A 55,217-nucleotide genomic window follows, 5' to 3' on the forward strand; every position below is an offset into this window, starting at 1 on the left:
AACACGCGGCGGCTCCTCGGCACGGGGGTACGGGCCCGGCCCGGATCCGTCCGCGCCCTGACCGCACTATGCGCGACGGGATGTCCGTTTCCGCGTCGGCGACCCGGAACACGACCGCCCCGGCACCCGAAGGGGGGTGCCGGGGCGGTGCGCGGGGTGCCCGGTCAGGCGTTCGGGCGGAGGGTCCAGACGACGGTCATCTCGCCGGTCACGGCGCCGTCCGCGCGGGTGATGTCGATGCGTACCGGGAACTCCGGCCGCTGACCGGCGTCGAGTTCGGCGACGACCTCGGCCGCGGGGCGGCCCAGGGTCGCGGTGGCCGTGACGACGCCCATGGCCAGCTTCTTGTAGCCGATCTCGGCGCTGACGGCGAGCGGGACGGCGCGGCTCAGCTGGTCGCCGAAGGCCGCGAGCACGATCGCGCCGCTGGCGGACTCGGCCAGGGTGAACATCGCTCCGGCGTGCGGGCCGCCGACGTGGTTGTGGTAGGCGGGCTGGTCCGGAAGGCGCACGACGGCGCGCTCGGCGGTGGTCTCCAGGAACTCCAGGTTCAGGGTTCCGGCCATGGGGACCGTGGCGGCGAGCATCTCGCCGATGGTCATCTGGTCTGCGCTCATGGCCGTGATGTTACCCACCGGTAGCAGCCTTGGCCATCCCTCTCGTGGCTCCGCCGACCCCGCACCTCTATCGTTACTGGCCATGTGGCCAGGACAGCAGCCGCCCGGGGGCGAGCAGAACCCGCAGGACCAGAGTCAGAACCCGTACCAGCAGCCGGGGTACCCGCAGCAGAACCCTTATCAGCAGCCGCCGACGCAGCCCGGTTACCCGCAGCCGCCGACGCAGCCCGGCTATCCGCAGCAGCCCGCGCAGCCGGGCTACCCGCAGCAGGGGTACGGACAGCAGGGTTACCCGCAGCAGCCCGGATACGGGCAGCCGAACCCGTACCAGCAGCCGACCGTGCCGCAGTACGCGGTACCCGGGCAGGGGCAGGTGCCGGGGCAGCCCGGTGCGCCCGGTCCCGGCGGCCCCGGCGGCAAGAAGAAGCAGACGACCCTCATCGCGATCGTCGCGGCGACCGCCGTGGTCGTCGCGGCCGGCGTCACCGGTTTCCTCGTCCTCTCCAAGGACGACGACAAGACGCCGGTCGCCGACGACAAGAAGCCGACCGCCACGGCGACGGCTTCCGGTCAGCCGTCCGGTCAGCCCCCCGAAACCGACGAGTCCTCCGCGCCGCCGATCGACAACCCGCGTGACGGCGCCGCGCAGCAGCCGACGATCCCCGGCTGGAAGGTCGTCCACAACCCCAAGTACGGCACCCTGTTCGACGTACCGCCCGAGTGGCAGGTGCTGAAGCCGGGGATGATCACGTACTTCGAGGACGAGAAGAAGGAAGGCGGCGCCCCGCTCGTCACGATGTCCAGCCCCAGCCGCCTCAAGAGCAACTGGTGCTCCTACGACGTCGACAAGAACGGCACCCCGGACACCTGGGGCCTGGCCACCGCGGGCACCAAGGGCGGCCAGGGCGCCAAGAACACGGCGGACGCCGCGCGCGGCGAGGCCGGCACGTGGGTGTGGGGCGGCTACGCGCAGCACATGCCCAAGAGCATCATCAAGATCTCCAAGCCCGTGCCGTACACGACGGCGTCCGGGCTCAAGGGCAGCATGGCCACGGCCACGGCGCCGGGCGTCAAGAAGCGCAACAAGTGCGAGACCGACGGCAAGTCGATCGCCTTCACCTTCAAGAACGCCAAGGGCGACTTCTCGACCTGGGTCCTCTACGGACCCGACGGCGTCAAGGACGAGCTGCCGGACGCCACCATCAAGAAGATCCTGTCCACGGTCAGGCTCACCACACCGTCCTGACGACGGCGTTCGCCGTCCGGATATCGGTTTGGCAGGAGGGGGAGGCGACAGGGATAGTCCCGGAGTGACGAATCCCGCCGCCTCCCCCGGCCGTACCCCCTTCGCCTCCCGCCGCCCCGAGTGGGCGGGCCGCAACTACGTCCTGCTCACGGCCGCCACGGTCGTGACCAACCTCGGCGCGCACGGCGCGCTGATCGCCACCACGTGGGCGGTCTTCGAGAGCGGCGGCAGCGCGGGCGACGTGGGGCTCGTCGCGATGGCCCGTTTCCTGCCGCTCGTGCTCTTCCTGCTCATCGGCGGCGCGGTGGCCGACCGCATACCCCGGCACCGCGTGATGGTCGCCGCCAACGCCCTCAACTGCGTCTCGCAGGCCGTCTTCGCCGTGCTCGTCCTCTCGGGCGGGGCGCAGATCTGGCAGATGATGGTGCTCACCGCGCTCTGCGGCACCGGGCAGGCGTTCTTCAACCCGGCGGCCGAGGGCATGCTGATGACCAGCGTGACCGGGGAGCAGGCCGGCCGGGCGTTCGCCGTCTACCGGATGGCCATGCACGGCGCCGGGATCGGCGGCGCCGCGCTGGGCGGCGCGCTGGTCGCGTTCGTCGGGCCCGGCTGGGTCCTCGCGATCGACGCGCTCGCCTTCGCCGTCGCGGGCGGGCTGCGCGCCTTCCTCGACGTGAGCGGCACCCCCGAGCGGGCGCCGAGCGGCGGGCTCTTCGCCGATCTGCGGGAAGGCTGGCAGGAGTTCGTCGGCCGGCCGTGGCTGTGGTCGATCGTCGCCCAGTTCTCGGTGGTCGTGGGCCTGATCGGGGCGGTCGAGGCGGTGTTCGGTCCGCTGGTCGCGAAGGACGAGCTGGGCGGCGCCCGTCCGTGGGGCATCGCCCTCGCCGCGTACGGCGTGGGGACTCTCGTCGGCGCCGTCCTGATGGCCCGGTGGAAGCCGCGCAGGCTGCTGTTCGTCGGCACGCTCTGCGTCTTCCCGATCGCGCTGCCCTCGGCGGCGCTCGCCGTACCGATGGACGCGGTGGGGCTCACGGTCGCGATGTTCATCAGCGGCGCGGCCATCGAGGTCTTCGGCGTCTCGTGGATGACGGCCCTGCATCAGGAGATCCCGGAGGACAAGCTCTCCCGGGTCTCCGCCTACGACTGGTTCGGCTCGACCGCCCTGCTGCCGCTGTCCACGGCGCTCGCGGGCCCGGCCGAGAGCGCGTTCGGCCGGAGCGAGGCCCTGTGGGGCGCGGCGGCGCTGATGGTGTTCGTCACCGCGCTGGTCCTGCTGGTGCCGGACGTACGGAACCTGACCCGCCGTACGCATACGAAGGAGGTCACGGGCACGGCCCCGGAGACCCTGAAGGAGAGCGCCGCCGCGACCGCGACGGCCGTCTCAGCCGATGCCGAAGGCGCCGTCCGGCGGAACGGGTGACGGTACGGCCCCCGAGTCCAGGACCGGTTCCGCGTTCCCCGTGAACCGGTCGAGCGTCGCCCCGTGCTCCACGCGCGCGGGGAAGGCGTCGGCGGCGGCCCGCCGGGCGAGGTGGGCAATGTCGATCTCCCGGCCCGAGGCGACCAGGACCGCGTTCCCGAAGCGGCGGCCGCGCAGCACGGCCGGTTCGGCGACGAGGGCCAGCTCGGGGAAGACGGCGGCGAAGGTGGCGAGCTGGGAGCGGAGGAACGCGAAGGGCGCCCCGTCGGCGAGGTTGGCGGCGTAGAGCCCGCCGGGCCGCAGGACCCGCCGGACCTCCCGGGCGTACTCGACGGAGGTGAGGTGGGCGGGCACCCGCGAGCCGCCGAAGACGTCGCCGACGATCAGATCGGCCGACGCGTCCGGCGCCGCCTCCAGCCAGAGCCGGGCGTCGGCGCCGTGCACGGTGACGCCCGAGCCCTCGGGCAGCGGCAGGTGCTCGGCGACGAGGGCGAGCAGCTCCCGGTCCGCCTCGACGACGTCCTGGCGCGAGCCGGGCCGGGTCACGCAGACGTACCGGGGAAGCGAGAGCGCCCCGCCGCCCAGGTGCAGGACGTCCAGCGGTTCGCCCTCGGCGGCGGCGCCGTCGACGACATGGGCGAGCCGGCGCGCGTACTCGAACTCCAGGTACGCCGGATCGTCCAGGTCGACGTACGACTGGGGTGCGCCGTCGACCGTCAGGAGCCACGCCTGCTCCCGGTCCACGTCGGGCATGAGGCGCGCGGTGCCCTGGTCGACCTCGCGGATGACGGGGATGTGCTCGTTCACGCTCTCATTGTGCCGGTGCGGCCGGCACCGTCCGGTACGGGCCGTCCTGTACGGCCGTCCCGCCGTCAGCCGAGGTTCTTGAGGGCCTCGCGGACGGACAGCGGGGAGAGCAGGGAGCGGTTCCCTGCCACGAAGGCGCGCACTTCGCCGGGGGCCGTCTTGCCGTACTCGCGCAGGCTCCAGCCGATCGCCTTGCGGACGAAGAAGTCGGGGTGCGCGGCACGCCGCAGGCAGTAGGCGAAGAGCCGGTCGGCGTCGGTCGCGTCCTTGTAGCGGAGCTGGTGGAGGAGCGCGGTGCGGGCGACCCACAGGTCGTCGTCCTCGATCCACTCGTCCATACGGGCCGCGAGGGACGGGTCGGCCGCGACGAGGCCGCCGACGACGTGGGCGGCGAGGTGGTCGACGGTGTCCCACCAGGAGACGGTGGTGACGAGCCGGCGGGCGACGGGGAGGAAGCCGGAGGAGCAGCGCTTCACGTGGCGGCGGAGGTAGTCGACGGCGAAGTAGTGGTACTCGCGCTCGGGGAGCGCGAAGCAGCGCAGGGCGATGGCGGCGCAGTCCTGCTCGTCAGGGCGCGGGGTGCCGTCGAGGACCGTGCGGGACAAGGCGCGGCGCTCGGGGGTGCGGACGCCGAGGAAAGGGGAGATGCCCTTCATGTACGCGACCATCTCCTGCGCCCGGAAGGGGTTCCCCGCGGCGGGGTAGACGGTGGTGAGCCGGTCGAGGACGGTGTCGGCGAGGGCGCTCTCGGGGATGTCGTCGCGGACGCTGTCGGACGGCGCGGTGTCGAACGTGTCGGACGTGGTGGCCATCGGAGGTCTCTCTGTCACGGCGCGGTACGGGCTCCGGCCCGGACGGACATGACGCACATTACGGCGATCATACGGACCCGTCCGCTACTCTCCCCGAATGCTCGCTCCCGTGCCCCGGCCGCCGGGCTCCCTCGCCGTCCGCTGCTCCCGGGCCCTGCTCTCGCCCCGTGCGCGGCTCTCGATGCTCGCCCTGCTGCTGCTCTGCGCGGCGGGGCTCGTGCTGCTGTACGAGCCGCAGCGGATGCTCTCCTCTGGCTGGCCGCAGCAGACGGACGGCGCGGGCGCGGTGATGCTCTTCGGCCTCGCGTACGGCGTGTGCACGGCGGCGTTCGTCCCGCGGCCGGTTCTCAATCTGGCGGCGGGCGCGCTCTTCGGCTCGGCCTTCGGTCTGACGGCGGCGGTCGCGGGGACGGTGCTCGGCGCCGGGATCTCCTTCACCCTCGGCCGCTTCCTGGGGCAGGAAGCGCTGCGGCCGATGCTGCGGGGCCGCTGGCTGACGGCGGCGGACGGGCAGCTGAGCCGGCACGGCTTCCGCTCGATGCTGGCGATCCGGCTCTTCCCGGGGGTCCCGTTCGCGGCGGCCAACTACTGCGCGGCGGTCTCCCGGATGAGGTACGTGCCGTTCCTCCTGGCGACGGCGATCGGCACCGTGCCGAACACGGCGGCGTACGTGATCGCGGGCGCCCAGGCGGGTTCGCCGGGGTCGCCGGCCTTCCTCTTCTCGGCGGGGTTCATCGTCCTGTCGGGTCTCGGCGCGGCGGTGGTGGCCTGGCGCAAGCGCCACGGTCTGCGGGCCCCGGCACCACTCACGGCTCCCGCTCTGGAGGAGCGGGAGCCGGTCGGTACGGCCCCGTAGTTCGATACGGCCCTCAGAGCGCCTCGACGATCATCGCGTTGGCGAGGCCGCCCGCCTCGCACATCGCCTGGAGGCCGTAGCGGGCGCCCCGGGCCCGGAGGGCGTGGACGAGGGTCGTCGCGATGCGCGTGCCGCTGGCACCGAGCGGGTGTCCGAGCGCGATGGCCCCGCCGTGGACGTTGACCCTGGCCGGGTCGGCGCCGGTCTCCTGCTGCCAGGCGAGCACGACGCTCGCGAAGGCCTCGTTGATCTCGAAGAGGTCGATGTCGGCGAGGGAGAGGCCCGCGCGGCGCAGGACCTTCTCGGTGGCGGGGATGACGCCGCTCAGCATCAGCAGCGGGTCGGAACCGGTGACGGCGAAGCTGTGCAGCCGGGCGAGGGGCCGCAGGCCGAGGCTCCGGGCGGTGTCGGCGGCCATGACGAGCACGGCGGACGCTCCGTCGTTGATCGGGCTGCTGTTGCCGGCGGTGACGGACCAGTCGATCTGCGGGAAGCGGGCGGCGAAGCCGGGGTCCTCGAAGGCGGGCCGGAGACCGGCGAGGATCTCCGGGGTGGTCGCCGGGCGCACGGTCTCGTCACGGCGGACGCCCTCGTACGGGACGGCCTCGGCGTCGAAGAGCCCCGCCTCCCAGGCGCGGGCGGCCTTGGTGTGCGATCCGGCGGCGAACTCGTCCATGGCCTCGCGGCCGATCGACCACTTGGCGGCGATGAGCTCGGCGCTGATGCCCTGCGGGACGAGGCCCTCGGGGTAGCGCTCGGCGACGCCGGGGCCGAAGGGGTCGGCGCCGGGCGGCACGTTGGACCACATGGGAACCCGGCTCATGGACTCGACCCCGCAGGCGACGGCGATGTCGTACGCCCCGGAGAGGACGCCCTGGGCGGCGAAGTGGACGGCCTGCTGGGAGGAGCCGCACTGCCGGTCGACGGTGGTGGCGGGCACGGACTCGGGGAATCCCGCGCCGAGCCAGGCGTAGCGGGTGGTGTTCATGGCCTGCTCGCCGACCTGGTCGACCGTTCCGCCGATCACGTCGTCGACGAGGGCGGGGTCGATGCCGCTGCGTTCGATCAGGGCGCGCAGGGTGTGGGAGAGGAGGGCGACGGGGTGGACGTGGGACAGGGCTCCCCCGGCCTTTCCCTTTCCCATCGGGGTACGGACGGCTTCGACGATGACGGCGTCACGCATGACCAACTCCTGAGTTGGAAAACTGGACCAACACTCATCGGTAACATAGCCCAGTGAGTTGGATTTTCAAACCCTCTTCGCCCCGCTGCCCTAGGCTGACCCCATGAAGGCCGCCCCCCGCCCCTGCTCGATCGCCGACACCCTCGCGCTCGTCGGCGAGAAGTACGCGCTGCTCGTCCTCCGCGAGGTCTCCCTCGGCGTGCACCGCTTCGACCGGATCGCGCGCAACACGGGCGCCCCGCGCGACATCCTCACCGCCCGCCTCAAGCGGCTCGTCGAGGCGGGGATCCTGGAGCGGGTGCCGTACAGCGAGCGCCCGCAGCGCTTCGAGTACCGGGCCACGGCCGCCGGCGAGGAACTCCAGCCCGTCCTGGTCACCCTCATGGCCTGGGGCGACCGCCACCTCAACGCGGACGACCGCCCCGTCGTCCTGGAGCACGACTGCGGCGAGGTCCTCAGCCCCCGGCTCGTCTGCGCCCACTGCGGCGGCGAGGCCGACCGGCGGAGCCTCAGCGCCCACGTCCGGGCGCCCGGGTGGACGGCCGCGGGACCTCGCGAGCCGTGATCCGGACCCCGTGAGCCCTGATCCGGACCTCGCGAGCCCTGATCACGAGAGCATCACGGACCTGACCACGGGCCCGTCACTTTGGGGCGGTACGCTGCGCTCGACCTTCTGACCGCACACGTACATAACGGGACGGCCCTAGCCCCATGAGTTGGTTCGAATCGTTCATCCTCGGACTCGTACAGGGGCTGACGGAGTTCCTTCCCATCTCCTCCAGCGCGCACCTCCGGCTGACCGCGGCCTTCGCGGGCTGGGAGGACCCGGGCGCGGCCTTCACCGCGATCACCCAGATCGGTACGGAGACGGCCGTCCTGATCTACTTCCGCAAGGACATCGCGCGGATCCTCTCGGCCTGGTTCCGCTCCCTCACCGACAAGGCGATGCGCTCCGACCACGACGCCCAGATGGGCTGGCTGGTCATCGTCGGCTCCATCCCGATCGGCGTCCTCGGCATCACGCTCAAGGACCAGATCGAGGGCCCCTTCCGCGACCTGCGGCTGATCGCGACCACCCTGATCGTCATGGGCATCGTCCTGGGCGTCGCCGACCGGCTGGCCGCGCGGGACGAGGCCGGCGGCCGCCACCGGGTCGTCCACGAGCGCAAGTCGCTCAAGGACCTCAGCGTGAAGGACGGCCTGATCTTCGGCCTCTGCCAGGCGATGGCCCTGATCCCGGGCGTCTCCCGCTCGGGCGCGACGATCTCCGGCGGTCTGCTCATGGGCTACACCCGTGAGGCGGCCGCCCGCTACTCCTTCCTCCTCGCGATCCCGGCGGTCCTCGCCTCTGGCGCGTACGAACTGAAGGACGCGGGCGAGGGGCACGTCTCCTGGGGCCCGACGATCTTCGCCACGATCATCGCGTTCGTCGTCGGCTACGCGGTGATCGCCTGGTTCATGAAGTTCATCACCACGAAGTCCTTCATGCCCTTCGTGATCTACCGGATCCTGCTCGGCATCCTGCTGTTCATCCTGGTCGGCGCCGGCGTCCTGAGCCCGCACGCGGGCGAGTCCGCGGGCTGACGGCCCGGCCGTCAGCCCTGGTAGGGCACCCGGGCGATCTCCTTGATGCCGCCCAGGGTGCCCCACTCGTTCTTGCCGAGCCGGGTGAGCGGGCGCATGCGGGTCATCTCGGGGTGGCCGTCGGTCATGACCGACTCGTCGACCGCCGCGTGCACGACCCGGCCGAAGACCACCGTCGAGTCGCCGATCCGCACCGTGCTGTGCAGCTCGCATTCGAGTGCCACCGGCGAGTGAGCCACGCGCGGCGGCTTCACGCGCAGGCTCTGCTCGCGCGCGACACCGCAGGCGTCGAACTCGCTCACCCCGCGCGGGAAGTCGGTCGCCGTGGCGTTGATCTGCTCGAAGAGCCCTTCGGGGGCGAGGTTGACCACGAACTGGCCGGTCTCCTCCACGTTCCGCAGCGAGTCCTTGCGTCCCACCGACGTGAACTGCACGACCGGCGGCGTGACCGAGGCGATGGTGAAGAAGGAGTGCGGGGCGAGGTTGTCCGTCCCGTCGGCCGAGGTCGTGGAGACCCAGGCGATCGGCCGGGGTACGACGGTGGCCGTGAGCAACCGGTAGAAGGAGGTCCGGTCGGTCGTTTCGGGATCCATGTGCACGCGCATGCCGGACAGTATGACGGCGCCCCGGAAGCCACCGCCCGCACGCCCCTTGGCGCCGGGCCCCCGCTGCCCGAGACTGAACCGATGACGCAGCGCGTGGACCTCGCGACCGTGATGGACCGGCTCGCCCTCGACGACCTCATCACCGGCTACGCGGCGGCCGTGGACGATGCCGACTGGGCCGGCTACCGGGCCCTGTTCACCCCGGACGGCCGGGCCGACTACCGCGGCTCGGGCGGGATCGAGGGCCCGGCGGCCGAGGTCGCCGACTGGCTCGCCGAGACCATGACCCTCTTCCCCGTACGCCAGCACCTCATCGTGAACCGACGGGTCCTCTTCCGTGAGGCGGGCGGGTACCAGGAGTCCGGCGACGGCGCGGACGTCCGCGCCGACTACGTGAACCCGATGCGCTTCGCCACCGGCGAGGACTTCATCTGCGGCGGCCGCTACGCCTTCACGGCGCTGCGCACCGCCGACGGCTGGCGGCTCCGCTCGGTCGTCGTCGACGAGCGGTGGCGCCGGCACTGACGGCGGGACGCGCGGGGACCGGGCACGTCCGACACTGAAGGCAAGGGCGGGAGGCCGCCATGAGCATGCCGTTCGTGAACCGCGACCGGGACCGCGAGCCCGTACCGGGCCGGGGCCGCTTCCCGGTGCCTCGGCACGGGTTCGTGCGCTCCCTGCTCGCCGTCGTCTGCGGTGCGCTCCCCGCACTCGCCTTCCCCGCGCCCGGCCTCTGGTGGTGGGCGTACCTGGCGCTCGTCCCGTGGCTGCTGCTGATCCGTACGGCCCCGGGGGCGCGCCGCGCGGCGCTGGACGGCTGGCTGGGCGGGGCCGGGTTCGTGCTCGCCGTCCACCACTGGCTGCTGCCGAGCCTGCACGTCTTCCTCCTGCCGCTGGCCGCGCTGCTCGGGCTGCTGTGGGTGCCGTGGGCGTGGCTCGTGCGCTCCCTCCTCTGCGGTGTGCCGTCACCGCCGAGGGCCGTCGCCGCCCTGCTCGCGGTGCCCTCGGGCTGGCTGCTGATCGAGCTGGTCCGTTCCTGGGAGGGGCTCGGCGGGCCGTGGGGGCTGCTCGGCGCGAGCCAGTGGGAGGTGCCGGCGGCGCTGCGCCTCGCCTCAGTCGGCGGGGTGTGGCTGGTGAGCCTGCTCGTGGTGGCGGTGAACACGGCCGTGGCGCTGCTGGTCGCGGTGCCGGGGCCGCGTGCCGCGGGGGTCGTAGGGCTGCGTGCCGTCGGCGTCGCGGGGCTCGTGGCCTGCGCGCTCGTGGCGGGTGCGGCGGCCTGGGGTGTCGGGGCGCCGAGCGAGCACGGGACGGTGCGCGTGGCCCTCGTACAGCCCGGGGTGTTCGACGGTCCGGACGGGGCCGAGCGGCGGCTCGCCCGCGCCGAGAAGCTGACCCGTTCGCTCGCGGGGCAGCGGCTGGACCTGGTGATCTGGGGCGAGAGCGGCGTCGGCGCCGATCCGGCGGGACGGCCCGAGCTCGCCGCCCGGCTCACCGCCCTGGCGCGGGCGGTCGACGCGCCGCTCCTCGTGAACGTGGACGCGCGCGGCGCCGATCGCCCGGGCATCTACAAGAGCGCCGTCCTGGTCGGCCCGGCGGGGCTGACGGGTCAGCGCTACGACAAAATGCGGCTCGTGCCGTTCGGCGAGTACGTCCCCGCGCGCGGCGTCCTGGGCTGGGCGACCTCGGTCGGCCGGGCTGCGCAGGAGGACCGGCGGCGGGGCACCGAGCCGGTCGTGATGACGCTGCCCGCAGCGGCGGGGTCCGAGGGGCTGCGGATCGGACCGTTGATCTGCTTCGAGTCGGCCTTCCCCGACATGAGCCGGCGGCTCGTCCGGGACGGCGCCGGACTCCTCGTCGTCCAGTCGTCGACCAGCACCTTCCAGGAGAGCTGGGCGCCCGCCCAGCACGCGTCCCTGGCGGCGCTGCGGGCGGCGGAGACGGGCCGGCCCGTCGCGCACGCCACGCTCACCGGGATCAGCGCCGTGTACGGCCCCGACGGCCGCCGGATCGGGCCCGTCCTCGGCACGGACGCGAGCGCCGTCGCCGTACGGGAGCTGCCGCTCTCGACGGCGACGACGGGCTACGTCCGGTGGGGCGACTGGCCGTTGTACGGGGCGTTCGTTGTGGTGGGCGCCGTGTGCGCCGCCGAGGGCGCGGGCGCGCTCAGGAGGCCTGGATCAGGGCCTCGCGGACCACGCGCTCGCACAGCTCGTGGGTCAGCAGGGCGTCGCGGGCGCTGAGCACCCGCCCCTCCCGTACCGCGTCGAGGAAGGCGAGCACGGCCTGCTCGATGCCGCGCTGGCGGGCCACCGGCACCCAGTCGCCGCGCTTGCGGACGGTCGGCTGGCCCTTGTGGTCGATGACGTCGGAGAGGTTGAGGACCTGGCGCTTGGTGTCCTGCCCCGAGACCTCCAGGATCTCCTCGGTGGAGCCGTTCAGCCGGTTCATCATGCCGATGGCGGTGAAGCCGTCGCCGGAGAGCTGGAGCACGACGTGGTGCATGAGCCCTTCGCGGATCCGGGCGCGCACGTCGACGTGCTCGATCTCGCCGGGGACGAGGAAGCGCAGGGTGTCGACGACGTGGATGAAGTCGTCGAGCACGAGGGTGCGGGGGTCCTCGGGCAGGCCGATGCGGTTCTTCTGCAGGAGGATCAGCTCGCGCGGGTGCTCGGCGCACTGGGCGTAGGAGGGGGCGAGGCGCCGGTTGAAGCCGACGGCGAGGCTGACCGCGCGCTTCTCCGCGAGCTCCACGATCCGCTCGGAGTCCTCGTACTCGTAGGCGAGGGGCTTGTCGACGTACGTGGCGACGCCCGCTTCGAGGAGGCGGCCGGCGATCTCGGCGTGGGCGGCGGTCGGGGCGTGGACGAAGGCCGCGTCGAGTCCGGCGGCGAGCAGCGAGTCGAGGTCGCGGTGACGCTGCGCGGCGGGCAGGTGATGGACGTCGGCGACCCGGTCCAGGGTCGCGGCGGTGCGGGTCTGGAGGTGGAGTTCGACCCCGGGGAGGGTGGCGAGGACGGGCAGGTACGCCTTCTGCGCGATGTCGCCGAGTCCGATGCAGCCAACCTTCACGGGGTCTCCCTTGTCGAGGTGTTCGTGTCGTTCGTGTCGTTCGTGGCACTCGTGTCACTCGTGTCCACAGGCCCCTCTCGCGCGGGCCGTTCGCGCCGGTCAGCTTACGCGGGACGGGCCGGTGCCACCGGCGGCCGCCAGTCGGCGATGCCGTCGAAACCACGCAGGACGAGGCCCGGACCGAAGCGGGAGACGGCGCCGACGAGTGCCGAGCGCAGGGCGACGGCGGGCCGGGCGGAGAGGAGCGTGACCGCGCCGGTGCGGGCGGCCTTGCGCACGATGGCGGTGGTGCGCGGCAGGCGGTCGGCCGTGTAAGCGGCGAGCGCGCGGCCGGGGTCGAAGTCGGGTCCGGAGCGGGCGTGGTGGGCGAGGACGACGGCGTCCTCGATGGCCTGGTTCCCGCCCTGGCCGAGGCTCGGCATCATCGCGTGCGCGGCGTCGCCGAGGAGGGCGACCCGGCCCCGGTGGAAGGCGGGCAGCGGGTCGGGCAGGTGGTGGACGTCGTGGCGCAGGACCTGGGCGGGGTCGACGGCGGCGAGGATCTCGGGGACGGGGTGGTGCCAGTCGCCGAAGAGGCGCAGGAGTTCGGCCTTCTCGTCGTCGGCGGCGTGGGCCCCGGCGGGGGCGGTGGCCATGGCGTACGCGTAGATCCGGCCGTCCTTGAGGGGCTGGGTGCCCCAGAGGCGTCCGGCGCCCCAGGTCTCGTGCGGGGCGAAGGGCCGTGCGGGGGCGGGGACGACGACCCGCCAGGTGGTGCAGCCGGCGTACCGGGGTCCGGGGTGCCCGGGGAAGAGCAGGTGCCGCGTCGCGGACCGGATGCCGTCGGCGGCGACGACGAGTTCGGCCTCGGTCTCGCCGTCCGGGGTGGTCAGGCGGGCGGGGCGCCGGTCGTCGCCGGGATCCGCGAGGGCGGCGGCCGCTCCGGTGCGGACGGTGCCGTCGGGGAGCGCCGAGGTGAGGATCTCGACGAGGGTGGCGCGGTGGAGGAGGACGAGCGGTCCGCCGAAGCGCGCGGCGGCGGCCCGGGCGTCGGTCCGGGCGAGCCAGCGGCCGTCGGGGGTCCGCATGCCGCCGTCGCCCTGCCACGCGGCGAGGGCGCGGACGCGGTCGCCGAGGCCGATGACGTCCAGGGCGCGCTGGGCGTTGGGGGCGAGGGCGATGCCGGCGCCGACGGGCGTGAGGTCGGCGGCGCGCTCCAGGACGGTGACCTGCCAGCCGTTGCGGTGGAGGGCGACGGCGGCGGTGAGCCCGCCGATTCCGGCTCCGACGACGACGGCACGGTGCTGCTGTTCCATGGCTGCTCCCCGGAGTCCGTAACTACAGGTGTAGTGAGTCCGACATCGCGACCGTACTACAGGTGTAGTCGGGCCGGTAGTACGTTGTCCCCATGAGCGCACCGACCGCCGACTCCGCGGACACCCCCGCTTCCCCCGCTTCCCCCACCTCGCCCGCCTCGCCCGCCTCCTCCGCCTCCCGCGCCGAGCGGATCGGGGACGCCGCCCTCGACCTCCTCGTCGAGCGCGGCATGCGCGGCCTGACGCACCGCGCCGTGGACGAACGGGCCGGGCTGCCGCAGGGGTCGACCTCCAATCACGCCCGCACCCGCCAGGCGCTCCTGGAGACGGCCGTGCGCCGCCAGGTCCACTGGGAGGCGCGCGTGCTGACTCCGGACGAGCTGCCGGGCGCCGGCGGGACGGAGACCCACCATGACGCCGACACGCCCCCGACCGCCGGCGCACTCGTGGACGCCCTCGTGGACGCGTTCGCCCTCGCCCTGCACCGCTACCTCACGGACCACCGCGCGCTGCTCGTCTCCCGCTACGAGCTGGCCCTGGAGGCCACCCGCCGCCCCGAGCTCCGCGCCTTCTTCGACGCCGCGGGCTCCGCCTTCCACGGACCGCTGGTCGCGGCGATGACGGCGGCCGGCTCGCCGGAGCCCGAGCGGCACGCGCTCTCCCTCGTCGCCTGGTGCGAGGGGCTGATGTTCTCCTGCGCCGCTGGTTCCTTCCACGCGGCCGTGCCCGGCCGGGCGGAACTGCGCACCGGCTTCGACGAGTTGCTGCGGGGCATGCTCGGCCCCCGCTAGACCGCGTCCCGTGTCCCGCGTCCCGGGGACCGGAGCCGGGCGGGAAAGCGCTGGCGCGGTCGGTGATCATGGGGGACGATGCCGCGCATGACCACCGAACGCACCGATTCCGTCCCCCGCGTCGACCCGTCCACCACCTCGGGCGAGCGCGAGGCGCTCGAGCAGTGGCTCGACTTCCATCGCGCGACCCTCGCGATCAAGTGCGAGGGCCTCGACGACGCCCAGCTGCGCACCCCGTCCGCTCCGCCGTCCGACCTCAACCTGCTGGGTCTCGTCCGGCACATGGCCGAGGTCGAGCGCGGCTGGTTCCGCCGCGTTCTCTCCGGTGAGAAGGCGGACTGGATCTACTCCACCAAGGAGGACCACGACCGGGACATCCACGCCACGGACGAGGACACCTACGAGGAGGCGTACGCGACCTGGCAGGCCGAGATCGCCCACGCGCGCACCTTGGCCGCCCCGCACGGCCTCGACGACCTCGGCGTCGGCGAGCACCGCACCGGGGAGACCTTCAACCTCCGCTGGATCTACCTGCACATGATCGAGGAGTACGCCCGCCACAACGGCCACGCTGACCTGCTCCGGGAGCGGATCGACGGCGCCACCGGCGACTGAGCAGGTCAAGGCGGGGCCCGCGACGGCTCACCCGTGCGGGGCATTCCCGGCCGGTAGGGGCGCGAAGATCGCCGCCGGACCAGCAGAGTGGCGCGGTGCATCGAACCCGAACCACAGCGAAGATCCTGGTCGGGGCGGCGGTCGCCGCCCTGGCGGGCTGCGTCCCGGTGGACGCGCAGCCGCCGGCGCCCGCGCCCGCGGCGGAGTCCTCCGTCCTCCCCACCCAGGAAGCGGCGCCGCAGATGGTCGAGGGCCCGGCCCGCGAGGCCCTCGAAGCGGCGCTTCCCGCTCCCCCGCCCTCCGCCGCGCCCCAGGGGTCCGCCGCGCCCCGCGCGACGCCCTTACCCGCCCCCGCGGCCGATTCCGTACCCGAGCGGCACCGGCGGACGGCGGCCCCGCCACGCCCCTCGCCGCCGCGCCCCACCGCCACCCCCCGGCACCGCGAGGTGTCGCGCCCGGAGCCCTGGCCGGCCGTGCCGGAGCTGCCGGGACTCGCGGAGCTGCCGAAGGAACCGCCGCGCTCCCGGGCGGACGTCTGCGACCTGGGCGAACGGTACGGGGGCTGGGACCCGGGCAGCGATCAGGCCAGGATCTGCCACGGCACGTACGGCCGGTGAGCCGCCGCGGCATCCAGACTCCCGGTCACATGCTCCGGAGCCGCACGTCCAAGCGCTCGATCGCGGCCCGCACCCCGTTCCCGTAGCCGTCGTCGTCGAGCGTGTCCGACGCCGCGCGGGCCCGGTCCAGGTGGACCCGCGCGGCGTCCGGCCGCTGGAGCTTGACGTAGTCGGCGGCGAGGTTGAGGTGGAGCGACGGGTACAGCGCGCGCAGTGCGACCGCCGAGCCGTGCTCGGCGAGCCGCTCGTCCGCGAGCTCCCCGGCCGCGCCCAGTGCCCGCAGGTCCCAGGCCAGCTCGGCGTCGGGGTCGTCCTGGGCGTCGGCCATGTAGTGGGCGAGGGTGCAGCGGTGCAAGGGGTCCCCTTCGGGGCCGATCTCCTGCCACAGCACCCCGAACCGGTTGCGGGCCTCTTCGCGGTCGCCGCCGTGCAGCAGCATCGTGGCCTGCCCGATCCTGGTCATGACCCCGTCGTCCGCCGCCTGCTGCTGCTCGGTCACGCCGACCTCCACCCGCTCACCCATTGGGAGAGCCGACGCTAGCCGCACCCGGACCCGATCCGGCCGAGGCTCAGCCGAGGTCCGGAACGCGCCAGTCGATCGGGTCGTGCCCCTGGGCCGCGACGGCCGCGTCGATCTGGCCGAAGGGGTGCGAGCCGAAGAACTTCTTCGCCGACAGGGGCGAGGGGTGGGCCCCCTTCACGACGACGTGCCGCTCCTCGTCGATGAGCGGCAGCTTCTTCTGCGCGTAGTTGCCCCAGAGGACGAAGACGGCGGGGTCGGGCCGCGAGGCGACGGCGGTGATCACCGCGTCGGTGAACTTCTCCCAGCCCTTGCCCTTGTGCGAGTTCGCCTCGCCGGAGCGGACCGTCAGGACCGCGTTGAGCAGGAGGACGCCCTGCTCGGCCCACGGCATCAGATAGCCGTTGTCCGGGATCGGGTGGCCCAGCTCCGCCTGCATCTCCTTGTAGATGTTCCGCAGGGAGGGCGGGGTCTTCACGCCGGGCCGGACGGAGAAGCAGAGGCCGTGCCCCTGCCCCTCGCCGTGGTACGGGTCCTGACCGAGGATCAGGACCTTCACCTTGTCGTACGGGGTGGCGTCGAGGGCCGCGAAGACCTCGTCCTTCGGGGGGAAGACCGGTCCCCTGGCACGCTCCTCCTCGACGAACTCGGTGAGCTGCGCGAAGTACGGCTTGCGCAGCTCCTCGCCGAGAACACCCTGCCAGGACTCGGGCAGCATGCTGGTGTCGGTCATGGTCAACAACCTCCGGTGGACGTTCCTGTTCTACGTCCCAGAACCTACCGGGGGCCACTGACAGTGACCCCCGCAGGCCGCCCACCGGGGCCGGTCACGGGCTACCAGCTGGCGCGGCGGTGCAGCTCCCACAGCTGCATGACCGTCTGCGGGTCGAGCGCGCGCTCGGCGCCGCCGATGTCCTCACCGGCCGCGATGTACAGCTTGCCCTGCCACAGGGGCAGCAGGCGGACGTCCTGGACCAGGATCTCCTGGGCCTCCACGAACTCGTCCGTGACCGTCCCGCGGTCGCTCTCGCGGCGGGACTTCGGGAGCAGCTCGCCGGTGATCCGGTTGCTCTCGTAGGGCGTGCCGAGGACGTTCTCCTTGCCCACGAAGGGGGCGACGAAGTTGTCCGGGTCCGGGAAGTCGGGGAACCAGCCGCGCCCGAAGACCGGGTACTCGCCCTTCTGGTAGCCCGCCTGGAACTCCTTCCAGGGCTTGCCGTGCAGCTCGACCTTGAAGAGCTTGGACGCCTCCAGCTGGCGCTTCAGCTCGGTGAACTCGGCGGCCGTCGAGGAGCCGTACCGGTCGGTCGTGTACCAGAAGTCCAGCTCGACGGGCTCTTCGATCCCGGCGCTCTTCAGGATCTTCTTGGCCTTGGAGACGCTCGGCGTGCCGTAGCGGTCGTAGAACTTGGTGGTGTGCGCGGCGATGCCCTTGGGCACCATCGAGTACAGGGGCTCGGCGGTGCCCTGGTAGACCTTCTCGACCAGCGCGTCGCGGTCGACGAGCTGGGCGATGGCCTTGCGGACGGCCGGCTTGGCGACCGAGGGGTCCTGGGTGTTGAAGACCAGGTAGCGGATGTCGGCGCCGGTGGACTCGACGATCTGGAGGCGCTTGTTCTCCGGCTTGTCCTCCTGGAGCGCGACGACCTCCTCGGCGCTGAGGCCGCGGTAGGTGGCGTCGATCTCGTCCTTCCGGAGCGCCGCGACCATCGCCGCCGAGTCTTCGTAGTACCGGATCGTCGCGCCGCCGTTCTTGCGGGCGGCGAACCCCTTGTAGGTCGGGTTCTTGGTCAGCTCGGCCGTCTTCCGCTCCTCGTAGGAGTCGAGGACGTACGGGCCGGAGCCGACGAGCTTGCCGTCCGTGCGGAGCTTGTCCGCCGGGTACTCGGCCGGGTCCACGAGCGACATCGCGGGGGTCGCGAGGACGAACGGGAAGGTGGCGTCCGACTTGTTCAGGCGGAAGACGACCGTGCGGTCGCCGACGGTCTCGATCTTGCCGAGCGAGCCGAGCATCCCGTTGGGGCCGCCCTTGTGGTTGATCGTGCGGATGCGCTCGATCGAGTACCGCACGGCCTCGGCGTCCAGCTTGTGCCCGTTGGAGAACTTGAGGCCCTCCTGGAGCTTGCACTCGAAGATCCGGCTCGACGTGTCCGTGAACTTGCAGTCGGCGGCGTCGGACTGCGGCGCCGTGCTGCCTGTCGGGAAACTCACCAGGGTCTGGAAGACATTCCGGAAGAGCTCCCAGGAATTGTCCCAGGCCGCGGCCGGATCAAGCGTGGTGGGAGAACTCATCGTACCGATGACGATTCTCTGATCCCCGGCGGATTCGCTGTCCGAAAAGACACCGCATCCGGCCACCAGGGATATGGACGCAAGGGCTGCAGCGGCCTGCAGACTGGTCCGGTTGAACACGTGCACGCTCCTCGTTCAGCCACGGGTCGGCCGACGATACCGCAGCACCCCGTCAGGTCAATCTTTGAGCCTGACGGGGCACTTGAGGCATTCGACGTATAACCGGGGCCAATCCGGACATGAAATCCGGAAAGTGTCCGGATATCGGTCAGCCGACTCCGGCGTTCAGGAAAATCCCGCCGTCGACGACGAGGGTCTGGCCGGTGATCCACTCCGACTGCGCGGAGGTCAGGAACGCGGCCGCGCCCCCGATGTCCTCGGGGAGGCCGAGCCGGCCGAGCGGATAGGCGGCGGCCGCCTCCGCCTCACGGCCCTCGTACAGGGCCTGTGCGAACTTCGTCTTCACCACGGCCGGGGCGATGGCGTTGACCCGCACGAGCGGCGCGAATTCGTGCGCCAGCTGGAGGGTCAGATTCACCATCGCGGCTTTGCTCATCCCGTACGCGCCGATGAAGGGAGAGGCCGAGATGCCGGCGACGGACGCGATGTTCACGATTGCACCGCCGTGATCCTTCTGCCAGGCGTGCCAGCTCCGCTGGGCGAAACCGAGCGCGGAGATCACATTGGTCTCGAAGACCTTACGGGCCACGCCCAGGTCCAGATCGGCGATGGGGCCGAAGACCGGGTTCGTCCCGGCGTTGTTGACCAGGAAGTCCAGCCGGCCGAAGCCGTCCATGGCCGCCTCGACGGCGGCGGCCTGGTGGGCCAGGTCGTGGGCCTTGCCGGGGACGGCGATGACCCGGTCGGCACCGAGCCGCTCCGCGGCCTCCTTGAGGGCCTCCTCGCCGCGCCCCGTGATGACGACCCGGTCGCCGCGGGCGACCAGCGCCTCGGCGATGCCGTAGCCGATGCCCCGGCTCGCGCCGGTGACGAGGGCGACCTTGCCGGAGAGCTCCGGCCGTTCGTTCGCGGTCATGACCGCCTCCTCTCGCTGCTGCGCCGGTACGTCAGTTGAGCGGGCCGCCGGCCACGTACATGACCTGGCCGGAGACAAAGCCTGCGTCATCGCCCGCGAAGAAGGCGATCGCGTTCGCGACGTCCTCGGGGCGGCCGACGCGCTGGACGGGGATCATGGAGGCGGCGGCGGCCTGGAACTCCTCGAAGCCCATGCCGACGCGCTCGGCGGTCTGCGCGGTCATCTCGGTGACGATGAAGCCGGGGGCGACGGCGTTGGCGGTGACGCCGAACTTGCCGAGCTCCTTGGCGAGCGTCTTGGTGAGGCCCTGCAGGCCCGCCTTGACGGCCGAGTAGTTGGCCTGGCCGCGGTTGCCGAGCGCCGAGGAGGAGGAGAGCGAGACGATCCGGCCGAAGCCCGCGTCCACCATGTGCTTCTGGCAGGCCTTCGCCATCAGGAAGGCGCCCTTGAGGTGCACGTTCATGACGAGGTCCCAGTCGGACTCGGACATCTTGAAGAGCAGGTTGTCGCGGAGCACGCCGGCGTTGTTGACGAGGATCGTCGGCGCGCCGAGCTCGGCGGCGATCCGCGCGACGGCGGCCTCCACCTGGGCGCCGTCGGAGACGTCGCAGCCTACGGCGAGGGCGGTGCCGCCCGCGGCCGTGATCTTCTCGACGGTGTCCTTGCAGGCCGCCTCGTCGAGGTCGAGTACGGCGACGGCGCGGCCCTCGGCCGCGAGGCGGAGCGCCGTGGCGGCGCCGATGCCTCGTGCGGCACCCGTGACGACGGCTACGCGCTGCTCGGTGGTGGACATGCTTGGTTCTCCTCGCCCTTGGATCGACCCTGACCGCGGACGGACCGCCCGCCCCGCTCACGCGTCCCGCACATGAGCGACCGCTTAGTATCGTCCGCAGAACGAGACGCTAGAAGCGATGGCACCCGGTGTCAACGGCCCACCGGGTGCACCTGGTCACTCCCCGTGGCGGGAGGGCTCGATCGGCGGGCTCAGCGCACCAGCAGGTCGAGGAGGCGTTCCACCTCGGCCTCGGGGTCGGCGGTGAGTCCCGTGTGGACGGGGCCCGGCTGCACGACCGTGGAGCGCGGGGCGATCAGCCAACGGAAGCGCCGCCCCGCGTCGTCGCGGGCTGCCTGCCCGGCGTCGTCGCCGCCGAGGCAGACGCCCTCGACGGCGCGCAGCGCGGCCCGGACGCCCGTGACGTCCGCCGCCGGGTCGAGGACGGCCAGCTTGGCCTCGTCCAGATGGGTGCGGGCGGCCACGTAGGACTTGGCGCGGCAGTAGACGACCACGCCCGCGTTGAAGCACTCGCCGCGTTCGACCCGCGGCACGACGCGCAGCAGCGCGTACTCGAAGACATCGCGGTCGGTCACGTGGTGCTGTCCTTCTCGGTGGAGTGCGCCCGGGGCGCGAGGCGCTCGGCCAGCCAGCCGGGGGGCTGCTGGGGCCGGTTCTCGGTGCGGGGGCCGAGCGTGATCCGCTCGTGGATGGTGGCGGCGCGGGGCAGGAGCGCCTCGACGTAGGCGGCGCGCACCTCGTCGGTGGTGGAGAAGCCGGGTTCGTCGACGAGCCACTCGTCGGGCACGTCGGCGGCGACCTCGTCGAGCAGCTCGCGGGTGACGAGCGGCGCGAGTTCGGCGGCCGCGGCGGCGACGTCCGGCGCGAAGGGCGCGAGGGCGTGGTCGGAGGCGTCGTACGGCTTGGCGGCGGAGGCCTGCGCGCCCGGCCAGTTGTGGTGCCAGATCATGGTGGCGCCGTGGTCGATGAGCCACAGGTCGCCGTGCCAGACCAGCATGTTCGGGTTCCGCCAGGACCGGTCGACGTTGTTGATCACTGCGTCGAACCAGACGACCTTGCCGGCCTCCTTGGGGTCGACCTCGTACGCCAGCGGGTCGAAGCCCAGCGAGCCGGGCAGGAAGTCCATGCCCAGGTTGAGCCCGCCGCTCGCCTTGAGCAGCTCCTGGACCTCCTGGTCGGGCTCGGAGAGCCCGATGACCGGGTCGAGCTGGATGGTGACGAGCTCCGGGACGCGCAGCCCGAGCCGGCGGGCGAGCTCCCCGCAGACGACCTCGGCGACGAGGGTCTTGCGACCCTGTCCCGCGCCCGTGAACTTCATGACGTACGTGCCGAGGTCGTCGGCCTCGACGATCCCGGGGAGCGAGCCGCCCTCACGCAGGGGCGTGACGTAGCGGGTCGCTGTCACTTCTGTAAGCATTCGCCCAGGCTATCCAGTCCTCCACCTGGCAGAGCGCCGGCCCGGGCGTCGCTGCGAGGCCCGGGCCGGTTGTTCAGCTTGTTCGGTTCGTTCAGCGGGTGGGCTCCTGCATCGTGACGCAGTGCGCGCCACCGCCGCCGTTGCCGTAGAGGTTGTCGAGGTTGAGCTGGACGACGGGCCGGCCGTAGGCGGCCGCGATCGCCGTCTTGGCCGCCGCGTCCTTGGCGGTGTCGCCGAACTGGGTGGTGATCACCGCGCTGTTGGTCACGGTCCAGTTCATGTACGAGCTGAGGAAGTCCTGTCGCTTGCCCGCCGAGATGCGGGGCAGGGTGTCGGGGCCCTCGATGGTGAGGACCTGGAGGCGGCGGCCCTTGGCGTCGGTCGCGTTGACCAGGACGTTGTGCATGGCCTGGGCGTTGGCCGTCCAGACGTCGGGGCGTACGGCGCCGGCCAGCTGGACCATCACCACGCCGGGCTTGATGTACCGGGCGGTGCCGTCGATGTGGCCGTCGGTGACGTCCTGCCCGGTGACGCCGGGCAGCCAGATCATCTTCGTGGCGCCGAAGCGGGACAGCAGCTCCGCCTCGACCTGGCTGCGCGACTTGCCGGGGTTGCGGTTGCTGTTCAGCCAGCAGCTCTCGGTCGCCATGAGGGTGCCGTCGCCGTCGTACTCGATGCCGCCGCCCTCCCCGACCACGGACGCCTTGGCGAACGGGACGGCGTTGTAGGCGGCCACCTTCCCGGCGAGCACGCGGTCCTTGGCGTAGGCGGAGGCGGGGAGGCCGTAGAAGGTCGTGGCGTTCTCGCCCCAGGCGTTGAAGTTCAGGCCGAAGGCGTCGAGACCGCCGGCCCCGTCCACCCGGAACAGCGGGCCGGTGTCCCGCATCCAGCAGTCGGAGACCGGTATCGAGCTGATCACCGTGACGGTGGATCCGCAGGCCGTCCTGGCCTGCGAGGACGCCGACGAACCGTCCGCGCACATGATCACCGGCTCGTACTTGGCGATCTCCTTGGCGAGCTTGGCGATGTCGGCCTGGATCTTGGACAGCAGGTTGCCCCAGATCGTGTAGCTGGACGGCCAGGCCATCCAGGTCCGCTTGTGCGGGGCCTCTTCCCCGGGAACGCGCCAGGACGCGGCCTGGGCCGGCTGGATGCCGCCGAGTACCGGTCCCACCGCCAGACCGGCCGCGACCGCTCCGGTGCGGGCCAGGAGAGTTCTGCGGTTGATGCCCGGGGTGCCGCCGTCGTGCTCTGTCTTCACGTGGTGCTCCTTCTCGCGGAGGTTCTGTACGTGCGGGGCGGGACGTTCAGTGGAGTGGCGCCAGGAGCCCCTCCTCCCGGACCAGCCGGCGCTCGGTGGCCAGATCGAGACTCCGGGCGAAGGCCCAGTAGAGGGCGCCGGCCACGGGCAGGCCGACGAAGATCGAACAGTCCACGCCGCCGAGGAGCTTCGCGACGGGACCGACGTAGAGGCCGGTGATGACCATGAACGGCGCCATGCACGCGAGACCGATGCCGTAGGCGAGGTTTCCCCGCCAGCCCCACCGGCCGTAGATGCCGTGCGGGTCGAAGATCTCCTTGACGACGTACTGGCCGCGCCGGACGAAGAAGAAGTCGACCAGGTTGACGGCCGTCCACGGGATGAACAGGTACGTCAGGACGACGACCACGTTCGCGAAGAACCAGTTGAACTGGTCGATGCCGACGGCGGTGGAGACCGTCCCCACGGCCACGAGCATGATCCCGATCGTCGCGACCCTGATGGTCCGCGTCGGCTTGACCGGCCGGAACGAGTCCATGATCGAGATCATGGTGAGGCTGCCGCCGTACTGGTTGATCGCCATGATGGAGAGCAGCCCGACCAGGAGGACGACGACCGCGACCGTGCCGAACCCGCCGAACCCGCCGAACAGCCGATCGGCGGAGAGTTTCAGGGCGGTGACCGGGTCGGTGCCCTCGGGAGCTCCGGCCGAGACCACGGCGCCGAGGAGGAACACCCAGATCCCGGAGACCGCGCTGGGCAGGTAGGTCCACCAGAAGGTGCTGCGCACGGGGACGTCGGGTCTGAGGTAGCGCGAGTAGTCCGAGACGTACGGCGCCCAGCCCAGCTGGAAGCCGGCGACGAAGACGAACACGAGCATGAACGGCGCGAGGTCGAACGGGCCGGCGTCCCAGACGCCGTCGGGCAGCCCCCCGCCGAAGAGGGCGGACACGGTGACGGCTGCGGTGACCACGACGAACGGCCAGGTGAGCCACTTGTTCAGCCGGTGGATCCACTCGTATCCGAACAGGGCGATGACGGTCGCCACCGCGGCGGCCAGCACATAGCCGAGCCCGTTGGGGATCCCGGTGAGCAGGTTCATGGCCTGGCCGGACAGCAGGGCGTCGGACGTGTTGAAGGCGATGTAGTTGACGAGGGCGAACACCCACACGGTGAGCGCGGCGCCGAGGTATCCGAACTGCGCTCTCGACTGGACCAGTTGGGGAAGGCCCAGCTGGGGCCCCTGGGCCGAGTGGAACGCCATGAAGAACGTCCCGAAGAGCGATCCGAGGACGGTGGCGACCACCGTCCAGACGAGCGAGGCCCCCATCGACAGCGTCACCACACCGGTCGCCAGACCGGTGAGGTTGAGGCTGCCGACGAACCAGATGGCGCCGACGTTCGAGGGCGTGCCGTGCCGTTCGGAGAGGGGCACCCAGTCGATCGAGTGCTGTTCGATGCCCGCAAGGGGTGCGGAGTCGTGCGGCTGCGAGGCAACTGGCCCCATGTGGGCTCCTGTTCAGGGGTGCTTCCATGAATCCGCGCGGCGGCCCCGAGCTTCCGGGGGCCGATCGGGTGCGCTCACAGTAGGGACTGACCTAAATTTCAGTCAATGCTTCTGACAGGCTGGACTGACGGAAATTTCAGCAGGGGTCCCGGCCGCGATGACGCCGGTGCCAGTTGCTTCTCGTGGGGCCTCGGTTACCGGACGGGCTGCTGCTGGGTGACGCAGTGGATGCCGCCGCCGCCCGTGCCCAGGCGGTCGATGTTCAGCTGCTCGACGACGCGGTCCGGGTAGAGCCGGGCCAGGGTCGCCTTCGCCGCCTCGTCCGCCCGCCGGTCGCCGAACTGGGCGCTGATGACGGCGTCGTTGCAGAGGTAGAAGTTGGCGTAGGAGGCGAGGAAGTCCCGGTTGGTGGAGCGGATCTTGGTGTAGTCCGGGCCCTGGAGCCGCATCGTGTCCATGGCGCGGCCGGTGGCGGTCGTCGAGGCGGACAGGATGCCGTACTGCTGACGCGCGTCGCGGGCGTAGGCGTCGGTGTCCGCGGCGACGGGCATCTGGACGAGCGCCTCCCCCGGGGCGAGGAAGCGGGACGTGGCGTCGACGTGGTCGTCGGTGATGTCCTGGCCGCGGACGCCGTCGAACCAGATCACCTTGGAGGCGCCGTACGCGTCGCACATCGCCGCCTCCACCTGGCGCTCCGACATCCCGGGGTTGCGGTTGCGGTTCACCAGGCTGCTGCGGGTGGCCATGAGGGTGCCCGCGCCGTCCTGTTCGATCGCGCCGCCCTCGCCGACCAGGTCGGCGTAAGTGAACGGGACGCCGGCGTAGGCGGCGACGCGCTCGGCGACGAGGGCGTCCTTGGCGTGGGTCTGCTTGTCGCCCCAGCCGTTGAAGTTGAGGCCGACGGCGTCGAGGCCGCCCCGGCCGTCGGTCCGGAAGACGGGGCCCGAGTCGCGCATCCAGCAGTCGTCGACCGGGACGGTGCTGATGACGGTGACCGTGGATCCGCACATCTGGCGGGCCTTGGCGGCGCTGCCGGGGTTGGCGCACATGACGACGGGTTCGTACGTCGCGATCGTCCGGGCGATCAGGGCGATGTCCGCCTGGACGCCGCTCAGTTTGCCCGGCCAGATCGCGGTGCTGTCCGGCCAGGCCATCCACGTACGGGTGTGGCGGACGTCCTCGACGGGGACGCGGAAGGCGCCACCGGCCGCGTCGGCCCGTTCGGGGAGGGTCGTGGCGAGGGCGGCGCCCGCGGCGGTCAGTCCGGCCGCCGCGAGGAAACGACGCCTGGTGAGACCACGGCCCGCGTGTCGGGCGACAGCGTGATCGTTCATGGTTGACCTCCAGTGTCAACGTGCCTGTGCGGTGTGGGGGTTCGCGAAGGAGGGTGGGCACGCCGGACACCGCTCGGTCCCTCGCTACCGGGCGCGGTGCGGTGATGCGGTGGCGTGGTGATGCGGTGGTGCAGCAATGCGGTGGTGCTGTGTTGCTGCGGGCTGTGGTGCTGTGGTGCGGTCAGAGCGCCCGGCGGGCCGCGGCGATCGCCTCCGGGTCCCAGCCGGGGCGGGGTACGGATTCCAACAGCAGTCGGGTGTACGGGTGTTGGGGCGCGGCGAGCACCTCGGCCGTGGGTCCCGCCTCGACGACGCGGCCCCGGCGCATGACGAGGACCTCGTCGGTGACGCAGCGGACCACGCCGAGGTCGTGGGTGATGAACAGGTAGCCGATCGCGGTCTGTTCGCGGATGTCGGCGAGCAGGTTGAGGATCTGCGCCTGGACGGACACGTCGAGGGCGGCGACGGCCTCGTCGAGGACGAGGACGGCCGGTTCGACGGCGAGGGCGCGGGCGATGGCGACGCGCTGGCGCTGCCCGCCGGAGAGCTGCCGCGGCCGCGCGTCGGCGGCGCGGGTGCCCAGGCCGACCTGGTCGAGGAGTTCCCGGACGCGCCGGTCGTGGTCGGTGCCGGGGAAGTGCAGGCGCAGGGTCTCGCGCAGGACCTGTTCGACGCTGGTCCGGGGGTCGAGGGAGAGGTAGGGGTCCTGGAAGACCATCTGGACCTCGCGGGCCCGGGCCAGCCGGGCGGACCGGCCGCCGCTTCGCGCGCCGCGGGCCCGGCCCCGTACACGGACCTCGCCGGCGTCGGCCCGTTCCAGACCGACGACGATCCGGGCGGTGGTCGTCTTGCCGGAGCCCGACTCGCCGACGATGCCCAGGGACCCGCCCTCGGGAAGGGTGAAGGACACGTCGTCGACGGCGCGGACGCTCCCGTAGGCGCGGTGGAGGCCGGCGGCCTCCAGGACGTACTCAGGCATCGACGGGGCTCCCTTCGAGACGGTCGCTGTGGTGACAGGCGGCCTGGTGGTGCGGCAGGCCCGGTGCGGGCCGCGGCTCGGGAGCCTGCTGGTCGCAGATCTCGGTGGCCAGGTGGCAGCGGGCGGCGAACGGGCAGCCGGGCAGCTCCTGCCGGAGGTCGGGGGGCTGGCCGTCGATGGCGTCGAGCCTTCCCCGGGGGGCGTCGAGGCGGGGCGTGGACGCGAGCAGCGCCGAGGTGTACGGGTGCCGGGGCCGCGCGAAGAGGGCTTCCGCGGGGCCGCTCTCCGCGATCCTGCCGGCGTACATGACGTACACGCGGTCGCTGATGGCGGCGGCGAGGTCGAGGTCGTGGGTGACGAAGAGCAGACCGGTGCCGAAGCCTCGGCGGAGTTCGGCCAGGAGGGCGATGACCTCGGCCTGGGTGGTGACGTCGAGCGCGGTGGTGGGCTCGTCGGCGAGGAGGAGGGCGGGGTCCCCCATCAGGGCGGCCGCGATCATGACGCGTTGCAGCATGCCGCCGGAGACCTGGCCGGGGTACTTGCGCAGGGCGGAGTCGTCCAGACCGACCGCCCGGAGGAGTTCGGCGGCCCGGGCCGTGGCGTCCGCCCGGCTCATGCTGCCGGTCAGCGTCACGCTCTCGGTGAGGAAGTCGCCGATGCGGCGCAGGGGGTTGAGGGCGGCGCGGGGGTCCTGGAAGATCATGGCCACCGTGCCGGTGCGCAGGGCGCGCAGCCGGTCGGCGTCCATGGTGAGCACGTCCTCGTCGCGTACGCGGACGGAGCCCTCGACGACGGCGCCGGGCGGCAGCAGGTTGAGCGCGCTGCGCGACGTGAGGGTCTTGCCCGACCCGGACTCGCCGACGAGGGCGACGGTCTCTCCGGCGGCGACGTGGAGGTCGACGCCGTCGAGGACGGGGCGGGCCGTGCCGGGCAGGGTGATGCGCAGCCCTCGGACGTCGAGCGTGTGCGGGGAACTCGGGGAACTCATGGGGGTCATCGGTCTCTCCTGGCGACGCGGTCGGCCCAGCGCTCTCCGACCACGTTGAAGGCGACGACGGTGAGCACGATGAACGCGCAGGGCAGGTTCGCGGACAGCGGGTAGCCGTGCTGGACGGCGGTCTGCCCGTCGAAGACCATGCGGCCCCAGTCGGGGGTGAGCGCGGGGACGCCGAGGCCGAGGAACGACAGGCCGGCGAGGTCCATCAGTGCGTAGCCGAAGTTGATGGTGGACTGGGCGAGGACGACGGGGGCGATGTTGGGCAGGACGTGGCGCAGGCAGATCTGGAGGGCCGAGTGCCCTTGGACCTGGTAGGCGCTGACGTAGGGGCGTGCGCGTTCGGCCAGGACGAGGGAGCGGGTGAGCCGGCTGACGTACGGCAGGTAGGCGATGGAGAGCGCGATGACGGGGGCGAGCAGGCCTTCGCCGTAGATCGAGATGATCAGGATCGCCAGGAGCATGCCGGGGAACGCGAAGACCAGTTCGGTGCTGCGTGACAGGACGGAGTCGAGCCAGCCGCCCCGCCAGGCGGCGGCCATGCCGACCGCGACGCCGGCGACGGTGGAGAAGACCACGACGCCGAGGGGTCCCAGGAGCGAGGTGCGGGCGCCGAGGATCAGCCGGGAGAGGGTGTCGCGCCCGGCGGCGTCGACGCCGAGCAGGTGTTCCGGGGAGGGGGCGGCCAGCGCGTTGCCGAGGTCGATGGCGTTGGGGTCGTACGGCACGAGCCAGGGCGCGAGGAGCGCGGCGGCGGTGACGAGGGCGACGAAGCCGAGGCAGACCAGGTAGAGCGGGGACCGGGCGGTGCGGACCTTCGCGAGGCCGGGCCTGCGGGCCAGGACGGCGGTCATACGGAGGAACTCCTCGATCCGAGGGTGATCCGCGGGTCGACCAGCGGCAGCAGCAGGTCGACGATGAGGTTCACGGCCATGAAGAGAGCGACGATGATCAAGGAGATCGCCTGGACGGTCGGGAAGTCCTTGGTCGTGGTGGACAGCTCCAGGAGCTGGCCGACGCCGCCGATGCTGAAGGCGGTCTCGACGAGGATCGTGCAGACCAGCAGGGTGGAGACGATCAGGCCGCCGGTGGTGAGGACGGTGCCCAGCGAGTTGCGGAAGACATGGCGGCGGATGACCTGGCGTTCGGGGACGCCACGGCTGCGGGCGACCGTGACGTGCTCGCTGTCGAGGGCTTCGGCCATGGCGGACCGGGTGACCCGGGCGAGCATGCCGATCAGATAGAGCGCGAGGGCGATCGCGGGGAGGGTGAGGTGCCAGATCTTGTCGAGGAAGCCTTCGCCGGAGCCGCTGCTGGGGAACCAGCCGAGGTTGACGGCGAAGAGTCCCTGGAGCAGGACGGCCGCGACGAACGACGGGGTGCCGACGGCGAACGTGGTCCCGACGAGGATGGCGGAGTCGGTGCGTCCGCCGCGTACGGCGGCGACCCGGCCCAGGACCAGGCCGATCACCGTGACCACGGCCAGTGCCATGACGACGAGGAGCAGCGTGGTGGGGAGGCGGTCGGCCAGGAGGCGGGAGACGTCGGTGCGGTAGGTGATGGAGCGCCCGAAGTCCCCTTGGACGATGTCGCCGAGCCAGGTGAGGTACCGGACGAAGAAGGGGTCGTCCAGGTGGTACTGGGCGTTGATCGCGGCGAGGGCCTCCGGCGAGGCGGAGCGTCCGGAGAGCAGGAAGCTGGCCGGGTTGCCCGGTGCCAGGTACATGGCGCCGAAGACCACGAACGACGCGGCGAGCAGGGTGGCGGCCATCTCCGCCACCCGGCGTGCGGCGAATCTGACGAAGTTCACTTCGCGGCCCCCGCGTCCGCTGCCCCGACGTCCGCGGCCCAGGGGTAGTACATGTACGCGATGGTGGTGGGGGCGCCGGTGATCCGCTTGTTGAGGAAGACGGCGGTGGGCCACTCGGCGACCGGGATCCACAGGAGCTGTTCGGCGGCGTGCTTCTGCAGCTCGGCCTCGATCTTCAGCCGCTGGTCGGGCTGGTAGACGGCGGTGGCCCGGTCGACGAGGGAGTCGTAGCCCTTGTCGCTGTAGCCGGCGAAGTTCATGTAGGCGCCGGTCTTGAAGTTCGCCAGCAGGTCCAGCGGGTCGGTGATGGAGTCGTAGTAGGTGAGCGGGAACATGTCGATGCCCTCGCGCGCCTCGGGGTCGGTGAAGAGCGCCGTGAACGCGTTGGGGGCGATCGTCTTGAGGTTGATCTTCAGCCCGATCTGGCTGCCCGCGGCCTGGACGGCGGTGGCGAGGAGGGAGACGTCCTGGCCGATGGAGCTGGTGGCGACGGTCAGGGACGTGCCGGTGGCGCCGGCCTCCTTGATCAGTGCCTTGGCCTTCTCGATGTCCTGGGCGGCGGGCGGCAGCGCGCCGAAGGCGGCCTGCCGGGTCTGCTCCGAGGCTCCGGCCCAGGCGGCACGGGTGGTGAGCGAGGTGGTGACGGTGCCCGCGCCGCCGAGTCCGGCCTTCACGAACCCGGTCCGGTCCAGCGCCAGGGACAGCGCCTTGCGGACCCGGATGTCGCCGAGCGGGCCCTTCATGTTCGTGATGTTGACGTTGACCGTGCTCAGGCCCTCGCCGAAGTACAGGGTGCCGAGGCCGCTGTCGCGCAGGCGGCCGTAGCTCTCGGTGGGGATCAGGTAGCCGCCGTCGACGTCCCCGCTGAGCATGGCGTTGGTGCGGGCCGAGGGATCGGTCAGGACCCGGAAGACGGCCTTCTTCGCCTTGGCCTTGGTGCCCCAGTAGCCGTCGAAGCGCTCCAGCTCGATCGACTGGCCCTTGCTCCACGTGCCCAGCTTGAACGGGCCGGTGCAGGCGAGGTCGCCCGTGGTGCCGTAGTCCTTGCCCGCCGCCTCGACGCCTGCCTTGGAGGCGACGACGCCCGCCGCGGTCGCCATGTACTGGGGGAACTGGGAGTCGGGCTTCTTGAGCTTGACGGTGACCTGGAGCGGGCCGGTCTTCCGCAGGGAGGCGACGTTCTGGAAGTTCTGCGCCCAGGCGGCGGCGTTGTTCGGGTCCCGCTGCCGGCCGAGGCTGTAGACCACGTCGTCGGCGGTCATCACCTTGCCGTCGTGGAAGCGCACGCCGGGGCGGAGGTCGTAGACCCAGGTGGTGGGGTCCGGGTTCGACGCCTTCCGCGCGAGGCCGGGCCGGAGGGTCAGCTCCGGAGTCCAGCGCATCAGGCTCTCGCACACGTTGGACAGGATCGTGTTCTGCGGGTAGTCGAACGCGAGCGTGTAGTCGAGGGTGGGCGGCTCGGCGTAGACGGCCCAGCTGAAGGAGTCGATCTCGCCGCGGGCCTGCGGCGTCGAGGCGGAGATCTTGACCTGGGCGCCGGTGACGTCGGCGCCCTTCGGCGGGCCGGAGCAGGCCGCGAGGGCCGCGAGGGAGGTCAGGGCGGCCGCCGTCACCGCGATCCGTCCGTGCGTGCCGCGGGGGCGTCTGCTGCCGGGGGGCAGGGGTGTGGTCATCGTCGCGCTCTCTTTCCGTGAGGGGTGCGGGGGTGGGAGGGCCGCTGGAGCGGCCCTCCGTGAGCGGTCCGTTCGCGGATCAGGCCGTGGCGGGTACGGCGGGGATCTGCTGCGTGATGCAGTGGACCCCGCCGCCGCCGTAGGCGATCGCGGGCGCCCGCACCCCGACGACCTTGCGGCCGGGGTACGCCGCGGCGATGACCGCGAGCGCTTCGTCGTCCTGGGGCACGCCGGCCACCGGGACGACGACGCCGCCGTTGGCCACGTAGTAGTTCAGGTAGGACACCTCGACCTCACCGCCGGCGACGTCGGCGAACGCGGTCTGCGGGATGTCGACGATCTCGAACGGGCGGCCCTTGGCGTCGGTGGTGGCCGCCAGCACCGCGCGGTTGGCGCGCATCCGGGCGTAGTCGGGGTGGGCGGGGTCGTCGGGCAGGGAGACGACGACCTTGCCGGGGGCCGCGAAGGCGCAGACGCCGTCGACGTGCCCGTCGGTCTCCGTGTCCAGCAGCCCGCCGTACGGAAGCCACACAACCTTGTCGACGCCGAGCCGGGATGTCAGTTCCGTCTCGATCTCATGCCGGTTCATCCCGGGGTTCCGGTTGGGGTGGAGCAGGCACTGCTCGGTGGTGATCAGGGTGCCTTCGCCGTCGACCGTGATCGCTCCGCCTTCGAGGATCATGCCGGAGGCGATGCGCTCGACGCCGAGGTGCTCCAGGAGGAGGGCGCTGACCCGGTCGTCGGAGTCGTACGGGTGGTGCTTGCGGCCCCAGGCGTTGAAGCGGAAGTCCACTCCGGCGCGGTTGCCGTCGGCGTCGAGGACGAAGATCGGGGCGGAGTCGCGGAACCAGGAGTCGTCCTGCGCCAGCTCCACCACGGTGATCTCGCCGCCGCACGCCGCCCGGGCCTCCTCGCCGTGGCCGGGCGGCGCGACCATGGTCACCGGTTCGAAGGCGGCGATCGCGCGGGCGACGTTCGCGTACTCCTCCTTGACGTCGTTCAGCACGCTGCCCCACAGGTCCTCCCTGACGGGCCAGGCCATCAGGCACCCCTCGTGCGCGGACCACTCGGCAGGCATACGGAATGCAGTCATCACGGGTCTCTCTTCGTTTCGCCAGAAGTACCCGTCGGCGGCGGCCGGCTCAGCCTGGCGGGAGCGCGGGACGGGTACGCGGTGTGAACAGCATCCTTCCTTCGACTGAAAATTCAGTCAAGAGAAGGGGCACGGCTTTGGAGATTCAGCCAGCAAGGCCGGAATCAGAGGAAGTACAGCCTGCTCAACGAGACCTCCTGCGCCGGCTCGGAGCGCATCGGGGCGCCGTCGAGGGTCACCAGGCCACTGCGCGGATCGACGTCCACCTGCCCGAGACGGGCGTTGTGCAGCATGTCGGCCGGGCCGATGCCACGGGTTCCCCGTACGGCGACGCGGCGGCGCCGGGTACCCAGGGTGTCGTACGGCGAGCCGAACGAGCCCGCCTCGGCGGCGGCGCGGCTGACGAAGGCGACGGAGAGATCGGCCGGCGCGGCCCCGTGTGCGCCGAAGAGCGGGCCCAGGACCAGGGGCTCGCAGGTGTCGGTGGCGGCGTTCGGATCGCCCGTGACGCCGTAGGCCGGGAAGCCGGACTTGAGGACCATCTGCGGCTTGGCCCCGAAGAAGGGCGGGCGCCACAGCACGATGTCGGCCAGCTTGCCGACCTCGATCGAGCCGACCTCGTGGGCGAGGCCGTGGGCGATCGCCGGGTTGATGGTGAGCTTGGCGATGTAGCGGAGGACGCGCGCGTTGTCGTCGTGCGCGCCGTCGCCCTCCAGGGGCCCCAGCTCGGCCTTCATCTTCCCGGCCATCGCGAACGTGCGCCGGACGGTCTCCCCCGCCCGGCCCATGCCCTGCGCGTCGGATGAGGTGATCCCGATCGCGCCGAGGTCGTGCAGGACGTCCTCCGCGCCCATCGTCCCGGCCCGGATCCGGTCGCGCGCCATCGCGGCGTCGCCCGGAAGGTCCGTCTTGAGCGCGTGGACGGAGACGATCATCCCGTAGTGCTCGGCGATGGCGTCCCGGCCGAAGGGCAGGGTGGGGTTGGTGGAGGAGCCGATGACGTTCGGCACGCCCGCCATCTTCAGCACGTTGGGTACGTGCCCGCCGCCGCAGCCCTCGATGTGGAAGGCGTGGATGGTCCGGCCGTCCAGGACCCGCAGGGTGTCCTCCACCGACAGGCACTCGTTCAGGCCGTCACTGTGCAGCGCGACCTGTACGTCGTGCTCCTCGGCGACCCGCAGCGCGGTGTCCAGGGCCCGGGTGTGGGCACCCATGTCCTCGTGCACCTTGAAGCCGCAGGCACCTCCCTCCGCCAGCGCCTCGACCAGGGGCGCCTCGTCGGAGGCGGACCCCCGGGCGAGGAAGCCGATGTTGACCGGCCAGGCGTCGAAGGCGCCGAACCCGAGCTTCAGCGCCCAGGGGGAGTTCACGCCGACGCCCCAGCTCGGACCGATCTCCTGGCCGATGATCGTGGTGACGCCGGAGGCCAGTGACGCCTCCATGATCCGCGGCGAGAGCAGGTGGACGTGGGTGTCGATCGCACCGGCCGTGGCGATCAGGCCCTCGCCCGGGATCATCGTGGTGCCGGTGCCGACGACGACGTCGACACCGTCGAGGGTGTCGGGGTTGCCGGCCCGGCCGATCGCGTGGATCCGGCCCTCGCGGATGCCGATGGACACCTTCCGCACGCCCTGGACGGCGTCGATCACCAGGACGTTGGTGATCACGACGTCACACGTGTCGCGGACGGCCGCGGCCTTCAGATGCATGCCGTCCCGGGCGGTCTTGCCGAAACCGGCCAGGAACTCGTCGCCGTACGCCTGCGCGTCCGACTCCACCCGTACGACGAGTCCCGAGTCGCCGAGCCGGACCCGGTCCCCCGCACGGGGGCCGTGCACGGTGGCGTACTCGTGCGGGTCGATGTGCCGGCTGCTGCCCGGCGCGCAGTGGTCACTGTGTCTGCTGGGCTTGCTCATCGCTCTGCCTCTTCCGCTCCCAGGTAGCCGCAGGCGGCGGCGCGCTTCAGGGCCTCGGTCTTCGCGCCGGGCGCGTCCAGCGGCCCGTCGACCAGGCCCGCGAAACCGATGACGATCCGGTCCCCGCCCATCGGGACGAGTCCGACCTCGACGTCGGCACCGGGATCGAACCGGGTGGACGACCCGGCCGGGGCCGCGAGCCGCATGCCGAACGCGGCGGCGCGGTCGAAGTCGAGCCGGGGGTTCGACTCGAAGAAGTGGAAGTGCGAGGTCACGCTGACCGGGACCTCGGCCGTGTTGCGGACCCACAGGGAGGTCACACGCTCCGGCTCCGGCAGGACGTCCGTGTGGGGCAGGACCGCACCGGGTGCGCCCTCGCCGTGCTCCACGTCGCCGAAGGGGGCGCTGATGACGGCCAGTCGGGTGCCGTCGTCGAACACCGCCTCGACCTGGATCTCCGTCACGATGTCGGTGACGCCGGGGAGGACGTCGTCCGGACCGAGGACACCGCGACCGCAGTCGAGGGCCTCGGCCAGCCGGAGGCCGTCCCGCGCGGCCTCGCAGACCGTGTCGGCGATCAGCGCCGTCGCTTCCGGCACGTTGAGCCGCAGCCCGCGCTCCAGGCGCGTCCGCGCGAGCTGGGCGGCGGTGAAGAGCAGCAGCCGGTCCCGCTCGGTGGGTGTCAGAGGCATGCCGCCCCCTGACGTACGGGCCTGGTCACACGCATGAGGTCCCTTCCTTTCTCCGGAATGCCGGGGACGCGGGGTGTGCGGCCCACTGTGACACTGACTGAAATGTCAGTCAAGATCGAAGACCCTTATGTGCCCGGGAGCAAGAGCTCTCCCGGGCACAGCGCAGGGCGGCTCAAGCCGAGCGCAGGGCGACTCAGGCCGAGCGCAGGGCGTCCGTCGGAGACGCCCCGGCCGCGCGCAGGGCCGGGTAGATGCCGGCGACGGCGGCCACGAGGACGGAGACCGTGGGACCGGCGGCGAACGTGTAGAGAGGGATGGAGACCGGCCACCCCTGCGCGAGCGCGTAGCCGTAGACGGCGAGGCTGCCCATGATCAGCCCGCCGATTCCGCCGATGAAGCCCATCAGTACCGCCTCCAGCAGGAACTGCGCGGCGATCTGTCCGCCCCTCGCACCCAGCGCACGGCGCAGCCCGATCTCACCGCGGCGTTCCATCACGCCCACCACCATGGTGTTGGCGATGCCGACACCACCGACGAGCAGGGCGACCGCGGCGAGGGAGAGGACGAGGCCGGTGAGCGCGCCCTTCGCCTCGCCCCGTGCCGTGAGGAGGTCGGAGGGCCGGCTGACGGCGACGTTGCTCGGGCTGGCCGGATTCGCGGTGGCCCCGGCCACGGCCTGCACGTCCGGGACGCGTTCGGGATGGGACCGCAGGTAGACGGTGGCGGCGCTGCCGTCCGCGCCCAGATGGGCTGTGGCCTGGGGCCAGCCGACCAGGGCGGCCGTACCGAGTTCGGGTGCCAGGTCGTTCGGCGCCAGAATCCCCCGGACGACGTACGGCTGTCCGCCCAGCCAGACCCGCTCGCCCGGCGCGGTCACGCCGAGGCGCTGGGCGGCCTGGTCGCCGAGTACCGTCACCGGGAGTCTTTCGCCGGCCCGGTCCAACCACTGCCCGCTCAGCATGGTGGCGTGCAGGACGTCGAGCAGGTTCAGCCGCGTGGCCAGCACGCTGATGCTGCCGGTCTGCTGCTTCGGCACCAGGTCGTTGCGGTAGACCTCGGCCTTTGTGGCCCCCGTCGCGGTGACCTGCTGCACCGGGGCGATGCCGGCGAGCATCTTCTCGGCCGTGGGCGGCAGCGGTACGAGCCGCTGCTCGGGATCCTTCCCCGGGGCGACCGTGATCAGGTTGGAGCCGAGCTCGTCCAGGCGGGCCAGCAGGTGCGCCTGGTTCGACGAGGAAATGCCCGTCACGGCGATGACGGCGGCGATGCCCAGGGAGATGCCCAGGGCCGAGAGCGCGGAGCGCGTCTTGCGCGTGCGCGGTCCGATCATGCCGAGGCGCAACAGGTCCGTCGGGCGCAGCCGGGTGCGCCGCTGGGGGGATGTCATGGAGCGGCTCCTGCGGGGTGCGGGCGGCGCTCGTCGAAGTCGATGCGGCCGTCGTGGATGCCGATGCGCCGGGGGAAGGAAGCGGCGAGGTCACGGTCGTGGGTGATGACGACGACGGTGGTGCCGCCGACGTTCAGGGCACGCAAGAGGTCGACGACGGATCTGCCGGAGGTGCTGTCCAGAGCCCCGGTGGGCTCGTCGGCGAGCAGCAGTGCCGGGCGGCCGACGAGGGCGCGGGCGATCGCGACCCGCTGCTTCTCGCCTCCCGAGAGCTGGTCGGGGTGGTGGCCGAGCCGGTGTCCGAGGCCGACCTCGCGCAGGGCTTCGACGGCCGCCTCACGCCTGCGAGCCGCGGGGACGCCGCTGTAGAGGAGACCCGTGGCGACGTTCTCGACCGTGGTGAGTCCCGCGAGCAGGAAGAACTGCTGGAAGACGAAGCCGATCCGGTGCGCGCGCACGGCGGCCAGCTCGGGGTCGGAGAGGTCGGACAGGTCACGTCCTTCGAAGCGCAGCCGGCCGGAGCTGGGCCGGTCGAGCGAGCCGAGAAGGGCGAGCAGGGTGGACTTGCCCGAGCCCGAAGGGCCGACCACGGCGAGGAGTTCGCCGGCTTCGACGGTGAGGTCGAGTCCGTGCAGCACGCGCAACGGCGGCGATCCCGGGTACTCCTTGGTGACACCGGTCAGCTCCAGCACCGGTGCCCGCCCCTGGGCCTGTGGCGGCGTCACGTGGGGATCACCACCCGGTCGCCGCTCTTCACGTCCCCGGTGATCTGAGCCCTGGCGTCGGCCACCAGCCCCAGCTGCACCTTGACGAGCCGGGTGGTGGTGCCGTCGAGGACCTTGACCCCGTAGCCGCCCCCGTCCAGGGCGAGCAGCGCGGTGACGGGGACGATGAGCGCGTCGGTGGCGGTGTCACCGACGACGCCGACCGTCACGGAGGAGGGTCCGGACTGTCGGGCTCGCCGCTGGTCGTCCAGCACGATGGTGACGGTGGTCTTCTGCCCACCGCCGCCGGAACCGTCCTGCCCGCCGCCCCCCTCGTCGCCGTCGCCTCCGCGGATCAGCGAGCGGATGCGTCCGTGGACGGTGCCGCCTTCGGCGAGCTTCACCACCACCTTGCCGTCGGGTGTGAACCGGGACAGCTGGTTCTCGGCCGGCTGCACCACGGCGACGAGATCGGTGCCGCTCACCGTCAGGACCGAGGTCGCGCCCAGGGGCGACCCCAGCTGCGCGCTCAGCTTGTGCACCCGCACGGCGGCCTGCGGCAGCATCACGACGCTGCCGAGCGGGACCGTTCCGGTCTGCTTCACACCCAGGGCCTTCTGCCAGCGCTTGACGGCGGTGGCGGTGCCCGGCGTGAACTTCTCGTCGACGGCGATGCCGAGGCCCTCCGTGTGGCCGAGCGCGACCAGGTTGCGCTTGAGCTGCTCGACGTCGGGGCCTGCGCCGACACCCTGTCCCAGGTCACGCCAGAGCGGCCGGTTCCCTGTCATGAGGACGACGGGCCGTCCGTCGACCTCGTAGAGCCGCCCTCCCGCCTTCACCTCGGATCCCACCGGGGGCAGCGCGGTGACCGTTCCGCGCCCGGAGGCCATCACCGCGGTCGGCGCGTCGTACGCGAGCGCCCCGGCGACCTGGATGCTGCTGGACAGCGATCCCTTCTCCACCGCCGCACTGCCGTGGCCGAGGGCCGGCTTCTCGGCGACGGAACCCCGGGGTTCCCAGGGGCGCGTCGCGCCCAACGCCGCAGCCCCTCCGATCGCGACGACGAGGACGAGCGGGACGACGACTCGGCGGCGCTTCCTCCGGGTGCCGCCGGACGCGCGCTTCGCAGGAGGGGAGGGATCCACGGGCTCGATGGGAGCGATGGGAGCGATCGGCTCGATGGGCTGGGGGGGTTGGGTGGGTTGGGTGGGCTGGGCCATGGTCACTCGCCGATCCGGTAGCCGGGCAGGGGCAGCTTGCTGCACGCCGGCTGGACGGCGTCCCACTTGACCGGGTCGAACGACTGCCGGGGAATGACGAGGACGCCGGTCTTCGGGTCGGGGTCGGGAAGGTCCGGGTAGCCGTGCTTCCGTCCGCACTCGACCCAGGCGCGCGCCTGCTCGACGAACTTCTGGTCGGTCTTCGCCGTGGCCTGGTGGATGCCGGGATTCTTCGCGTCGCAGACCTTGACCGCCGCCTCGTAGGCGGCGATCGAGGAGGCGTCCCCTCCGAGCTGGCTCGCGGGGGTGAAGATGTTGCCGTCCTTGTCCTGATCGACACTGTTCTGTCCCTGCCCGTGCATACAGGTCACCCAGGCCCGACGGACCACGTTGTCGTCCTGCGGCGCTGCGGCGCCCGACCCGTCGTCCCCGGCGACCCGGGGAGCGGAGTCCTCCGAGGAACAACCGCTCATCACCAGTGCCGCGGTCACGGCGGCTGCCGCCACGAGGGCCCGTACGGTTCGACTGCGCATGTTCTGCTCCCTGCTCGATCTCGACGATGACGTCCAGCAGTTCTACGGAGCGTCCGGTGAGCCACGGGTGAGCGTGTGCCTAACCGCCGGCTAACGCCCCTGGGGGCATCCTTGGGCGGGCGGTTCCGAGGACAGGGCCGCGCTGTGCACGGTCGAGTGGAGTGGGTCGGATTGCGGGTGCTCATCGTCGAGGACGAGGCGGAGCTGGCCACGATGCTCGCCGAGGGCCTGCGGGAGGAAGGCATGGTGTGCGAGGTCGCCCACGACGGGCCACGCGCGCTCGAGATGACGGCCGCCGCCTCGTACGACGTCCTCGTCCTGGACCGGGACCTGCCCACGCTGAGCGGGGACGCCGTCTGCAGGGCGCTGAACACGGCCGGCTACCCGGCCAGGATTCTGATGCTGACCGCCGCCGGCGCCCTGTCCGACCTGGTCGACGGTCTCGGCCAGGGCGCCGACGACTACATGGCGAAGCCGTTCTCCTACCTGGAGCTGGTCGCGCGCCTCCGCGCCCTCGGCCGACGCGCCCCCACCGGCAGCACCGCGACGGTACTGAGCCGGCACGGCATCAGTCTGGACACCGTCCGCAGGGTCGCCGAGCGCGACGGCCGCCCGCTGAGACTGACACCCCGAGAGCTCGGCGTACTGGAGCTGCTGCTGGCGGCGGACGGCGCTCCCGTCAGTACGGAGGAACTCAAGGACCGGCTGTGGGACGCTGCGCTCGACCCGGCCACCACCGCGGTCCGGGTCACCGTGCACGCGCTGCGCCGCAAACTGGGCGACCCCGCGCCCATCCATCACGACCCGGGCTTCGGGTACCGGCTGTGAGCCGCCCGTACCGACGTCGTACGGCTCGACGCACCTCACCGTACCGACTGCCCCTGCGCGGCCGGCTGACCCTGACGACCACCTCGGTCTTCGTCGTCCTGGGTGCCGGACTGCTCCTGCTGAACTGGCTGAGCTCCCGTCAGCTCATCGAGGACAACCGCTCCGTCCTCGTCCCCGGGGCCGTCACGCCCGCCGTCCAGGCCACCGGAATCCCTGAGCCGGGACGGAGTCCCGCCCCTCTGCCGCCGGGCAGCTCACCGGCCGCGACCACCACACCCGCCCAGGCCTTCGAGGACTTCCGGGACAGGATCCTCGACGACCTGCTCGTCCGCTCCCTGCTCCTGCTCGTCCTCTTCACCGCCCTCGCCGCGCTGCTCGCGTGGTGGGCCGGACGCCGCTCGCTGCACCGCCTCACCCAGGTCACGGCGACCGCCCGCCGCATCGGCGCCGGCAGCACCCTCGACGAACGGCTCGGCCTGGGCGGACCGCACGACGAGGTCCGCGAACTCGGCGACACCTTCGACGCCATGCTCGACCGGCTCGACCGCAGCTTCACCGCCCAGCGGCACTTCACCGCCCACGCCTCGCACGAACTGCGCACACCGCTCACCCTGCAACGCACCGCGCTGGAGATCCCCCTGGCCCAGGGCCGTGTCCCCGCCGACCTGGAACCGGCCCTCCGGCGTGCGCTGGACGCCAACGCCCGCACCGAGCGTCTGATCGACGCCCTGCTGACCCTGGCCCGTGGCGAGAGCGAGACCCAGACTCCGCATCCGGTCGATCTGGCGGACGTCGCCGGGAGCGCCACCGAGGATCTCGCCGGGGAAGCCCGGACCGCGGAGGTCCACGTCACGGCGCACCTCGCACCCGCGCCGGTCGCCGGCGACCCGTCCCTGCTCCGGCACATCGCCCTGAACCTGCTGGCCAACGCCGTACGCCACAACCAAGCGGGCGGTACGGCGACGGTGACCACCGGCGTCCACGGCGAGGTCGCCTTCATCGAGGTCGTCAACACCGGCCCCGTACTGGACCCGGATACGATCCCCACGCTCTTCGAGCCGTTCCGGCGCGGCGCGGCGCCCCGGGGCAAGGGCTTGGGACTGGGGCTCGCCGTGGTGCGCGCGATCACCCTCACCCACCAGGGCGAGGTCACGGCGAAGGCCCGGCCCGGCGGCGGACTCGCGGTGCGGGTCGACCTGCCGTGCCGGGCTCCGGGTGACGCCCCGGACAGGACCCAGGGCCTGTCCGGCGGATCAGGGTCGGTGTCGGGGTCGGGGTCGGACAGGCCCTAGCGGCCGAGCCGTTCGACCTCGGCGTCGACCGCTTCGCTCATCAGGGTCCGGGCGTGGGAGATCTGGAGCGTGCCGCTGAGCCAGCGCATGCTCAGGCCCTCCAGGAGGGCGGTGAGCCGCTCGGCGGACGCCGTGAGGGCGACCGCGGGGGCCATCGGCCGGACCTGGCCGAGCAGGGCCGCCACCTCCTGGACCCACACCAGGGTGGCCCTCGCCAGGTCCTCGCGCAGGAGGTCGTCGAAGACGGCGCTCGCCCTCAACTCGCCCCAGGCGCTGCTGTTCTCCCTGACCTCGGTCGAGTCCTGGAGTTCGAGGAGGAGCGTCTGGTCGAGTTCCTCGCGCGGGGTGAGCGGTTCGGCGTCCGGATCGCGGTCGGTCGTGTAGCGCTCGGCGCGGTCGTTGATGAACTCCAGCGTCTTGCTCAGGATCCCGGCGCGGTCCTTGAAGTGGTAGTAGATCAGCGCGGTGGACACGCCCGCCTCGGCGGCGAGCTCCTCCACGCGCAGGCCGCGTACCCCGCGCCGGGCGATCACCCGGGCGGCGGCTTCGAGGATCTGAGTGCTGCGAGACGCCATGGCCCGAACCTTACCGGGCGCCTTCCGTCGGTGGCATCACAGCCCTGACCGGTGGGTGGTGGCCCGGCCCGCGCGCGTCGTGACGGTGTCGCCCGGTCAGAGGACCGGGGGAACGACCGGCTGGGACTGGGTGGCGCAGTGGATGCCGCCACCGCCGCTCGCGATGCTGTCGATGTCCAACTGGACGACGGTCCGGTCGGGGTACGCGGCCCGCAGGATGCCGGCGGCCACGCCGTCGGCGTATCCGTCGCCGAACCGGGGCACGAGGACGGCGCCGTTGGCGGTGTAGTAGTTGGTGTAGCTGGACAGGAAGCCGGTGCCCCTGCCGCGGATGGCGCGGCGGTCCGGGCCGGGGAGTTCGGTGACGGTCAGGCGGCGGCCCTGGGCGTCGGTCGCGCTCAGCAGCGCCTGCTTGGTCTCCTCGTAGACGGCGACCCACTTGCTGTCGGTGCCGGGGCCGGGCTGGTCCAGGATGACCTGGCCCGGTGCGACGAAGCGGGCCAGACAGTCGATGTGGCAGTCGGTGATGTCCTGGCCGGCGAGTCCCGGCACCCAGATCACCTTGTCGATGCCGAGCGCCGCCTTCATCGCCTGCTCGACCTGGTCCTGGGTCATGCCCGGGTTGCGGTTGGCGTTGACGAGCGAGCTGACCGTGGCGAGCAGGGTGCCCTGGCCGTCGGTCTCCAGCGAGCCGCCCTCCCCGACGAACCCGGCCCGGACGCGAGGGATGCCGTACTGGCCGAGCAGGGTCGCGGCCGCGGCCGCGTCGTTCGCGTAGGGCTGCGCGTACGGCGTGCCGGTCTTGCCCCAGCCGTTGAAGTCGGTGTCCACGCCGGCGACGGCGCCGGGGGCGACCACGAAGGTGGGGCCGAAGTCCCGAATCCACAGGTCGTCGTTGGCGATCTCGACGACCTCGATGCCGTAGTAGGCGCCGGCTCCGCAGGCGTACCGGGCGTCGGCCGCCTGCTCGGGACGGGCGAGGACCACGACCGGTTCGAAGCGGGATATCGCGTCGGCCACCCTCGCGATGTCCCTGCGGACGCCACCGAGCTGAGTGGACCAGACGGACGACAGGGCCGGCCAGGCCATGAAGGTGCGGACGTGGCGGTCGTGCTCCGCGGGCATGCGCAGCGTGGCGCCCGATGGGCTGGTGGCGGCGCGGGCCACCGTGGGCAGTGCCGACCCGAGGGCCGCGAGCGGCAGGGCCGCCGCGCCGAGTTGGAGCAGTCGGCGCCGGGAGGTCGTGGGCGTGTCCATGGGACTCCTACCTGAGGGAGGGGGAGGCGGGTGTTGCCCGCATGGTGGGCATCGTGGCCTAGACTGAAAATTCAGTCAATGATCTCGAACGGACCATGGCGGCAGAGCGACGGCCTCGGGACGACCGCCCTCACAGGACTGACGGCGCTCGGACCGGCACTCGGACCGGCGCTCGGACCCGCGCTCGATGCCGGACGCCCTCGGCTACCGGGCGCGGCGATAGTGCTCGAACGCCGCGGTGACCGGCCCGCCGTCGGCCCGCGCCTCGATCAGCCGCACGATGACGATGTCCTGTCCGTCGGCGCTGCGGACGCAGAAGGGGCGCTCGTCGACGACATCGGCGAAGGCGATCCTGGTGACCGGCTCCGTGTCGATGCCCCGCAAGCAGTCGGCGGGGCCGAGCTCGTCCCCCGCGGACACGAAGGCGTCACTGTCCTCGGGCAGGACGAACTCCGAAGCGTCGCGCGCCAGATACCAGGTGGCGGTGTCCGCGGGAACGACCTTCCCGGCCTTCAGGTCGAACTCATAGGTGGCATCGGGCGAGGTCAGCTCGACGGTCTTGCCGCCGGGCACATAGGCGGCCGAGGGGGACGGTACGACGGAGGCGGCAGCGGAGTCCTCGGGCGAACCCTCCGCCGGCCACAGGGAGTCGAGCAGGTACACGGCACCGCCCGCCAGCGCGAGGACCGTGAGCGCCGCCAGAGCCGTCGCCGCCCCTCGGCGCCCGCCCTTCGGCGCCCGCCGCGAGGGAGGCGCGACGCCGGTCTCGGGCCGGGGCGCCGGAGGAAGCGTGGCCGGGGCCGCGAGGGTGGGCTGCGCGTGGACCGGTGCCGGACGTACGGCCCGACCGTCCGTCGACGGCACGGCGGACGCCGGGGCGGCCGGCATGGGGGTGGCCGGCGTCGGGGCGGCCGGAATCGGGTGCCCCGCCTCTCCCGCCACCTCGCTGGTGATCGACTGGGGCAGCCAGCCCTCGGCGAACTCCGGGCGGGGCCCCACCAGGGGATGGGTGTGGACGGCCGCGATCAGATCCACGGTCGCGGGACGGTCCTCCGGTCGCTTGGCCAGACACCACGCCACCAGGTCCCGCAGTTCGTGCGGTACGCGAGCGAGGTCGGGCTGTTCGTGGACCACCCGGTACAGCGCGGCCGACTCCGGCCCCGCCCCGAAGGGACCCTCGCCGCCCGCCACGTACGCGATGAGCGCACCGAGCGCGAAGACGTCGGTGGCCGGGGACACCGGCCGGCCCAGTGCCTGCTCGGGAGCCATGAACGCCGCCGTGCCGATGCTCAGGCCCGTACCGGTCAGGGCGGTGGCGTCGGCCGCGCGCGCGATGCCGAAGTCGATGACGCGGGGCCCGTCCTCCGCGATCAGCACGTTGGCGGGCTTCAGGTCGCGGTGCACGACGCCCGCCCGGTGGATCACCTGGAGGGCCTCGGCGATGCCGGCCACGAGGAGCAGCACCGTACGCACCGGCAGCGGGCCGTGCCGCTGGACCACCTGATGCAGGGACGGTCCGGGGACGTAGGCGGTGGCGAGCCACGGGGTCGGGGCGTCCACTCCCGAGGCGACCACCTGCGCGGTGAACAGGCCGTGGATGCGCTCGGCGCTGGCCACCTCCTGGGCGAAGCGCTGCCGGAACTCGGGGTCTCCCGCGAACTCCTCCCGTACCGCCTTCAGCGCGATCGGCCGGCCGCCGGGCGTATGGGCCAGGTACACCACGCCCATGCCGCCCGAGCCCAGCCGGGCCTGGAGGCGGTAGCCGCCGATCTCGCGAGGGTCGTCGGCCGACAGCGCCGTACGGGCGGGCCGTGCACCAGGAAGCTGAGCGGACATGCGGTGGCTCTTTCGACGGTACGGAACGACTGACGACTGACACAACTGGCGCATCGTGCCTCTAACTAAAGATTCAGTCAATATGCGACACTGTTGGTTCAGACCACTCGCAAGGGGGAACACGTGGCGACGGACCGCCGAAGGGCCATCCTGGAAGGTGCCGCGCGCGTCATAGCGCGGCGGGGGGTGCGCGGGCTGCGCATGGAGGAGCTGGCGACCGAGGCCGGGGTGTCCACCGCGCTGATCTACTACCACTTCAAGGACCGGGCCGGCATCCTGCGCCACACCCTGGAGTTCATCAGCGACCGGGCCGACCGCTACACCTCCGATCAGGGCGAGGGCGAGGACGGGAGCGAGGGCGGGAGCGAAGACGGGGACGACGCCGTGCGGGAGCTGGAGCGCTCCTTGCTGCTGGAGTTCCAGGATCTCCCCGAAGTCCGCGAGAACAGCACGGCGTGGGGCGAACTGCGGGCCAGCGCGATCTTCGAACCCGAGCTGCGGGGAGACCTCGCCCGAGCCACCCTGGCCTGGATCCACGACGTCGCGGACCTGCTCGGCGGCATCCGGCCGACCGCACCCGCCCCAGCCCTCACGGCCTCCGCGGAGCGGCTCACCGCCCTCCTGGAAGGGCTCAGCACGCGCTGGCTGAGCGGCGCCCTGCCCCTGACCCATGCCCGCGAACTGACGAAGGAAGCCGTGGCCGTGGAGCTGGAGCGACTCGCGAAAATTGACTGAATCTTCAGTCAGTGTCAGAGTGGCGACACGAAGGCCGTGCCCGCCCTCGCGGTACCGGCGATTCACGGGGCACGGCGTGCACCCTGTTCACGGGCACGGGCCGCGATCCACTCCCCTCCCCCTCTGATACCCCCACCGCCGGATCCCTGGTCCCGCGAGCTCACGATCGGAGACCCCCATGTCCGTCCCCCCCTCCCGCCGCTCGGCTCTGCGCGTTCTCGCCGGAGTCGGCGCGTTCGCCCTCGGCACCTCCGCATGCGGCCCCGGCGACGCCGGTGACCCCGGCCAGGCAGCCGGCACCGGCCCGTCGGCCGGCGCCGCCACCGGGTCGGCCGCGCCGAAGGACGAGGACCGGCGGATGCCCGCCGAGTGGGAGAGCCACGCCCGCACGTTCATGTCGTGGCCCGCCCTGGAGTCCGTCTGGGAGGACGACCTCCCCTACGTACGGCAGGACATCGCGCGGGTCGCACGGGCCATCGCGAAGTACGAGTACGTCGTGATGATGGCCCGGCCGAGCCAGCGGGCCGCCGCCCAGAAGGCCTGCGGCTCCGGGGTCGAGGTCATCGACCTCCCCGTCGACGACCTGTGGGCCCGCGACACCGTCCCCGTCTTCGTCGAGCAGGAGGGCGAGGTCGTCGGAGTCGACTTCAACTTCAACGGCTGGGGCAACAAGCAGACGCACGACAACGACGCCCTCGTCGGCCGGCTCCTGCTGCGCAAGTACGGGATCCCCCGCGTCCAGGCGCCCCTCGTCGCGGAGGGCGGCTCCTTCGAGACGGACGGCGAGGGAACCCTCCTCGTCACCGAGAGCTCGATCGTCAACGACAACCGCAACCGCGGGAAGTCGCGCGCCCAGATCGAGGCCGAGCTCAAGGAGCTCCTGGGCATGGAGAAGGTCATCTGGCTGAAGGGCGTGCGCGGCGAGGACATCACCGACGCCCACGTCGACAGTCTCGTACGGTTCACGGCGCCCGGAGTGGTCCTCCTGGACCGGGCGTTCCCCGGGACGCCCGCCGACTCCTGGTCGCGCTCCTCGGATCAGGCCATGTCCGTACTGAGCGAGGCGACCGACGCCCAGGGCCGCGGCTTCGAGATCATCGACCTCCCGCAGCCCGACCCCGACCTCATCACCGGCTACAGCGACGACTTCCTGTCGACGTACGCGAACTTCTACGTCGGCAACGACGCCGTCTACATGCCCAAGTTCGGCGACAGGAAGGCCGACGACCGGGCGCGCGGAATCCTGCGGGAGCAGTTCCCCAAGCGGGACATCGTGCAGCTGAACATCGACACCATCGCCACCGGAGGCGGCGGGATCCACTGCGCCACCCACGAACAGCCCGGCAAGCCGGTCGACTGATCACGATCCGAGGAGCCTCCGTGTCCGACACCCGCCGTCACCGACCGAGCCGGGCCCGGCTCTTCCCCGCCGTACTGGCCTGCGTCCTGATCGGGGCCGCCATCGCCCTGGGCGCGTGGCTCCAGTTCGGCGAACGCCAAGCCCTGGACACGGTGTACAGCGCGGGCAGTTCGGCTCCCGACCGGGTGGACGTCGACGCCTCGATCCAGCGCGTCGACGCCGCCGGCCGGGAGCTGATCCTGCGCGTCCTGGTCACCCCGCGAGGAGAGCTGGCCGAGGCCGGCGGCGTCTCCCCCACCGAGGACCTGACGCTCCAGACGTCGACCTCCACCCGGGGCGACCTGTCTTTCACGGCACACAGCCGCATCGCGACCATGGACCTGCCCGTCACCGTGACGGGAGGCCCGATCACGGACTACCCCTTCGACTCCTACGACGCCGCCATCGAGTTCAGCGCCACCCAGGGAGGCGAGAAGGTCCCCGTCCACATGACGCTGACCAACAGCGACGCCCTCTTCTCGGCGACGGTGGACGCCTCGGACGACCACGGGACCGCGGTCTTCGACGTCGGCCTGGGACGCTCCACCAGCGTGCTCGTCTTCGCCGTCTTCATGATGGTCGCCATGTGGGCCCTCGCCGCCTCGGTCCTCACCGGAGCGTGGTTCCTCGTCACCCGGCGCAAGGGGCTGACCTGGCCCGCCCTCGGCTGGATGGCCGCCACGCTCTTCGCCCTGGCGGCCTTCCGCAACACGGCCCCCGGCACGCCGCCGATCGGCTGCCTCATGGACTACCTCGCGTTCCTGTGGGCCGAGACCGTCATCGCCTTCTGTCTCGTCACCGTGGTCGTCACGGGCTTCAAGGCCGAGCGCCGGGCGGCGAGTACGGACTGACCGCGGGGGGAAAGAGCCGTCCGGGGTGCGGCCCCCACGATCGGCGTGCGTCCGCCAGTATGAGGACCGGTCGGCCCACGGCTCTGCCTGCGCACCGATGGCCTCGGGGCGCCCGACACTGAGCGCACTCTTTCGCACGAATTCGCATGCATTCACCTTCATTCGCATGCTTCGTCGCCTTCCTCGATCAGGGAGCCGGATGGCCAGTCGTCTGCACCTTCGATGCCGTCGCGTCCTCGTCGTCGCGGCGGTCGCCACGCTGACGGCGGTCTCACCGGCCGCCACGGCACCCGCGCCCGCCGTGACGACGGCAGCCTCCGCCCCCGGACGACCGGCTCCCGCCCCCGGCTTTCCCGCTCCCGGCTTTCCCGCTCCCGCCCCCGCTCCGCTCGCGTCCGCCTTCGATCCGGCGCCCGCCCGGGCGAGCCTGGAGCGTCTGCTGCCGTCCGTGGCCGGGCAGTTCGACCTGGTCGCTGTCGAGGAACCCGCCACCGGCGACTACTTCGAGGTCTCCGGAACGGCCGGCGAGATCCGCGTACGCGGCACGTCGCCGGCCACGCTGCTCACCGGAGTGGGCTGGTACCTGGAGCGGGTCGCCGGGGTCGACATCGGCTGGCCGGGCGACAGCCTCGGCCGGCTGCCCTCGACGCTCCCGGCGGTCACCGGCACCGTCACCCGGAGCGCGACCGTGCCCCACCGCTACGCCCTCAACGACACCGACGAGGGGTACTCCGGCGCGTACCGCGACTTCGACGCGTACCGGCACGAGATCGACCTGATGGCGCTGCACGGCGTGAACGAGGTCTTCGTGCCGACGGGGGCCGAGTACCCGTACTACCAGGCCCTCCAGCAGTTCGGTTACAGCTCGGCGGAGTTGCGCGACTGGATCCCGGGACCGGCCCATCAGGGCTGGTGGCTGCTGCAGAACATGTCGGGCTTCGGCGGCCCGGTCTCCGAGCGGCTGATCGAGGCCCGCGCGGCGCTGGGCAGCCGGATCGCGGGACACCTGCGGTCGCTGGGGATGGCCCCGGTGCTGCCGGGCTTCTTCGGCACGGTGCCTCCGGAGTTCGCCGCGCGGAACCCGGGCGCGGTCACGGTCCCGCAGGGCCGGTGGGTGGGGTTCGCCCGGCCCGACTGGCTGGATCCGACCGGGCCGGTCTTCGATCGCCTCGCCGCGACCTACTACCGGTTCCAGCAGCGGCGGTTCGGTGACAGCGACATGTTCAAGATGGACCTGCTGCACGAGGGCGGCACCCCGGGCTCCGTCGACGTGGCGGCGGCGGCCGGGGCCGTCCAGCGGGCCCTGGAGGCGGCGCACCCCGGCGCGACCTGGGTCATGCTCGGCTGGCAGACGAACCCCTCGGCGGCTCTCCTGGGCGGCGTGGACCGCAACCGGCTGCTCGTCGTCGACGGTCTCTCCGACCGCTACGACGGTCTCGACCGCGAGACCCAGTGGGGCGGCACGCCGTACGCCTTCGGTGCGATCGGCAACTTCGGCGGCCACACCAGCATCGGCGCCAACACCGGCGTGTGGGTGGACCGTTTCCCCGCCTGGCTGACCAAGCCCGGCAGCGCGCTGCGCGGCATCGCCTACCTCCCGGAGGGCACCGGCGGGAACCCCGCCGCGTTCGACCTGTTCACCGAACTCGCCTGGCAGCCGGGCCCGATCGACCACCGGACCTGGTTCGCGGAGTACGCCGCCCGGCGCTACGGCGGCGCCGACCCCCACGCCGCCGCTGCGTGGGAGCAGCTGCGCCTCGGCCCGTACAGCATGCCCTCCGGTACGTGGAGCGAGCCGCAGGACAGCCTCTTCACCGCGCGGCCGAGCCTGACGACGACCAGGGCCGCGCGCTGGAGCCCGTCCGCCATGCGCTACGACGCGGCCACCGTGGAGCAGGCGCTCGCGGAGCTCCTGAAGGTGGCTCCCGAGCTGCGGACCACCGACGCCTACCGCCACGACCTCGTGGACGTGGCCCGGCAGGCGCTGACCAACCGCGGCCGCGTCCTGCTGCCGCGGATCAAGGCCGCGTACGAGGCCAAGGACCTCGCGGAGTTCCGGGAGCGGGTGGCCGAGTGGAACGCCCATCTGGAGCTGCTCGGGCGGCTGGTCGCCTCCGACCGGCGCTTCCTGCTCGGTCCGTGGCTCGCCGCCGCCCGCGCCTGGGGGGCCGACCCCGCCGAGCAGGACCGGCTGGAGTACGACGCCCGCTCGATCCTCACCACCTGGGCCGACCGGGGACCGAGCGACACGGCCGGGCTGCACGACTACGCCAACCGGGAATGGGCCGGTCTCGTCCAGGACGTCTACGCGCCGCGCTGGGCCGCGTACTTCGCGACGCTCGACAGCGCGCTGGTGAACCGTACGGAACCGGTCGCCGTCGACTGGTTCGCGCGGGACGACGCCTGGGCGCACGGCCACGAGCCGTACGCGACGACGCCGACCGGCGACCCCGTCGCCCTGGCGGGCGAGGTACAGGCGGCCCTGACGAGGTGATCCGTGACGGCGTCTCTAGTCTGGGGAGGTGCTTTCCCTCCCCCGGACCCTCCTCGCGAGCCCGTCCCTCGCCGACGCCGCCCTGCTCAGCCACACGGAACAGGGCCGTGCGTGGCCCCTCCTGGTGTGGGCCCCGGGACCGGGCGTGCGGATGGTGTCGAGCGCCGTCCTCGGCGGCGGCATCGGGGAACGGGCCTGGGTGCTGAACGCGCAGGTCCCGCCCGGCTACGACCGGCTGGATCCCGTCGCCCACCTCCGCGCGCTGGCCTCCGGGGCCGGGCTCGAAGGTCCCGGGGTGGGGCTCATGACGGCGGCCTCGGTCGAGAACCGGCGGCACGCGGCGGACGGGGGCGCCGAGGCCTTGGTGACCGCCGGGATCGGCGTACGGGGCTGGGCGGCCGTACCGGGGGCCGGCGGCGTCGCGGCCCCGCGCCCGGGGACGATCAACATCATCGTGTCGCTGCCCGTGCCGCTCACGGACGCCGCCCTCGTCAACGCGGTCGCCACCGCCACCGAGGCGAAGGTCCAGGCCCTCGTCGAACTCGGAGCGGACGCCTCGGGCACGCCGACGGACGCCGTCTGCGTGGCCGCGCCGGCTCCCTCGTCTGCCGGGAGCGACGGAGGGTCGACGGCCGAATCGGCCGCCGCGCCGTCGGTCGCGCCGTCGGTCGCGTCGCCCGTCGCGCCGCCGTTCTCCGATTCGTTCGCCGAGTCGATCGCCGAGTCGTTCGCCGGGCCGCGGTCGCTCTGGGGCGCGCGGCTCGCGCGCGCCGTGCACCGCGCGACGTACGAGGCCTGCGCCGGGCTCGTCGGTGCGTAGCAGGCGCGTCAGGCCGCTCAGCCGTGGGAAAGCAGCGCCGCCGTGAGTTCCGCCGCCCGGCGGTGCCAGAAGCCGGCGCCCCGGAGCATGGCGTGGCCGCCGGTCGGCATCGGGATGCCCGCGGCGTCGGCGCCCGCCGCCCGCGCCCTGCGGACGAAGTCCCAGGACTCGCGGGCCGACGTGACGCGGTCGGTCTCGTCGTGCAGGAGGTACAGCCGTCGGCCGCCGAGGTGGTCGACGGGCTCGCCGGTGGGGCACCAGGGCGCGAGGGCGACGACACCGCGGACGGCCGGGTCGCCGGCGGCGCTGAGTGCGGCGCGCCCGCCCATGGAGTGGCCGAGGAGCACGACGGGCACGGGCCCGAAGCGCTCCCGGAGCCGGACGAGGGCGGCCTCGGCGTCCCGGGCCGCGTCGGCGCGCGGGCCGTTCCAGCCTCGGTGGCGGTAGCGCACCTCGGCGACCAGCACGTCCCGGCCCCGGACGGCCCGGGTCACGGCGGTCACGAAGGGCCGCATGCGCAGGGCGGGCAGGTTGAGCGCGGGCGGCGGCTCCGGCCCGTCGGCGCGGCCGCCGTGGAGCAGCAGAACGGCCGCGGCGGGGACCGCCGGCGCGCTGCGGACGAGAAGCGTGCCGGGCTCGGTCGGCCGCGCGCGGCAGCAGGCCCCCGGGGTCAGCGACGTCATCGGGGATCCGCGCAGCTCGTACGGGACGTGTGGGCCGTACGGGACACGTGGGTCGAACGTGCCTCGTGGGCCTCGCGGTTCGTGTGGTTCGCGTGGTTCGCGTGTCTGGGTCGCCGCGCCATGGGTGCCTCCAGGAGTCGCCTGCCGTTCCCCGCGATGGACGGTCCGCCCATGCCGCGCGGGGAGACGACCGTGAGGGCCGCAGTCTGCCATCACGGCGTCCCGGGCGTCCCGACGGGCCCGGGTGGGGCCGGGCAGGCGACCGTGCCGGGTCGGACGGCGAGCCTGAGCTTCGGTGCGGTGAGGAGGCCCGGGATCTGGAAGTCCTGGGCGGTGCCGACGATCCGGTCGAACTTGGCGTAGCGGGCCTGGATGCCGAAGCGGTGCTGAGGGCTGTTCAGCGGGTTGGCGAGGTACGCCCCGGACGCGTCCTTGACGGTCTTCACGTCGGCGCCGTTGACGTTGAGGTCGACGACGCCGTCCATGTCGAGGACCCCGGTGGCGTTCCGCAGGTCGAGGACGGTGTTCTTCGTCCGGATCTCCCACGAGCCGGGATCGTCGTCGCCGAGGGTGAGCATCAGCGTGTACGTTGCTCCCGCGATCTGCTGCCGCTGGCTGAGGCACAGGCCGTTGAGCACGCCGTCCGCGAAGCCCATGCGGAGCACCCGCACGGTGGCGGCGGTGCCGTCGGGCCGGACGACGGGCTGGTCCACGACCGCGGCACCGTACTGCGTCCCGTACAGGCTGCTGGTGGTGAAGTCGACGGGACGGTCCTGGATCCGCAGGCCGACGGCGAGCGCGCCGCTCGCCATGGCGGACCCGAGGCCGGCCGCCGCGAGGAGCGCGGGCACGGCGACGGCGAGCGAGCGGCGCCAGTGGGTGCGCCCTTCCGGGGAGGAGCGGTCGCCGGGGCTCACGGGACGGTCACCGTGATGGTTCCGGGGAGGTGGACGGGGTTGTCGGTGGAGTCGAGGGCCGCGTGGTCGTCGACCGTACGGATGGCGTAGATGTCGCCGACGAAGTCCTCGGCCCCCGCCGTCAGCGGGATCAGGGAGCCGAAGAAGTCGAGCAGCCCCTGCACCCCGCAGATCTTGACGAGGACGCGGACGCAGACGTTGGTGATGGTGCCCCACATCGTGGTCGTCTCGGGTCTCCCCGCGCTGTCGTAGCCGCCGAGGGAACCCTCGTCCGGCACGTCGATGGTGACGGTGTGCCCGGCCGCCCGCTGGGTCACGTTCATGTGCGAGCGGATCTTGAGCTTGGTGAAGGTGTACTGGGTCGTCGTCCGGGTCGTGCCGTCCGAGAGCCGGACGGTGACGTTCCTGTCGACGGTCATCGAGACGGCGACCATGCTCGCGATGGTCACGTGCAGCGGGTCCGGCGCGGGCAGGAAGGGCGCGCCCAGCGGCTCGGGCGCGGCGGCCGCTCGGCCCGCGGCGCTGCTCGGCTGCCCGGACCAGACGGCCGTGGCGACGGCGAGCAGCAGGGCGGTCGTCACGGCGACGAGCGGGGACCGTACGGCGCAGATCACGCTTCCACCGCCAGGTCCGCTGCCACCCGGTCCGACACCGCCCGGTCCGCTGCCACCCGGTCCGCCGCCGTACGGTCCGCCGCCGTGCGACGCGGGCGTTTGGCACCCCAGCCGACCGTCATCGAGCCGCCGAGGACGCCGAGCGCCATACCGACGAGGAACCCGCCGAGGTTGGAGACGACGAGCGAGACGACCGCGAGGACCGCGCCGAGGAGCCCGAAGGTGTAGCGCTGGCCGGGCAGCGCGATCGGGATCAGACCGCAGAGGATCATCCCGCCGCCGACGAGGTATCCGGCCACTCCCCCGAAGCCCGTGCTCACGATCAACTGGAGGGAGCTGAGCGAGAACTTGAGGACGGTCCACCCGCCGGCGACCAGCCACACCCCGCCCCAGAACGGCCGGGTCCGGCGGAAGGCCCGGAACCACCCGTACGCGGACCTCAGTCGGCTCAGCATGTCGTCGCCGTTCCCGGGACGACCTTGATCCTCAGGTCGGGCAGGACGAGCGCCCCGGCCATCTCGGCGTCGTACGCCGTCGCGTGGAGTCCGTGCAGGGTGATCGAGCTGCCGCCCTCCCCGCCCGCCGAGCCGAGTCCGAACCCGCCGGGCAGCGCGCCCGTGAGCGGCTTCCCGGCCACGGTGACCTGGTCGGCGGACTGGCCGAGTACGGCGTTCTCAAGGGTGGTCGGCCCGTACGCCTGCAGTTCGGTGGCCTGGATGTAGAGGTTCGACGCGTCGATGTCCGTCGTGAACGTGCCGGGCGGCGCGGCCGTCACCTTCTGGCCGCCCGTCAGGAGCAGCGAGTACGGGACGCCCGCGATGGTCTGGTGGACGATGCCGCACAGCCCGGCGAGCCCGGCGCTCGCGAAACCGACGCGTGCCATCGCCGTGTTCGTGGTCGTGGTGCCGTCCGGGCGTCCGACGGCCGGGGTGTTGACGATGGCCCCGAAGCCGGAGCCCTCGACCCCGTTGGAGGTCAGGGTGAAGGGCTGCCCGGTGACGCTGAAGTTGGCGGCGAGGGCGCCCTGCGCCAGGGCGGTGCCGAGGACCCCGACGGCGAGCGCCGAGGGGACGAGGGCGAGCGCGCCGCGCCCCCAGCGGGTGCCGCGCCGGGTGCCGTCGGACGCCTCGGCGAGCATCCGGGCGTTCCAGTCGGCGGCGGCGCGGGTACCGGTCGCGCGTACCCGGCGGAGGGACGGGCCGAGACGGATGGTCCCGCGGTTCATACGGATCCACTCCTCACGGGCGCTCCGGGCCGTGTGCGGCGCAGCGGTCCGCCGCGCCGCCGGGCCGGCTTCTCGGGGAGCCAGGCGAAGGCCATCGATCCGCCGAGGACGGAGAGGGCCATGCCCGCGAAGAGGCCACCGAGGTTCGACAGCGGGAAGGAGGCGACTCCCGCGATCACCGCGATGACGCCGGCGGTGTGGCGCTGTCCGGGGAGCAGCAGGATCAGCAGGGCCATCGCCATGAGGACGACTCCGCCGGCCATGCCCGCGATGCCTCCGACGCCGACCTGGAGGATCTTGCCGAGCGGTGCCATCGGCAGGAAGAAGATGACGAAGCCGCCGGCCCCGGTCCAGAGGGCCGCCCAGAACGGGCGGGTGCGGCGCCAGCGCCGGAAGGCGAGGCGCGCGCCGCGCGGAGTGGGGGCGGGAGCGGACGCTTCGCGCGGCTCGGGCGGCGGATCAGTGGTCATGAGGTGAGCCCTCTCAGTCGGGGGTCGAGTGGGAAGGGGAACCGGGAAACCGGAGAACCGGCGGGAACCAGGGAACCGGCGGGAACCGGAGAACCGGCGGGAACCTGGAACCGGGGAACCGGGGATCCGCGTCCTGCGCGCCGCTGGGCGCGGATCCCCGGCTTCCGGCGTCGTCAGGCCGGGCTCAGCGCGGCTGTCAGCAGGGCTTGTCGCCGTGGGCGATGCCGATGGCCAGGTCCGGCAGGGTGATCGCGCCGGAGATCGTGGCGCCGTTGGCGTCGGCGTTGAGGTTCCTGATGTCGGTCCGGCCGCCGGTGGCGTCCAGGCCGAACTGGCCGGGGGTGCCGTCGTCGATGCCGGCGCCCTTGATCCCGGCGCCGTCGGCGGCGGCGCCGATCACGTTCGGGGTGGTGTCGCTCGCGTTGAGCGTGGCGGTGGCCGCCTTGAGCGCCTGGGCGTCGAGGACCAGTTTGTTCGCCTGGAGGCCGGCTCCGGCGACGAGCTGGTCGCTGGTGAGCGGGGTCGCCGCCGCCGGGGAGGAGA

Annotated in this window: 57 protein-coding genes (2 of these 57 only partly in view); 17 read left to right on the top strand and 40 right to left on the bottom strand. The window is 72.4% G+C overall.

The window, feature by feature from the left end; genetic code table 11:
• Positions 1 to 5, bottom strand: the beginning of a protein-coding gene (locus ACFC0G_RS04395; protein ID WP_376396995.1) for a beta-glucosidase. The gene continues 2,563 nt to the left of window position 1, outside the view; only the first 5 of its 2,568 coding nucleotides appear in the window; the start codon lies at positions 3 to 5; its stop codon lies off the left edge, out of view.
• 159 nt (positions 6 to 164) lie between these two features.
• A complete protein-coding gene (locus ACFC0G_RS04400) occupies positions 165 to 602 on the bottom strand; it encodes a DUF4442 domain-containing protein (protein WP_376397298.1) in 438 nt (145 codons plus the stop codon).
• A 97-nt stretch (positions 603 to 699) separates the two neighbouring features.
• Here ACFC0G_RS04400 and ACFC0G_RS04405 point away from each other — a divergent pair, with 97 nt between their 5' ends.
• On the top strand, positions 700 to 1,863 hold the full coding sequence (locus ACFC0G_RS04405) for a hypothetical protein (protein ID WP_376396998.1): 1,164 nt from the start codon (positions 700 to 702) through the stop codon (positions 1,861 to 1,863).
• A 64-nt stretch (positions 1,864 to 1,927) separates the two neighbouring features.
• Positions 1,928 to 3,283 (top strand): MFS transporter, encoded by a 1,356-nt coding sequence (locus ACFC0G_RS04410; RefSeq protein ID WP_376397001.1) that lies wholly within the window; start codon positions 1,928 to 1,930, stop codon positions 3,281 to 3,283.
• On the opposite strand, the gene ACFC0G_RS04415 is transcribed toward ACFC0G_RS04410, so the two are convergent.
• Entirely contained in the window at positions 3,245 to 4,090 is an 846-nt protein-coding gene (locus tag ACFC0G_RS04415) for a spermidine synthase (RefSeq protein WP_376397004.1), read from the bottom strand. The two genes, ACFC0G_RS04410 and ACFC0G_RS04415, sit on opposite strands and share 39 nt — an antisense overlap.
• Positions 4,091 to 4,155: 65 nt before the next feature.
• Positions 4,156 to 4,902, bottom strand: coding sequence for a DNA alkylation repair protein (locus ACFC0G_RS04420; protein ID WP_376397007.1), 747 nt, complete (start codon positions 4,900 to 4,902; stop codon positions 4,156 to 4,158).
• Positions 4,903 to 4,999: 97 nt separating this feature from the next.
• Between ACFC0G_RS04420 and ACFC0G_RS04425 the strand changes: the two genes are divergently transcribed.
• Complete coding sequence (locus ACFC0G_RS04425; RefSeq protein WP_376397010.1) at positions 5,000 to 5,758, top strand: TVP38/TMEM64 family protein; 759 nt, start codon at positions 5,000 to 5,002, stop codon at positions 5,756 to 5,758.
• Positions 5,759 to 5,771: 13 nt separating this feature from the next.
• Here the strand turns inward: ACFC0G_RS04425 and ACFC0G_RS04430 are convergent, their stop codons facing one another.
• Positions 5,772 to 6,941: a thiolase family protein gene (locus tag ACFC0G_RS04430; protein WP_376397012.1), complete on the bottom strand. Its 1,170-nt coding sequence runs from the start codon at positions 6,939 to 6,941 to the stop codon at positions 5,772 to 5,774.
• A 103-nt stretch (positions 6,942 to 7,044) separates the two neighbouring features.
• Here ACFC0G_RS04430 and ACFC0G_RS04435 point away from each other — a divergent pair, with 103 nt between their 5' ends.
• Together ACFC0G_RS04435 and ACFC0G_RS04440 are read left to right on the top strand one after the other, a co-directional pair.
• Positions 7,045 to 7,506, top strand: coding sequence for a winged helix-turn-helix transcriptional regulator (locus ACFC0G_RS04435; RefSeq protein ID WP_376397015.1), 462 nt, complete (start codon positions 7,045 to 7,047; stop codon positions 7,504 to 7,506).
• 146 nt (positions 7,507 to 7,652) lie between these two features.
• Positions 7,653 to 8,525 carry an undecaprenyl-diphosphate phosphatase gene (locus tag ACFC0G_RS04440; protein WP_376397017.1) on the top strand — a complete coding sequence of 291 codons (873 nt, stop codon included), beginning with the start codon at positions 7,653 to 7,655 and terminating at the stop codon, positions 8,523 to 8,525.
• Between the two features lie 11 nt (positions 8,526 to 8,536).
• Here ACFC0G_RS04440 and ACFC0G_RS04445 read toward each other — a convergent pair whose 3' ends face one another.
• Positions 8,537 to 9,130 (bottom strand): flavin reductase family protein, encoded by a 594-nt coding sequence (locus ACFC0G_RS04445; protein ID WP_376397020.1) that lies wholly within the window; start codon positions 9,128 to 9,130, stop codon positions 8,537 to 8,539.
• 81 nt (positions 9,131 to 9,211) lie between these two features.
• Between ACFC0G_RS04445 and ACFC0G_RS04450 the strand changes: the two genes are divergently transcribed.
• Together ACFC0G_RS04450 and lnt are read left to right on the top strand one after the other, a co-directional pair.
• Positions 9,212 to 9,655, top strand: coding sequence for a nuclear transport factor 2 family protein (locus tag ACFC0G_RS04450; protein WP_376397023.1), 444 nt, complete (start codon positions 9,212 to 9,214; stop codon positions 9,653 to 9,655).
• 59 nt (positions 9,656 to 9,714) lie between these two features.
• Positions 9,715 to 11,370: an apolipoprotein N-acyltransferase gene (gene lnt, locus ACFC0G_RS04455; protein WP_376397026.1), complete on the top strand. Its 1,656-nt coding sequence runs from the start codon at positions 9,715 to 9,717 to the stop codon at positions 11,368 to 11,370.
• Here lnt and ACFC0G_RS04460 read toward each other — a convergent pair.
• Together ACFC0G_RS04460 and ACFC0G_RS04465 are read right to left on the bottom strand one after the other, a co-directional pair.
• Positions 11,294 to 12,199, bottom strand: a complete 906-nt coding sequence (locus ACFC0G_RS04460; protein WP_376397029.1) for a Gfo/Idh/MocA family protein — start codon at positions 12,197 to 12,199, stop codon at positions 11,294 to 11,296. The two genes, lnt and ACFC0G_RS04460, sit on opposite strands and share 77 nt — an antisense overlap.
• Before the next feature lie 104 nt (positions 12,200 to 12,303).
• Entirely contained in the window at positions 12,304 to 13,494 is a 1,191-nt protein-coding gene (locus tag ACFC0G_RS04465) for an FAD-dependent monooxygenase (protein ID WP_376397032.1), read from the bottom strand.
• 92 nt (positions 13,495 to 13,586) lie between these two features.
• Between ACFC0G_RS04465 and ACFC0G_RS04470 the strand changes: the two genes are divergently transcribed.
• From ACFC0G_RS04470 to ACFC0G_RS04480, 3 genes are all read left to right on the top strand, one after another.
• On the top strand, positions 13,587 to 14,285 hold the full coding sequence (locus ACFC0G_RS04470) for a TetR/AcrR family transcriptional regulator (RefSeq protein ID WP_376397035.1): 699 nt from the start codon (positions 13,587 to 13,589) through the stop codon (positions 14,283 to 14,285).
• Positions 14,286 to 14,372: 87 nt separating this feature from the next.
• Complete coding sequence (locus tag ACFC0G_RS04475) at positions 14,373 to 14,900, top strand: DinB family protein (RefSeq protein ID WP_376397038.1); 528 nt, start codon at positions 14,373 to 14,375, stop codon at positions 14,898 to 14,900.
• Positions 14,901 to 14,995: 95 nt separating this feature from the next.
• Entirely contained in the window at positions 14,996 to 15,517 is a 522-nt protein-coding gene (locus ACFC0G_RS04480; protein ID WP_376397040.1) for a hypothetical protein, read from the top strand.
• Between the two features lie 25 nt (positions 15,518 to 15,542).
• On the opposite strand, the gene ACFC0G_RS04485 is transcribed toward ACFC0G_RS04480, so the two are convergent.
• From ACFC0G_RS04485 to ACFC0G_RS04590, 22 genes are all read right to left on the bottom strand, one after another.
• Positions 15,543 to 16,016, bottom strand: coding sequence for a hypothetical protein (locus tag ACFC0G_RS04485; RefSeq protein WP_376397043.1), 474 nt, complete (start codon positions 16,014 to 16,016; stop codon positions 15,543 to 15,545).
• 70 nt (positions 16,017 to 16,086) lie between these two features.
• Positions 16,087 to 16,770: a uracil-DNA glycosylase gene (gene ung, locus ACFC0G_RS04490; protein WP_376397046.1), complete on the bottom strand. Its 684-nt coding sequence runs from the start codon at positions 16,768 to 16,770 to the stop codon at positions 16,087 to 16,089.
• Positions 16,771 to 16,871: 101 nt separating this feature from the next.
• The gene (locus ACFC0G_RS04495; protein WP_376397049.1) at positions 16,872 to 18,449 is read right to left on the bottom strand and encodes an ABC transporter substrate-binding protein; all 1,578 of its coding nucleotides are present in this window, start codon (positions 18,447 to 18,449) and stop codon (positions 16,872 to 16,874) included.
• 148 nt (positions 18,450 to 18,597) lie between these two features.
• Positions 18,598 to 19,365 carry an SDR family oxidoreductase gene (locus tag ACFC0G_RS04500; protein WP_376397052.1) on the bottom strand — a complete coding sequence of 256 codons (768 nt, stop codon included), beginning with the start codon at positions 19,363 to 19,365 and terminating at the stop codon, positions 18,598 to 18,600.
• 31 nt (positions 19,366 to 19,396) lie between these two features.
• Entirely contained in the window at positions 19,397 to 20,158 is a 762-nt protein-coding gene (gene fabG / locus ACFC0G_RS04505; RefSeq protein WP_125743463.1) for a 3-oxoacyl-ACP reductase FabG, read from the bottom strand.
• A gap of 191 nt (positions 20,159 to 20,349) precedes the next feature.
• The gene (locus ACFC0G_RS04510) at positions 20,350 to 20,733 is read right to left on the bottom strand and encodes a DUF3037 domain-containing protein (protein ID WP_056642038.1); all 384 of its coding nucleotides are present in this window, start codon (positions 20,731 to 20,733) and stop codon (positions 20,350 to 20,352) included.
• Positions 20,730 to 21,575, bottom strand: a complete 846-nt coding sequence (locus ACFC0G_RS04515; protein ID WP_376397057.1) for a HipA family kinase — start codon at positions 21,573 to 21,575, stop codon at positions 20,730 to 20,732. The genes ACFC0G_RS04510 and ACFC0G_RS04515 overlap by 4 nt, the downstream gene beginning before the upstream one ends.
• Before the next feature lie 91 nt (positions 21,576 to 21,666).
• Positions 21,667 to 22,836, bottom strand: coding sequence for an agmatine/peptidylarginine deiminase (locus ACFC0G_RS04520; protein ID WP_376397060.1), 1,170 nt, complete (start codon positions 22,834 to 22,836; stop codon positions 21,667 to 21,669).
• A 46-nt stretch (positions 22,837 to 22,882) separates the two neighbouring features.
• Complete coding sequence (locus ACFC0G_RS04525) at positions 22,883 to 24,343, bottom strand: purine-cytosine permease family protein (protein WP_376397063.1); 1,461 nt, start codon at positions 24,341 to 24,343, stop codon at positions 22,883 to 22,885.
• 194 nt (positions 24,344 to 24,537) lie between these two features.
• The gene (locus ACFC0G_RS04530) at positions 24,538 to 25,677 is read right to left on the bottom strand and encodes an agmatine/peptidylarginine deiminase (protein ID WP_376397066.1); all 1,140 of its coding nucleotides are present in this window, start codon (positions 25,675 to 25,677) and stop codon (positions 24,538 to 24,540) included.
• 181 nt (positions 25,678 to 25,858) lie between these two features.
• Positions 25,859 to 26,656 (bottom strand): ABC transporter ATP-binding protein, encoded by a 798-nt coding sequence (locus ACFC0G_RS04535; protein ID WP_376397069.1) that lies wholly within the window; start codon positions 26,654 to 26,656, stop codon positions 25,859 to 25,861.
• On the bottom strand, positions 26,649 to 27,644 hold the full coding sequence (locus tag ACFC0G_RS04540; protein ID WP_376397301.1) for an ABC transporter ATP-binding protein: 996 nt from the start codon (positions 27,642 to 27,644) through the stop codon (positions 26,649 to 26,651). The genes ACFC0G_RS04535 and ACFC0G_RS04540 overlap by 8 nt, the downstream gene beginning before the upstream one ends.
• Before the next feature lie 5 nt (positions 27,645 to 27,649).
• Positions 27,650 to 28,504: an ABC transporter permease gene (locus ACFC0G_RS04545; protein ID WP_376397072.1), complete on the bottom strand. Its 855-nt coding sequence runs from the start codon at positions 28,502 to 28,504 to the stop codon at positions 27,650 to 27,652.
• Complete coding sequence (locus ACFC0G_RS04550) at positions 28,501 to 29,460, bottom strand: ABC transporter permease (RefSeq protein ID WP_376397076.1); 960 nt, start codon at positions 29,458 to 29,460, stop codon at positions 28,501 to 28,503. Before ACFC0G_RS04550 ends, ACFC0G_RS04545 begins: the two co-directional genes overlap by 4 nt.
• Positions 29,457 to 31,133 (bottom strand): ABC transporter substrate-binding protein, encoded by a 1,677-nt coding sequence (locus ACFC0G_RS04555; protein WP_376397079.1) that lies wholly within the window; start codon positions 31,131 to 31,133, stop codon positions 29,457 to 29,459. Before ACFC0G_RS04555 ends, ACFC0G_RS04550 begins: the two co-directional genes overlap by 4 nt.
• Before the next feature lie 79 nt (positions 31,134 to 31,212).
• A complete protein-coding gene (locus ACFC0G_RS04560; RefSeq protein ID WP_376397082.1) occupies positions 31,213 to 32,226 on the bottom strand; it encodes an agmatine/peptidylarginine deiminase in 1,014 nt (337 codons plus the stop codon).
• A gap of 164 nt (positions 32,227 to 32,390) precedes the next feature.
• On the bottom strand, positions 32,391 to 34,142 hold the full coding sequence (locus ACFC0G_RS04565) for an urease subunit alpha (protein WP_376397084.1): 1,752 nt from the start codon (positions 34,140 to 34,142) through the stop codon (positions 32,391 to 32,393).
• Positions 34,139 to 34,834 carry an urease subunit gamma gene (gene ureA, locus ACFC0G_RS04570; protein WP_376397087.1) on the bottom strand — a complete coding sequence of 232 codons (696 nt, stop codon included), beginning with the start codon at positions 34,832 to 34,834 and terminating at the stop codon, positions 34,139 to 34,141. The genes ACFC0G_RS04565 and ureA overlap by 4 nt, the downstream gene beginning before the upstream one ends.
• A 193-nt stretch (positions 34,835 to 35,027) precedes the next feature.
• Positions 35,028 to 36,221: an ABC transporter permease gene (locus tag ACFC0G_RS04575; RefSeq protein ID WP_376397090.1), complete on the bottom strand. Its 1,194-nt coding sequence runs from the start codon at positions 36,219 to 36,221 to the stop codon at positions 35,028 to 35,030.
• Positions 36,218 to 36,946 carry an ABC transporter ATP-binding protein gene (locus tag ACFC0G_RS04580; protein ID WP_376397093.1) on the bottom strand — a complete coding sequence of 243 codons (729 nt, stop codon included), beginning with the start codon at positions 36,944 to 36,946 and terminating at the stop codon, positions 36,218 to 36,220. Before ACFC0G_RS04580 ends, ACFC0G_RS04575 begins: the two co-directional genes overlap by 4 nt.
• On the bottom strand, positions 36,943 to 38,070 hold the full coding sequence (locus tag ACFC0G_RS04585; protein WP_376397096.1) for a peptidoglycan-binding protein: 1,128 nt from the start codon (positions 38,068 to 38,070) through the stop codon (positions 36,943 to 36,945). The genes ACFC0G_RS04580 and ACFC0G_RS04585 overlap by 4 nt, the downstream gene beginning before the upstream one ends.
• Positions 38,071 to 38,147: 77 nt before the next feature.
• Positions 38,148 to 38,678: a hypothetical protein gene (locus ACFC0G_RS04590; RefSeq protein ID WP_376397099.1), complete on the bottom strand. Its 531-nt coding sequence runs from the start codon at positions 38,676 to 38,678 to the stop codon at positions 38,148 to 38,150.
• 171 nt (positions 38,679 to 38,849) lie between these two features.
• Between ACFC0G_RS04590 and ACFC0G_RS04595 the strand changes: the two genes are divergently transcribed.
• On the top strand, positions 38,850 to 39,506 hold the full coding sequence (locus ACFC0G_RS04595; protein WP_376397304.1) for a response regulator transcription factor: 657 nt from the start codon (positions 38,850 to 38,852) through the stop codon (positions 39,504 to 39,506).
• On the top strand, positions 39,503 to 40,798 hold the full coding sequence (locus ACFC0G_RS04600) for a sensor histidine kinase (protein ID WP_376397102.1): 1,296 nt from the start codon (positions 39,503 to 39,505) through the stop codon (positions 40,796 to 40,798). The genes ACFC0G_RS04595 and ACFC0G_RS04600 overlap by 4 nt, the downstream gene beginning before the upstream one ends.
• Here ACFC0G_RS04600 and ACFC0G_RS04605 read toward each other — a convergent pair.
• The 3 genes from ACFC0G_RS04605 to ACFC0G_RS04615 all read right to left on the bottom strand — a co-directional run bounded on the left by ACFC0G_RS04605 (position 40,795) and on the right by ACFC0G_RS04615 (position 44,466).
• A complete protein-coding gene (locus tag ACFC0G_RS04605) occupies positions 40,795 to 41,373 on the bottom strand; it encodes a TetR/AcrR family transcriptional regulator (RefSeq protein WP_376397105.1) in 579 nt (192 codons plus the stop codon). The two genes, ACFC0G_RS04600 and ACFC0G_RS04605, sit on opposite strands and share 4 nt — an antisense overlap.
• Positions 41,374 to 41,469: 96 nt before the next feature.
• Entirely contained in the window at positions 41,470 to 42,630 is a 1,161-nt protein-coding gene (locus ACFC0G_RS04610; RefSeq protein ID WP_376397108.1) for an agmatine deiminase family protein, read from the bottom strand.
• 204 nt (positions 42,631 to 42,834) lie between these two features.
• The gene (locus ACFC0G_RS04615; protein ID WP_376397111.1) at positions 42,835 to 44,466 is read right to left on the bottom strand and encodes a serine/threonine-protein kinase; all 1,632 of its coding nucleotides are present in this window, start codon (positions 44,464 to 44,466) and stop codon (positions 42,835 to 42,837) included.
• 123 nt (positions 44,467 to 44,589) lie between these two features.
• Here ACFC0G_RS04615 and ACFC0G_RS04620 point away from each other — a divergent pair, with 123 nt between their 5' ends.
• The 5 genes from ACFC0G_RS04620 (at position 44,590) to ACFC0G_RS04640 (ending at position 50,765) form a co-directional block, all read left to right on the top strand.
• The gene (locus ACFC0G_RS04620) at positions 44,590 to 45,201 is read left to right on the top strand and encodes a TetR/AcrR family transcriptional regulator (protein WP_376397114.1); all 612 of its coding nucleotides are present in this window, start codon (positions 44,590 to 44,592) and stop codon (positions 45,199 to 45,201) included.
• Positions 45,202 to 45,379: 178 nt separating this feature from the next.
• On the top strand, positions 45,380 to 46,561 hold the full coding sequence (locus ACFC0G_RS04625) for an agmatine/peptidylarginine deiminase (protein WP_376397117.1): 1,182 nt from the start codon (positions 45,380 to 45,382) through the stop codon (positions 46,559 to 46,561).
• 20 nt (positions 46,562 to 46,581) lie between these two features.
• Complete coding sequence (locus ACFC0G_RS04630; protein ID WP_376397120.1) at positions 46,582 to 47,451, top strand: DUF4436 domain-containing protein; 870 nt, start codon at positions 46,582 to 46,584, stop codon at positions 47,449 to 47,451.
• A 199-nt stretch (positions 47,452 to 47,650) separates the two neighbouring features.
• Positions 47,651 to 49,945: an alpha-N-acetylglucosaminidase gene (locus ACFC0G_RS04635; RefSeq protein ID WP_376397123.1), complete on the top strand. Its 2,295-nt coding sequence runs from the start codon at positions 47,651 to 47,653 to the stop codon at positions 49,943 to 49,945.
• A gap of 28 nt (positions 49,946 to 49,973) precedes the next feature.
• Positions 49,974 to 50,765: an adenosylcobinamide amidohydrolase gene (locus tag ACFC0G_RS04640; protein ID WP_376397125.1), complete on the top strand. Its 792-nt coding sequence runs from the start codon at positions 49,974 to 49,976 to the stop codon at positions 50,763 to 50,765.
• Positions 50,766 to 50,782: 17 nt separating this feature from the next.
• On the opposite strand, the gene ACFC0G_RS04645 is transcribed toward ACFC0G_RS04640, so the two are convergent.
• The 7 genes from ACFC0G_RS04645 to ACFC0G_RS04675 all read right to left on the bottom strand — a co-directional run.
• The gene (locus ACFC0G_RS04645) at positions 50,783 to 51,448 is read right to left on the bottom strand and encodes an alpha/beta fold hydrolase (RefSeq protein WP_376397128.1); all 666 of its coding nucleotides are present in this window, start codon (positions 51,446 to 51,448) and stop codon (positions 50,783 to 50,785) included.
• Positions 51,449 to 51,660: 212 nt separating this feature from the next.
• A complete protein-coding gene (locus tag ACFC0G_RS04650; protein ID WP_376397131.1) occupies positions 51,661 to 52,365 on the bottom strand; it encodes a DUF6230 family protein in 705 nt (234 codons plus the stop codon).
• Entirely contained in the window at positions 52,362 to 52,979 is a 618-nt protein-coding gene (locus tag ACFC0G_RS04655; protein WP_376397134.1) for a hypothetical protein, read from the bottom strand. The genes ACFC0G_RS04650 and ACFC0G_RS04655 overlap by 4 nt, the downstream gene beginning before the upstream one ends.
• On the bottom strand, positions 52,976 to 53,434 hold the full coding sequence (locus tag ACFC0G_RS04660; protein ID WP_376397137.1) for a DUF6114 domain-containing protein: 459 nt from the start codon (positions 53,432 to 53,434) through the stop codon (positions 52,976 to 52,978). The genes ACFC0G_RS04655 and ACFC0G_RS04660 overlap by 4 nt, the downstream gene beginning before the upstream one ends.
• The gene (locus ACFC0G_RS04665; RefSeq protein ID WP_376397140.1) at positions 53,428 to 54,204 is read right to left on the bottom strand and encodes a DUF6230 family protein; all 777 of its coding nucleotides are present in this window, start codon (positions 54,202 to 54,204) and stop codon (positions 53,428 to 53,430) included. Before ACFC0G_RS04665 ends, ACFC0G_RS04660 begins: the two co-directional genes overlap by 7 nt.
• A complete protein-coding gene (locus tag ACFC0G_RS04670; RefSeq protein WP_376397143.1) occupies positions 54,201 to 54,674 on the bottom strand; it encodes a DUF6114 domain-containing protein in 474 nt (157 codons plus the stop codon). The genes ACFC0G_RS04665 and ACFC0G_RS04670 overlap by 4 nt, the downstream gene beginning before the upstream one ends.
• Before the next feature lie 196 nt (positions 54,675 to 54,870).
• Positions 54,871 to 55,217: the 3' end of a cholesterol esterase gene (locus ACFC0G_RS04675; protein WP_376397147.1), read on the bottom strand. The gene runs 349 nt beyond the window's last position; only the last 347 of its 696 coding nucleotides appear in the window; its start codon lies off the right edge, out of view; it ends in the stop codon at positions 54,871 to 54,873.

Origin of the sequence: Streptomyces sp. NPDC056169 (genome assembly GCF_042268445.1) — a bacterium.
Lineage (GTDB): Bacteria > Actinomycetota > Actinomycetes > Streptomycetales > Streptomycetaceae > Streptomyces.

Excerpts from the sequence above, each read along its gene's own strand:
- ACFC0G_RS04400 (WP_376397298.1), bottom strand. The coding sequence starts at position 602 with ATGACCATCGGCGAGATGCTCGCCGCCACGGTCCCCATGGCCGGAACC.
- ACFC0G_RS04405 (WP_376396998.1), top strand. The coding sequence starts at position 700 with ATGTGGCCAGGACAGCAGCCGCCCGGGGGCGAGCAGAACCCGCAGGAC.
- ACFC0G_RS04420 (WP_376397007.1), bottom strand. The coding sequence starts at position 4,902 with ATGGCCACCACGTCCGACACGTTCGACACCGCGCCGTCCGACAGCGTC.
- ACFC0G_RS04425 (WP_376397010.1), top strand. The coding sequence starts at position 5,000 with ATGCTCGCTCCCGTGCCCCGGCCGCCGGGCTCCCTCGCCGTCCGCTGC.
- ACFC0G_RS04430 (WP_376397012.1), bottom strand. The coding sequence starts at position 6,941 with ATGCGTGACGCCGTCATCGTCGAAGCCGTCCGTACCCCGATGGGAAAG.
- ACFC0G_RS04435 (WP_376397015.1), top strand. The coding sequence starts at position 7,045 with ATGAAGGCCGCCCCCCGCCCCTGCTCGATCGCCGACACCCTCGCGCTC.
- ACFC0G_RS04440 (WP_376397017.1), top strand. The coding sequence starts at position 7,653 with ATGAGTTGGTTCGAATCGTTCATCCTCGGACTCGTACAGGGGCTGACG.
- ACFC0G_RS04445 (WP_376397020.1), bottom strand. The coding sequence starts at position 9,130 with ATGCGCGTGCACATGGATCCCGAAACGACCGACCGGACCTCCTTCTAC.
- ACFC0G_RS04450 (WP_376397023.1), top strand. The coding sequence starts at position 9,212 with ATGACGCAGCGCGTGGACCTCGCGACCGTGATGGACCGGCTCGCCCTC.
- lnt (WP_376397026.1), top strand. The coding sequence starts at position 9,715 with ATGAGCATGCCGTTCGTGAACCGCGACCGGGACCGCGAGCCCGTACCG.
- ACFC0G_RS04465 (WP_376397032.1), bottom strand. The coding sequence starts at position 13,494 with ATGGAACAGCAGCACCGTGCCGTCGTCGTCGGAGCCGGAATCGGCGGG.
- ACFC0G_RS04470 (WP_376397035.1), top strand. The coding sequence starts at position 13,587 with ATGAGCGCACCGACCGCCGACTCCGCGGACACCCCCGCTTCCCCCGCT.
- ACFC0G_RS04475 (WP_376397038.1), top strand. The coding sequence starts at position 14,373 with ATGACCACCGAACGCACCGATTCCGTCCCCCGCGTCGACCCGTCCACC.
- ung (WP_376397046.1), bottom strand. The coding sequence starts at position 16,770 with ATGACCGACACCAGCATGCTGCCCGAGTCCTGGCAGGGTGTTCTCGGC.
- ACFC0G_RS04500 (WP_376397052.1), bottom strand. The coding sequence starts at position 19,365 with ATGACCGCGAACGAACGGCCGGAGCTCTCCGGCAAGGTCGCCCTCGTC.
- fabG (WP_125743463.1), bottom strand. The coding sequence starts at position 20,158 with ATGTCCACCACCGAGCAGCGCGTAGCCGTCGTCACGGGTGCCGCACGA.
- ACFC0G_RS04515 (WP_376397057.1), bottom strand. The coding sequence starts at position 21,575 with ATGCTTACAGAAGTGACAGCGACCCGCTACGTCACGCCCCTGCGTGAG.
- ACFC0G_RS04525 (WP_376397063.1), bottom strand. The coding sequence starts at position 24,343 with ATGGGGCCAGTTGCCTCGCAGCCGCACGACTCCGCACCCCTTGCGGGC.
- ACFC0G_RS04530 (WP_376397066.1), bottom strand. The coding sequence starts at position 25,677 with ATGAACGATCACGCTGTCGCCCGACACGCGGGCCGTGGTCTCACCAGG.
- ACFC0G_RS04535 (WP_376397069.1), bottom strand. The coding sequence starts at position 26,656 with ATGCCTGAGTACGTCCTGGAGGCCGCCGGCCTCCACCGCGCCTACGGG.
- ACFC0G_RS04540 (WP_376397301.1), bottom strand. The coding sequence starts at position 27,644 with ATGAGTTCCCCGAGTTCCCCGCACACGCTCGACGTCCGAGGGCTGCGC.
- ACFC0G_RS04545 (WP_376397072.1), bottom strand. The coding sequence starts at position 28,504 with ATGACCGCCGTCCTGGCCCGCAGGCCCGGCCTCGCGAAGGTCCGCACC.
- ACFC0G_RS04555 (WP_376397079.1), bottom strand. The coding sequence starts at position 31,133 with ATGACCACACCCCTGCCCCCCGGCAGCAGACGCCCCCGCGGCACGCAC.
- ACFC0G_RS04560 (WP_376397082.1), bottom strand. The coding sequence starts at position 32,226 with ATGACTGCATTCCGTATGCCTGCCGAGTGGTCCGCGCACGAGGGGTGC.
- ACFC0G_RS04565 (WP_376397084.1), bottom strand. The coding sequence starts at position 34,142 with ATGAGCAAGCCCAGCAGACACAGTGACCACTGCGCGCCGGGCAGCAGC.
- ureA (WP_376397087.1), bottom strand. The coding sequence starts at position 34,834 with ATGCCTCTGACACCCACCGAGCGGGACCGGCTGCTGCTCTTCACCGCC.
- ACFC0G_RS04575 (WP_376397090.1), bottom strand. The coding sequence starts at position 36,221 with ATGACATCCCCCCAGCGGCGCACCCGGCTGCGCCCGACGGACCTGTTG.
- ACFC0G_RS04590 (WP_376397099.1), bottom strand. The coding sequence starts at position 38,678 with ATGCGCAGTCGAACCGTACGGGCCCTCGTGGCGGCAGCCGCCGTGACC.
- ACFC0G_RS04605 (WP_376397105.1), bottom strand. The coding sequence starts at position 41,373 with ATGGCGTCTCGCAGCACTCAGATCCTCGAAGCCGCCGCCCGGGTGATC.
- ACFC0G_RS04610 (WP_376397108.1), bottom strand. The coding sequence starts at position 42,630 with ATGGACACGCCCACGACCTCCCGGCGCCGACTGCTCCAACTCGGCGCG.
- ACFC0G_RS04615 (WP_376397111.1), bottom strand. The coding sequence starts at position 44,466 with ATGTCCGCTCAGCTTCCTGGTGCACGGCCCGCCCGTACGGCGCTGTCG.
- ACFC0G_RS04625 (WP_376397117.1), top strand. The coding sequence starts at position 45,380 with ATGTCCGTCCCCCCCTCCCGCCGCTCGGCTCTGCGCGTTCTCGCCGGA.
- ACFC0G_RS04635 (WP_376397123.1), top strand. The coding sequence starts at position 47,651 with ATGGCCAGTCGTCTGCACCTTCGATGCCGTCGCGTCCTCGTCGTCGCG.
- ACFC0G_RS04645 (WP_376397128.1), bottom strand. The coding sequence starts at position 51,448 with ATGACGTCGCTGACCCCGGGGGCCTGCTGCCGCGCGCGGCCGACCGAG.
- ACFC0G_RS04660 (WP_376397137.1), bottom strand. The coding sequence starts at position 53,434 with ATGCTGAGCCGACTGAGGTCCGCGTACGGGTGGTTCCGGGCCTTCCGC.
- ACFC0G_RS04665 (WP_376397140.1), bottom strand. The coding sequence starts at position 54,204 with ATGAACCGCGGGACCATCCGTCTCGGCCCGTCCCTCCGCCGGGTACGC.
- ACFC0G_RS04670 (WP_376397143.1), bottom strand. The coding sequence starts at position 54,674 with ATGACCACTGATCCGCCGCCCGAGCCGCGCGAAGCGTCCGCTCCCGCC.